We start from the raw sequence: 57,671 nt of genomic DNA, 5'->3' as shown, positions 1-57,671 counted from the left end.
TGGTCAAGCAGCTGTATTATTAACACGTGCATTAGGCTTATCAACAAAAGATGTTGCTAACCCTGGATTTAGTGATTTATCAACTAACAACACATATTATGGTGCAGTTGCTGCCATTGTCCAAGCAGGCATTATGAGTGGTACAGGTAATGGTAAGTTCGAGCCAGGTAAACCATTGACTCGTGCACAAATGTCAAAAATTCTTGTTGAAGCATATGGTTTAACAGGAACAACTGCTGCGAAATTTAAAGATGTAAGCACAAAGCATTGGGCGTATGATTATATTCATACTTTAGCGGCAAACGAAATTACAACAGGTTATGAAGACAATACATTCAAACCAGGTGTAGAAGTATCACGTATGCACTTCAGTTTATTCTTATATCGCACAATCACACAGCAATAAATTTGAGAACCTTTGTAAAGCTGCAGCGAGGAATCGCAGCTTTTACAAAGGTTTTTTTTTTGTGGGGAAACGGAGGACGGTGGGGAGAGAGATGGACTATTGATATGAGCTTAAAGCGAAGAAGGTAGGACGGGGATGTATATAAAAATAAGAGAAGCGAATATTGTCTATAATTGCAATTTATAGTAAAAATATATTTCCTGCAAATAGGGTTATATAGACAATTTACTAAGAAAAAACGACTGAAATCACCAAGTCGCAACCAATACTCATCACAAACCGTCAATTAAACGAAAAAACACATTTTTTTGTATTGAAAAAAGTAATCTCACTTTCGGGAATATCGTTTCAAACGAACATTATGCTATACTTGATATATAAATTATTAAGTGGAAGGGGGTTCCTAAGTGAGTTTTGCACCCCCTTTTTTCAAATGAAAATGAAATAAACCAGGCATACATAAATGCTTGATTCAAAGGATGATTGTATAGATGAAAATTGGAATTGTCGGAAATTACGGAAATGATAACAATGGTGATGAGGCGATTTTATTAAGTATAATTCGCCAACTGCAAAAGGTATTTCAAATAGATACACAAAATATAACGGTGTTTAGTAATAATCCGAAACAAACAGCAGAACGTTATAGTGTACAAAGCGCTCCTTTATATTACAAAAATGGAAATGCAGTAAAAACGTTTGCTAAAACATATAAAGAGAATTCTAAAGTGGTGAAAAACCTTGATTTCGTTGTCATCGGCGGCGGGGGGATTTTAATGGATCTTTATAAACGTGAAGCCCCATTATACGGCTCATATGCGATGATGGCCCATAATAACAATGTACCTTATGTCGTATACGGCTGCGGAGCGGGTCCACTTAATACAGGGTTAGGGAAATGGTTCATACGCTACATGGCAAAGCATGCACAAAATATTTCTGTGCGCGATCCGCAATCCCAAGCTCTTTTAAAATCCATCGGGGTAAAACGAGATGTACCTGTAATTGGGGATCCGGCATTTAGTTTAGAAGTAGAACGTTCAAATTATAGTGAAAAACCAAAATCAGTAGGTGTGACAGCGGTACCTTATTATAATGCTTCGTACTGGCCAACAGGTGATGAAACAAAGTATGAGAATTATATAGACGGTATGGCAAAAAATTTAGACCGTTTAATTGAAGAACAGCAAGTTGAAGTTACGTTTTTTGCTACGAAATATCCACAAGATGCTGACGTAACAAAAGATATTCAGGCGAAAATGAAGCATGCACAAAACACAAAGATCATTGATGAAAATTTACCGCCCCAACGTATTTTGGACCTTACAGCTACATTCGATGTGTTAATTGGCACAAGATTGCACTCACTGATTTTAGCAACAGATGCAAAAACGCCGATTATTGGTGTGTCTTATCATGTAAAAGTAAATGACTTTTTACAAATGGCAGGGTTAGGGAATTATTCTTTACCTATTGAAGAACTTCATAAATCAGACGAAAAATTTGCAATGCTTTTTAACGACATGGCTGTAGATTGGAACGGTGCACAAAAATTAGCCGCTCGTACAAATGCGTCATTTAAAGAAAAATCAGCATTAGGAGAGCAGCTTTTAAAAGAAGGTGCTAAAAGATCATGAAAAAAGTTTTAGTCATTAGCAATATGTATCCATCAAAGGAGCATTTAGCTTACGGCATTTTTGTGAAAAATCAGGTTGAGCAACTTGAACAAGAAGGTATTGAAACATTACTTGCTGTTAATACGAATCCTGCTACAGGAAAGAAAACTGTGCTGCTGAAATATTTGAATTGGGCGCAAAACTTTATGCGTATTTTCCGTGCAAATAAGAGAAATATTTCGCTCACACATAGTCACTATGTCTTTCCGAGCGGATTGTTCAGCTATTATTTAAAAAAGCGCTACAATATTCCTTATATCGTAACTGCTCATGGTGGAGATATTAATAAAATGGCCAAAAAGAGTGGCCAAATTCGCCAATTTACAGAGAAAATTCTGCAAAGGGCAGACCATGTTATTGCTGTAGGGGAAGAGCTTGCGACGACAATTGAAACGAATTTCCATGTTCCAAACGATAAAATTTCTGTGATGAGCATGGGTATTGATCGTACAGTTTTTAAAGAAGCAGATAACAAACAACACTGCGCTGTTGAGCTCGGAATGGACCCGAAAAAGACAAATTTTTTATTTGTCGGCAATATTATTCGTGAAAAAGGTGTTACAGAGCTCGTACAAGCCTTCAATAAAGTTTCTGAAAGCATACCTGGTCAATCTGCACTTTACTGTGTAGGATCAACAAAGGATACGAATTTTACAAGTAAAGTGAAGGAACTTGCAAAAGGTAATGTAGACATTCATTTTATTGAGCCAATGCCACAGACAGAATTAGCCCACTATTTCCAAGCAGCGGACGTTTTTGTACTTCCTTCTTATATCGAGGGGCTTGGTTTAGTAGCGCTGGAGGCGATGAGCTGCGGGACACCGGTAATTGCATCTGATGTCGGAGGATTGCATTACATGTTGGCAGATGGTGCCGGTGTATTAGTTCCGCCGAAAGACGAGATTCTGCTACAGCTTGCACTTGAAAATGCAGTGAAAGAAGGCATTCAAGTAAATGATTCGCGTGTGAACGAGTTGCTTGAACTTCATGATGCGAAAAATATAATTGCTCGTTTAAAAAAGATTTACTCAAAATATGCAAATTAATGTAACTGTAATTAAAGGATTGTGATAAGCGTTGAATGGAATTTTAAAAATTATAGGGGCAGTAGCTGTTATTAATATACTTGCCAGATTAGTCGGCTTTGCCCGGGAGACATATATCGCTACCTACTTCGGAACAACGGTATATTCGGATAGTATTATTAATGCTTATACAATCCCAAATTTTTTGTATTTAGTAATTGGCGGGGCGTTTACGACGGCGTTTATATCGGTTTACCATAAAACTACGTCGAGCATTACGGAATATATTCGACGTACGTTTACAACGATACTCATAACGATTACGCTTGTTGTCATCTTGTTTATAGTTTTGGCCGATCCAATATTAATGCAGTTTTTCCATGTGAAGGACAAAGCGGAATATGAAATATTACGCTCTCTTTACTTTTGGATGATGCCATCGACAATTATGCTCGTGTTATCAACTTGGATGAGCGGTATTTTAAATGTACAGGGCCGCTACCATTTGTCGGCATTTTCAGTACTTATTTATAATGGTGCATTTTTAATCGTATCGGTTGTATTGTCTATTATGATGGGACCAATTGGAATGGGAATTGGGGCATTGGTTGGTGCCGTTTGTATGTTCTTGTTCTTAGTATACGGTGTACGCAATGTGAAGGAAATGTCATTTAAACCGAGTATAAAAGGCGCAGAAGACCAAAAAATGCTATGGAAAATAGCATTACCAATTTTACTTGGTGGTGCTACGGCACAGCTTTATATACTAATTCAGAGTTTCTTTTCAGCGATGCTTGAAGAGGGGGTTCGGTCAGCAATGAACTATGCGACCAAAATGTCACAGTTCCCACAAGCAATTTTAATGACTGCCGTAACGACGGTAATTTTTCCGCTGCTCAGCAGAAAAGAGGGAGAAGGGGATACAGAGTCTGTAAAAGCACTTTACGTGCGTGGTATGCGGTTATTATACATACTCGTTTTACCGGTTTCCGTGTTCTTCTATTTCCAGGCAGAGGCAATTATACGGATAATATTTGAATATAACAAATTTGGTGCTGAATCAACAGCGATTACAGCACCGTTACTGCAAGTATTTAGTACGACAATGTTCTTCCTTGCTGCGAACACGTATATTACACGTTTCTATTATGCAAAGGGGAATTCTGTACTACCGATGATTTTTAGTATTTTAACGGTCTTCGGTGTGAATATCGCTGTTGTATTAGCGACAATTGATGTTTTAGGTGCAAATGCGGTAGCACTAGGTACATTAGTTAGTGCGATTGTGAACTTCCTTTTACTTATAATCGTTTTACATAGTAAGTATCAATTAAAGCTTGTAAACAAGAATATTGGACAGTTCATAAAACTTGCAGCAATTGGATTATTGTTTATTGTAGTTAACTGGGCGATTGCAGAATGGATTGTTCTGGATCAAAAGTGGATGCATATAATACTCACATTTGTAATTGCTTCAATTAGTTACTTCATAATACTTTTTGTCTTTAAAATACAGGAGCTTCAGCAAATTGTAGGTAAAGTATCAGGGAAAATTTCCAGGAAAAAATAGAAAAATGCGTATCCGAAACAGGATGCGCTTTTTTGAGGTATATGCCATGTTGAGGGGTGTAAACAACAAACTTTATCCTAATATGTATAAGCCAATTCACTGCTGTTTTAAAAAAAGCTATATTTGGTTTTGAAGGATAATATAAGGATAGCCTACAAGGAAAATATTTAAAAGTAATGTTAATAGACTGCATAATATGCAATGATATCTTATATTTATGACAGATACCTTTATTTTAAGAAATATTTAATATATAATTGTATTTGGAATAATTGGAATTAATTATATGATGTACTAATCATCTAAAATAGAGATAAGGGTGGAGAGGTATGGCAAGAGGACGTCGTGTAAATTCAAGCGGTGAAAAAAGCAAAAAACTATTACTGGAAAAGGCAATTGAATTATTTTCTACATACGGTTATCATCAAACAAAAATTAGTGACATAGTAAAAGCAGCAAATTTAACACAGCCTACATTTTATTTATATTTCCAAAGCAAAGAAACATTATTTAATGATTTAAATGAACAGTTTCAAAATGAATTAGTTGAACTATTTTACAACTCAACAAATGAAGCAACTAATGAAAACTATGCAACAGAAATTATTAAAAATAATTTAAAAAACATGTTTGATTATTTTATGAAAAATCCTAATTTAACAAAAATAGGTTTTTTTGATGCAGAACATTCAACGGCTGTTAAGCAAATGCTTGTTTCGAAATTGGAAAATGTCATTAATCATAGTTTAAACGAGTATCCGGTAGTGAAACGTGTTAATGCGACGGTTCTTGCAGAAAGCTTGGTCGGATCGATGGAACGTTTAACACTAACAAACTTATTGACAAATAAATCAAATCCTGAGCAACTAGCCCAAGATATTAGTATGATTTATTTTGCAAATGAGAAAAGCTTAGTTCACCAATAATTAAATTAGAGACGATTCGCAACTACATACGAATCGTCTCTTTTCTTTTATTAGGCTTCATTATTTTGTTGTAACGTGCAAATAGATACCTTTTTTTAATTTATTGCCTTTTTCTCCTTTAACTTTTGGATGGATAATTAAGGCATACTCTTTTCCGGATGTTAACTCATTTTCAGGTGTGACTAGAAGCTGTCGACCGGACACCTTAAAGGATGTTTCAACAATATTTCCACCAAGTTCGACTAATTCTATTGAAGCCGTATCAATTGTTTTAGCAAGATTGTTGGAAAAGTTGATTTTAAATGTTTTATCTAATGATATATTTTTTAAGGCTGAGATTTCTTTATAATTGCTTAAGTTTGATGCAATTGTATCGTAATGTGCTTTGAAAAGTGGATTATTCACAGTCTTAATATGCGGTTTTACCCCAACTTCATTAATTTTCGTACCATTTGGACCGTAGAAATGGCCAACCGTTAATTTTAGGAAGCTTCCATCTTCAAGCTCATAAAAGGCCTGCATCGAGCCCTTTCCGTATGTTGCTTGCCCGTATAATATGGCGGATTTTTGATCTGATAGTGCTGCTGCTGTCATTTCAGAGGAGCTGGCACTAAATTTATTTATGAGTAATTTCGTATCGACAGGAAATGTACTGGACTGTTTAATAGCGCGAACATTGGAAGTTCCAGTAGCTTCAGTAATTTTGTATGCATAAATTGCATTTGGGAACATGCCAATGAGCTGCTCTGCTGCGGTTACATAACCCCCACCATTATTTTGTAAATCAAATATAAATGATTTGGCCCCTTTATTTTTCAAATCGCGAATCGCCTTTGATACTAGGCTGGCCGTGTCATTGGAAAACGAGTTTAAAGAAATATAGCCGGTATTACCATATAAAATTTTAGTCTCTACATTCGGCATTGAAAAGGCTTTTCGTGTTAAATCCTTTTTTATAATCGTACCATCTTCACGTGAAATCGTTAAGGAGACTGTAGTATTTTCCGCTCCTTTAATACGGGAAGAGGCTTGATCGATTGTAAGGGGGGGAGTTGATACGCCATCGACTTCAGTAATAATGTCGCCTGCTTTTAAGCCAGCACTTTTCGCACTGCCTCCCTCAATAACCTCTGTAATTAGAATACCTTTTTCCACTTTTTCAATGACTACGCCTATTCCGACTGAAGTAAGCTCAACGCCATTAATGAATTCTTCAAATTCTTCTACGGTAAAATAAGTTGAATATGGATCCAGCATATTCATTAATTGCTCGACACTTGTTGCGCGGTTTATATCGCCATTAATAGTGCCAACATAATTTTCCTTCACGATTTGCTTTGCTTCGTCTAATGGCGCAGCGAGCACGGTAAATGGAATTGTTAAGCACAGGATGAAAAATAGTAGTGCTGACAAATGCTTTTTGATCATGAGTCCACCTCATTATTTTTATTTTCTGGAATTATGGGAAGCGAATAACTTCCATATTATTGTATTTCTATTATACGCCATAGTTAAAGAGGGTACATTAAAAGTTTTCACTTTTAATGTACCCTCTTCATCGTCAAACACTTATTATCGTTTTACTAAGTACATAATGTAGCCGATGATACCGCCGACCAATGCTGGGACAACCCATGCGATACCTTGATCGTATAATGGGAATATTGATAGGAATTTATCATAGGCTTCAATTTCAAAACCAGCTTGTTTTATGCCATCATAAATCGCAACAATTCCTGTAAATATTAATGCCATGCCATAAACGCTCGGTGCATGGTTAAATAAGTTACCGAATAGTGCGAATAACATAAGCACAATGGCAAACGGATAAATCGCTACTAATACTGGTAATGATAAGTTAATTAAATCTTCTAGTCCAAAGTTTGAAACACCGAAACTGAAAACCGCAAAAATAACTAAATACACTTGATAAGAAACTTTAGGGAAAATTTTATGGAAAAAAGTCGCATTTGCTGATAACAAACCTACTGAAGTTGTTAAACATGCTAAAATTATGACTGCCGATAAAATAATATTACCTGCTTGGCCGTAAAGTTGTTCCGCAGCTAACGAGATAATAGTTCCGCCATCCTTATGGAAGCCGATAGCCGAAGTGCTTGTTACTCCGATATAACCTAATGATACGTACACAAATGCTAAACCAAGTGCAGCGACAATGCCTGCAAAGATAGTGATTTTAATTTGTTGTGCTTTTTCTGTTACGCCTCGAGCTACTAAAGATTGAATGATTACAATACCAAATACTAATGATGCAAGTACATCCATTGTTAAATAGCCTTGTATGAATGATTCACCGAAAGCATTATTTATGTATGCTCCTTGTGATTCACCAATCTCACCCATTGGAGTAATGACTGCTTTAATCGCAAGTAAACAAATAACGATTAAAAGAGCCGGTGTTAAAATTTTTCCTACACGATCGACTAACTTTGTCGGATTGTATGCTAAGTAGAATGTTAATCCGAAAAATAAGAGGGTTGTGATAAATAATGGGACCCAGCTTTCTTGCATTGTATTAGATAAAAACGGTGCAACGCCGATTGAATATGATACTGCACCTGTTCGAGGTATCGCAAAGAATGGTCCAATAGATAAATAAATAATAGAAGTAAAGATAATTCCGAAATATGGATTAATACGCCCTGCTAATACTTCCAAATCGCCGCCGTTTTTAGCGACAGCAATTATTCCCAAAAGAGGCAATCCTACTCCTGTTATTAAAAACCCAATCATGGAGATTAGTATATTTTCCCCAGCCATTTGGCCTAACTGTGGCGGGAATATGATATTACCTGCACCTAGAAACAGCGCAAATAACATAAAACCTACCGCGATATTCTCGCGGAAAAAACCTGACTTGTTACTCATGTTGACTGAACTCCTTTTAATTTGAAAATACAAAACTTTCTAAAAATTTAAATCTTTTCACAGAAATTAATTCTATCATAAAAATAGTAAAAAACAAGTACATCAAGCAAGGTAAAATTACCCTATACTTTAATTTCCGCAATTTGGACAAAATTCAATTAACACTAAATAGGTAATGAAGTATAATAATATTCATAATCTGTTAATATTTTAACTGACATTCTATCTATTGGCATGTTGTTTCATCTATTGAAAATTAAGTAAAATAGAATTAAATAATAATGGATTCATAGAGAAGGAGGAGTTTTCCAAATGAATATTAAATGGAAGGTAATGCTAACGGGAATAGTATTTTCAACTGCTGTACTAGTAGCACCAACTGTAGAAGCCGCACCTTCTTATTCGGTAAAAAAGGGCGATACTTTAACAAAAATTGCGAAGGCTCACAATACAACGATAAACCATTTGAAACAATGGAATAAACTATCTGAAGACCGGATTTACATAGCGCAAAAACTAGTAGTGACTCCTATTAAGAATACAGTTACAACATCGGGCACTAGTAAAGTTACGGCAATTTCTGTTGTAGAAGAGAAAGTGGAAGTGCCGCAAAAATCATTCCACACCGTAGTTAAAGGTGATAACTTAACAAAAATTGCTAAAAAATATAATATTTCCGTTGGCAACTTAAAGCAGTGGAATCAGCTTAATTCCGATGCTATTAAAGTAGGGCAAAAGCTTGCAATAGAGGTGGCAGCCAATAAAGATTTAGCTGTGGAAGCACCTACTGCCACTAACGTAGAAGCTGTAATTAACTTCAAACAAACGGCAGATGAAGCAATTGAGAAACAATTAAGCAGAGAAGTTGCCTTACCTAGTACTGTTTCGCATCATACAGAAGCTTTATATACACAGGCCATTGCTATTGCAAATGGAACATTAGGTACACCGTATAAATATGGTGGGACAACTATTGAAGGTTTTGACTGCAGTGGCTTCGTAAACTTTGTATTCAATTCTGTTGGTATTCCAATGGATCGAAAAAGTAGTCTCATGTATTTCGAGCAGGATACAAGTAAAGTAGTGCAACCCGTTCCAGGAGATTTAGTATTCTTCAAAAATACCTTTATACCGACTATTTCTCATATGGGGATTTATCTCGGGAATGACGAATTTATACATGCGGGTTCTAAAGGGATTACGATTTCAAATATAAATGAAAAGTACTGGTCAGAACGCTTTGTTGCTTATAAACGACTAAATAATTTAAAATAATTTAGAAAAAGAACTAATAAAAACACGCAGTATGTCGTTTACTAGTTCTTTTTCTATTACAAAACAGAAGCTCTATGTTACAAATATTACGATACACAGGTTAATTACGGCTAATTATTACAATTAATTCCATTTATTTTCAGGTATATAGTTCCAAACCTCTATTATAAATAGGTTTTTATTACGAGTTTAAAGAATAGTGAAATAGGGTAAATGTAACCTTATTGTTACATAACTGTAATGTTATATTCTGTAATATCGTGTTAACCTAATATCAATTAAGTTTTCAGAAAATTAATTGATGTTGGGGGAACACGATGGATTACTTTAAATTAATACGCAATTCGGTACTAACTTTGGCAGCAGCCTTCGTCATTTTCTTCACACCATTGAATGAAAACGAAGCTTCTGCGGAAACGGCATACTCTGTTGAAGAGTTAAAAGAAATCTCTTCCAAGTATTTAGGGGTACGCTATTCATATGGCGGTACGTCAGCTAAAGGTTTTGATTGTTCAGGCTATGTTCGTCACGTATTTAAAGAACTTGGTATTACTTCCCTAGAACGTACATCTTCAGATATGTATAATCAAGGATCTTCAGTAAAGAAAAGTGAACTGGAGCCTGGGGATTTGGTGTTTTTCAACACATCTGGAAAACGTATTTCTCATGTAGGGATTTACATTGGTTCAGGTAAATTCATCCATGCATCGACAAGCAAGGGTGTTATTAAAACAAGCATAAATGACAAATATTACTGGGGTAACAAATATGTAGGCGCAAAACGCGTTGCTAACTTCGCTACAGCAGATGCAATCGCAGCAGCTGCAGAAGATGATTCAGACGTTGATAACACTCCAGAAGCAGAATAATACATAGCTTATACACACTACATACTGCATATAAAATCTCTCACTCTTTTAACAGGGTGGGAGATTTTTTAATAGGAATTTTAAATCTACTTTTATGAGGCGATGTTCTACATTAGGAACTATCCTTCTACATTACAGACAATAGCTTCAACATCCAGTAAAAAAGTTTCTACATAATAAGCTAACAAATAGCGGTCGCATAAATTTCTACGACACATATTGCTTATTAAATCCTCACGCACTAAAAAACAGCATTCGGAGTGAATATGAATTCCGAATGCTGTATATGAAAGTTAACTTCTATTGTGGTACACGAGCTGTCCAGCGGGAAAGATCGATCCCTTTAACAGTAACTAATTCTTTCGGGAAAATAAATGTCCAAGGCTTTGTCGTATTTGGCTGTACAGATAAGACAGGATCTAATTTGAATGAGCCTTTTGCAACAACAACATTACGGGCATCCATTATTTCAAGCGGTAATTGCTCCAGATTAATTGCTTTATCATGGCCATTACGGATAAAGATTGATGCATGTAAGCTACCGTCATTGTTCATCTTAGCTTGTAATCCTGTGAAGTTTACTTCGGTTTTGCCTAGTTTAGGTAAAGTTTTCACGATTTCTTCAAGTTTTTCTTGCTGATCTTTTGGCAATTGTTTTTTCCATGTATCATCTAAGTCTAATTGGTGACCACGTAATGATAGTAAGTTGAATGAAATCTTCCAGCCTTCTTCTGGTACTTTGTCTGCTGTAATGGAAGAAGCAGGGAAAGTGAAGATCCATGGACGTGCACTTTCTGCCGGGATTACACCTAGCTCTTTGAAGTCAAAGTATTGTGCAGCTAAACGGTTGTCGTCTTTATCTAAAATTAATAATTCGATATCGCCTAATTCGATTGCTTCGGATAATGAAGAACGGAAAAATGCTTTTACATTCCATGAACCGTTAGACTGTGAAGGTTCAATATTAATTGCCGATAATGATAATTGATTTGGCTTTAATGGTGATAAATCGTTCGCTAAGAAATTGAATACATATTTTTGTTCTTGTGGTACATCCCATTCAGGATGGAAAGATAATTTTGTAATGACATCACGATCTTTATCTTTTTTTGAAGATTTACCAGATGTTTCTACAACTGATGATGAATCAACAGCACTATCTTTACCAACTTTGTCACTTTTTTTAAATAAATCAAATAAACCCATTCTGTTATTCCTCCACATTCATCGTAATATTTTTCATAAATGCAACAAGTTCTTCTACAATTGTACGACGAAGTTCTTGATAGTTTTTACCGAATAATTCTAAACCTTCACGTTGGTAAATTCTCATTGGGTCTTCTTGTTGGTAATGACGTAAGCCAATACCTTCTTTTAAATGCGTCATTTGCTCTAAATGCTTTACCCACATATGATCGATATAGCTTAGCATTACCTTTGGGATAACTGACATAATTTGTTCGTTTTCCTCAAAGCTTTCGATTACAGCCTTTAATTGTTTTACAGGAGGATCCATCGCATCAAGTAAATTTTTCACCTTAGTTTCATCGCGATTAACTTTGACAGGCTCAATAAATAGGGAGTTTACTGTTTTCTCCATCTTATCGAAATCCCATTCAATAACATCTTTATCTTCTGGGGCATTTTCACGAACTGCAAAGTCCACTGTTTCATACATCATACGAATCAGTAAAGGAATAATATCTTCATTCTTTAATACTTTATCGCGTAAATCATAGACAATTCGACGCTGATCATTAATAACATCATCCAGCTTTAAGTTGTATTCACGCATAGAGAAATGTGCACCCTCAACGATACGCTGTGTACGTTCAATTAGCTCTGTCACTTCTTTATTCTGTACGACACCAATGTCGTTAGTAGTCATTTTTTTGCGGAATTTTTCTACATCATCTTTCGCGAAACGCTTGAACATATCGTCTTCAATGGATAGGATGAATTGAGTTTCGCCTAAGTCACCCTGACGACCGGAACGTCCGCGTAACTGGTTATCAACACGACGGCTTTCGTGCTTTTCCGTTCCGATAACAAACAGACCGCCTAGCTCTTCAACGCCATCTCCCAATACGATATCCGTACCACGACCGGCCATGTTAGTGGCAACTGTAATTCGGCTTCTTTGCCCCGCCTCTGAGATTAATTCAACCTCTTGCTCGACTGTTTTTGCGTTTAATAATTGGAAATCCAATCCGTATTTCTTTAAGTAGCTAGCTACTTTTTCGGATTGTAGTATAGAAGTTGTTCCGATTAATATCGGTTGACCTTTTTCATGGCGACGTAATGCTTCCTGGGCAACATATTCGTATTTTTGCTCAATCTTTTCAAATACTAGATCGGGTTGGTCAAGACGGCGGCGCGGGCGATTCGTTGGAACTTGAATAACGCGCATGCCGTAAACTTCCAAAATCTCTTTTTCTTGTGTTTTCGCAGTACCAGTCATCCCTGATAGTTTCGGGTACATACGGAAGTAGTTTTGAATTGTAACTTGTGCTTGTGCTTTATTCTCATCAGTAATCGTTACGCCTTCTTTTGCTTCGATTGCCTGGTGTAAACCGTCTGAAAGTGAACGACCTTCCATAATACGACCTGTGAACATATCCACTAGCTCGATTTTGTCATCACGTACGATGTAATCGACATCAAGCTCAAACATTACGTGTGCACGGACAGCCTGAATCACATAGTGATACAAAGTTTGATGCTCTAAGTCATACAAATTGTCGACCCCGAATGCAGCTTCAACTTTTTCAATACCTTGATCCGTTAATGAAGTTGCTTTCGTTTCATCGTCGAAATCATAATCTTCTTCAGGTTTGAAACGTTTTGCCAGCATTGCTGCAATGCGGTGCAATTCTTCATTGGCACCCATTTTACCTGCAATAATCAACGGCGTTTTCGCTTCGTCGATTAAAACAGAGTCCACTTCATCAATAATGGCGAAGTGGTAAGGTCGCTGAACTTTATCACCAATAGTATGAGCCATATTATCACGTAAGTAATCGAAACCGAATTCCGTCCCAACACCATATGTAATATCAGCATTATACGCTTCCTTTTTATCTGCCGGTTCCATCATCGGTACGTTAAGACCAACTGTTAGACCAAGGAAACGGTGAATTTGTCCAATTAATTCGAAGTCACGTTTTGCCAAGTAATCATTTACTGTAATAACGTGAACTCCTTTACCTTCTAATGCACGTACATAGGAAGGGAGTGAGGCAACCAATGTTTTACCTTCGCCAGTTGGCATTTCGGCAATATTACCTTCAGTTAATACTAGACCACCAATCAGCTGGACATCGAAATGGCGCATGTTTAATACACGTTTGGAAGCTTCACGGACAACAGCAAATGCATCCGGGATAATGTCGACAAGCTGTTCGCCGTTCTCTAAACGTTCCTTAAATGTAAATGTCATATTTCGAAGCTCATCATCTGACATTGGACTATATATGGCTTCGAGTTTATTAATTTGCTCTACAGTTTTGTAGTATTTTTTTAGCTCTCGAGCACTAGTTTGCTCTTTACTGCGTTTGAAAATTGAGAACATTATTTTACTCTCCTTTAAAATTGGCTACTTTAATATAGTAGACACTCAATTATTTTATCAAATTTTGCTTAAAAAGACTACCAATCAAAAGGGTATTCACAGGAATAGCAGAAATAATATGGAAAATTATACGGTAAAGAGTAATGTTTTTTTTAATAATAATCCTTTTATATTACAAAATATTTAGTATATAAAACATAGTTAAACAATTTATGGCATACGAGTAAAAAGAGTGGAAGGAAATATATCTATATTTTATGAAGTAATCATGCTATACTAATCATGAAAAATAATGTAGAGTTTTACGGAATTTTAAACGCTGCGATTAATCGTATTGTTTTGACCCTACAAAAATTAAGGAGGAGAGACATGATTTACGTGTCTTTAATCGTAGCTTTTATTGCTGCAATTATACTAACTCCGCTTGTGAAGCGATTGGCTTTTCGCCTTGGAGCTGTAGATGCACCAAACTATCGTAAAGTGCATGCGCGCATTATGCCGAGACTTGGTGGCTTAGCAATTTTTGGTGCGTTTATGATTGGGATTTTACTTTTAAAATTTGTTACGAACTTTCAAAGTGATTATTTATATGCGATCTTAATCGCTGCGACAATTATCGTAATTACAGGTATTGTGGATGATATGCGGGAGATTTCAGCAAAGGCTAAATTGCTTGGCCAAATAATAGCAGCCTGTATTGTTGTATTTGGCGGTGGCATTCAAATCGATAATATTAACTTACCATTTGGTGGAGAACTTGAATTTGGTTGGTTAGGTATTCCTTTTACTATTATTTGGATTGTCGGCATTACTAATGCAATTAATTTAATCGATGGATTAGATGGACTTGCTGCGGGTGTATCGACAATAGCCTTAATCACATTGGCGGTTATGGCAATGATTATGGGGAATGGTATTGTAATTGCAATGGCAGCCATCTTAGCTGCAGCGACAATTGGTTTCCTGTTTTTCAATTTCCACCCTGCGAAAATTTTCATGGGGGATACAGGCGCATTATTTTTAGGATTTATGATTGCAGTACTTGCACTTTTAGGTTTTAAAAATGTAGCAGTTATTTCATTCGTTATTCCTGTTATTATGTTGGGTGTTCCAATTTCTGATACATTCTTCGCTATTGTGCGTCGTTTGCGCAGTGGTAAAAAATGGTCGGATCCAGACAAATCCCATTTACATCACCGTTTATTGGATGTAGGTTTTTCTCATTCTCAAACAGTAATGATTATTTATGCGATGGCAGCTATGTTTGGTCTCGCAGCCGTAATTTTCTCAATGGCAAAAGTATGGGGCGCAATTTTACTAATTGCTGTTATTTTAGTGGCGATTGAGTTATTTGTTGAAATTATTGGCCTAGCAGGGAAAAACTATAAACCATTGCTCAATCTAGTAAGGATATTCAACAAATGAAAAGATCGAAACAAGTAAATGGCTAACGGCTGTTTACTTGTTTTTTATTTGGGGAATAGTTCATTTTGCAATATTATTACGCTATAAAAGAATAAAAAACCAACCTCCGAATGAACGGAGATTGGTTTGGTTTATTGTGTATCTGTATTAGATTTTGTTGTATATGCAGAATTCGTTTGGGAGCTAGTACCTGAAATATTAGTAGATTCAGGGTTTAGACCTAGATGACTTTGCAAAATATGGCTTACTTCATCCAGTGCATCTTCATCTAATTTGTAGTAGTATACACCAGTTGACATATCGTCATATCCTTCTAACGTCAATGTATCAATTCGAGGCATACCATTTGTTAAGTAGCTGAAGAAAGACTTCATTTCAGTGAAAGTCATGTCTGTTTTCATATTGTTACCAACTGCTGAAATAACATCGTCATATTTTGTAAGCGATGTAAATGAGGAAGCTTTTGTAGCGATTGCTTTAATAATTTCCTGCTGGCGTTTTCCGCGTTCAATATCATTATCCTGCTTACGTGTACGGGCAAGTGCAAGTGCTTCACGCCCACCTAAAGTCTGTATACCTGGTTTTAAGTTTACCGTATTACGATCAAATTCATCCTTTTCGAGCATTGCGTAAGGTACTTCTGCTTCAATACCGCCTAATGCATCAACAATATCGATAAATGCGTTAAAGTTTAAACGTACGTAGTAATCAATTGGGATATCAAATAATTCCTCAACCGTTTCAATAGAAGCGAGTGTGCCACCACGAGCATGGGCATGGTTGATTTTATCCTTGTACCCAATATGCGGAATGTATACGTAGGAGTCACGTGGAATACTAACTAGCTTAACAGTTTTAGTTTTATTGTTTAAAGTGGCAAGCAAAAGTGCATCTGTACGGGAACTATCCGCGCCTTGACCACGCTTTTCACTATCGTCGACACCAAGCATTAAAATCGAAACATTGTCTTGTGCCGGCTCTACTTTTACTTCGCGATTTTCTGAAACTTTCCGGTCTTCTATCACTTCGTATGCGTTATTAGCAGCATGTTCCGCCTGCTTTGTTAAATAAACACCGTATGCAGTCGCACAAATTGCAAGCGATAAGGTAAGGAGCATCGTTACTTTGAAAAACAGTTTGATTTTCGACGAGCCCTTCTTTTTAGTTTGCCTTGTTTTCATAAATATTCTCCTCTAGGTTAGGGATAGGTTACTATATTAAAACGAGTATTATAAGTGTTTTCAATCTAATATAATATACTACAATCTACTTTTGTCGTAAAGTAACGATGTCATTCTTAAGCAGTAGAAGCATCATTACTCCTGGGGAAACTCGATAAACACTGCGTTCTCGTTTGTTATCGTTGCCTGGCCGTTCGTTAATTCCGTTATCCAATCGACAAAAATCTGCTCTTCCTCTTTTAGAACGTGCACACAAACTTCGACATTTTCTGCATAGTGAATATCTTGTAACATATAGTGCGAACTACGAATCTCATTTTCTATTTTCCCCAACCACACATAATCAATCCTAATTTTCAATAAATAATGTAATTTACGCTCGACAACTTGAGCAGCGGTAATCCCTTCAGTCGTAGCTTTACCATATGCGCGGATTAAGCCGCCTCCACCAAGCTTTATGCCACCGAAATAGCGGGTTACGACAACAACCGTATCTTTTAAACCTTGTTTTTTTAAAACTTCTAACATAGGAACGCCTGCAGTACCACTTGGTTCCCCATCATCATTTGCTTTTTGGATTTGATCATGCTCACCAACCATATAGCAAGAGCAGTTATGAGTAGCTCCGGCATGTATTTTTTTTATTTTTTCTATAAAAAGCAGAGCTTCCTCTTCCGTCTCTGCACGATTGACATATGTCAAAAACCGTGATTTTGATATAATTATTTCCGATTCTCCGTAACTTTTTACGGTTAAATAGTTGTTTCTCATTATATATTCCCCTTATTTTACCATATGGATTTAGAATTTGTGGTCATAATTTAACTTAAAAAATATTTGAATAATGCTATAATATTTATGTACTATAATAGTTGTAAATATAATAAAAAGATAGAGTAGTTCGCATTCTTAGGAAGTAAGGTGGGGGAAAAGTGCTTGAAAATAATCAAATAGATGTTGCCTCGCTGGATGTAATATTTAATCGAATGTTAGAAACTATTACAAATTCTAAAGATGATATATTTATAATAAGTGAACAAAGCCGAAGAAGCTTCGAAGATATGCAACAAGAGTTGGAGATTGTTCGTCAAGAAATAAAGATTATCATCGATGAAAGTGATGATTTAGAAAGAAAGTTACAATTATCTAGACAACGGTTAGTCGTTGTTAGCAGGAATTTCAATGAACATTCCGAACAACAAATTCGTGAGGCTTATGAAAATACAAGTAAGCTCCAATTAGAAGTTACCATTTGCCGTGAGCGCGAAAAACAACTAAGAGATAAGCGAGACGATTTAGAAAGACGATTGCGTACACTTTATGATACGATTGAAAGAGCGGATCATATTGTGAACCAGGTAAATGTTGTCATTAATTTTTTGACGACCGATTTAAAAAACGTTGGGGCAGCACTGGAACAAGCAAAAATAAAGCAAGACTTTGGTATTCGTATTATTGCTGCTCAGGAAGAAGAGCGCAAGCGATTGTCACGCGAAATTCATGATGGGCCAGCACAAATGATGGCAAATGTACTCATGCGCTCAAATTTGATTGACCGTACATACCGAGAAAAGGGAGTAGAGGCTGCATTAAACGAAATAAATGATTTAAAAGTCAGTGTTCGTAATGCTTTATCTGAAGTACGACGTATTATTTATGATTTACGTCCAATGGCACTTGATGACTTAGGGATTGGCCCGACACTAAAGAAGTACTTATCTACACTGATGGAATACAATCCGAATACCGACATTCAATTCATCTCGTACAATAATGAGCGCAGAATTCCTTCTAATTATGAGGTAGCGATCTTCCGGTTAGTGCAGGAAAGTGTAAATAATGCAATAAAACACGGAAAATCCAACTTGATTATTGTAAAAATTGAGTGGCTGGAAGCCGAAATAAATGTTGTCGTGAAAGATAATGGAGCCGGATTTGATACGGAAAATGTTCGACAGGGAGCATTTGGTATAATAGGAATGAAAGAAAGAATTGAGTTATTAAAAGGCTCTATAAAAATTAGTAGTGATATTGGTAACGGTTCTACCATTTTAATGAAAATTCCATTACCATCAAAAAATGAAGAGATATATTAAAAAGTTTCCAGGGGGTTTCTTAATGACGAAAATTATTATTATTGATGATCATCAACTATTCCGTGAAGGGGTAAAACGAATTTTAGACTTTGAAGATACATTTGAGGTTGTTGCTGAAGGTGATGATGGAACAGATGTAGTAAGTCTATATGAAAAAAATGAACCTGATGTTGTGTTAATGGATATTAACATGCCTCGCAAAAACGGTGTAGAAGCGACAGCTGACTTACTCGCAGTATACCCGGATGCAAAAGTAATGGTTTTATCTATTCACGACGATGAATCATACGTAACGCATGCATTAAAATCAGGTGCTTTAGGCTATATGCTTAAAGAGATGGATGCCGATGAAATCGTTGAAGCTATTAAAGTTGTTTCAAATGGTGGTTCATACTTGCATCCAAAAGTAACGAAAAACCTGGTTGCGGAATTCCGCCGCTTATCTGAGCACGAAAATAAAGGGAATTTCCACCAAACGGAAATTCGCCGTCCATTCCACTTATTAACAAAGCGTGAATGTGAAGTGCTTCAATTACTTACGGATGGTCAATCAAACCGTACAATTGGCGAGACACTTTTCATCTCGGAAAAAACGGTTAAAAACCATGTTTCAAGCATTTTACAAAAAATGAATGTAAACGACCGTACACAAGCCGTTGTAACAGCAATTAAAAATGGCTGGGTAGAGGTTCGATAATACTATTTAATGTTAAAAGCAGAGAGCCGATTTGGTATCTCTGTTTTTTATTTGCAATAGTGATGCTTCCAGGTTAGTTATCGCCTTATATATTCTCATAATTTCCCAGCTATATTTAATTCGATTAGCTACAATATAAGAAACATCTGTGAACAAGTTTCGTCTATATGTGTTATAGATGCTTAAGAGAATGTTCGGGACATCGAAGTTTAGATAGTTGTATGCTAAAATGTTTTGCGGGAGGTTTGAAAAATTATGAAAAAGTGGTTAATAGCTGTCCTGTCGATAATTGTACTTGCAGCTTGTGGGGACGAAAAAGACGCATCACCAGAAAAACTGCAAAAAACGATCGATGAAGGTACGGTTGGTTTTGAAATTTTAGGTGATTCAATTCAGGAAGCTACTGGAGTTCCTGAGGAAGAAAAAAAGAAAATTATATCTGCCTTTGATGAATATATTAAAGCCTTCAATGAAAAAGATTTAGAACGTTATAAAAATATTATTTCAAAAAATGCTAAAGGCTTCAATTATGAAGAAGATATCCAAGCCGTATCCGCAGTATTTGATCAATATGATGTGAAGCGTACCGCAGAAGATATAACAATTGTAAAATATAGTGGAGAAGAAGCGCAGGTTTTTTCAAATTTAAAGACAGAAACAAAAGAAATGGAAACAGGTGCTGAGCTTTCCGGTGTGGGTCGACAAGTAACCGTATTTATGAAAGAAGACGGTTGGAAAGTTTCGAGCATTTATTATATTGGCAGTGAATAATACTTTTAATATACATGAAAAGCATCTTGCGAAAATAATCGTTGAGATGTTTTTTCGTATAACAAACTTTTGATGGAAGAGGGAAGTTCTCTACAGAAAAGGCATTTTTTCGTTCACAATTACATAAAGTTCATGTAAACTAGTGAACATAGGAGAGTGGGAGAGCAATGAAAACAGCAATTGTGACAGATAGTACAGCCTATTTAACACTTGAAGAACGAAAAACGTACAATATTCATATGATTCCATTGAGTGTGAACATTGAAGGAACATTTTATGATGAGGAAATTGATATTACAGCTTCAGAGTTTTATGACCGAGTGCGTGGTGCTAAGGAATTTCCTAAAACAACACAGCCATCTGTCGGAAAATTCGTCGAGCTTTTTGAAACAATAGAAAAAGAATATGATGAGATCGTAACAATCCATTTATCAAGCGGCATTAGCGGAACTTTCCAAGGTGCTGTACAAGCGAGCGGTATGGTGGAAGGGACTAACATATACGCATTTGATTCAGAAGTTGCGGCATATTTGCAGGGGATGTACGTGAAGGAAGCGGCTAAACTAGCTTTGGAAGGTGCATCAGGGGAACAGATTATGGCCCACTTAAACGAATTGAAACATACTATGGATGAATATATTATTGTCGATGATTTACAGCATTTACAACGCGGTGGTCGATTATCGGCGGCAGCGGCATTAATTGGTGGCTTACTGCAAGTAAAACCAATTTTAACGTTTGAGAACAAAGTAATTGTCCCATTCGAAAAAATTCGTACACGCAAAAAAGCAATACGCCGTGTAGAAGAGCAATTAGCATCAGCGGTCGAAAAACATGGTGCACTTCAAGCGGTAGTAATTCACGCCAACTGTGAGGATGAAGCACGTGAATGGATGGGTTCACTCGCGGCTGCTTATCCAACAGTCGATTTCACGCTTAGCTATTTCGGTCCGGTGATCGGTACACACTTAGGTGAAGGTGCCATTGCAATCGGCTGGATGAAAAAGTAATACAACCATGCGCAAACAGTCACTACTAACTTATTAGTAGAGTGGCTGTTTTTTTTGTTTATTGAGGGTGAGAATGTTGTGCCGAAAAAGGATTGTGAACAGGGTAAGTGGGAATTGGTGTTTCACATTAGATATTAGAAAGTCTCATTTAGAAAGTGGAACGTGAACAGAGGATAGTAGAAACTGCCGCACGAAAAATAACCCTGGTACTAAACCTTATAGGTTATTTAAAAATATAAACAAAACAAAGGAGCGAAAACTATGTCCATAACAACTATATCAACAATTAAAAAGCATTACCGATTATTCCGGCCCATTTCCACCTCCAAATCAACAGCATCATCCTCCTCTCAAAAACCTACCCGCTACTATGGCTTCATCCCTGAACCTGCTATCAAAAATTTCTTCACTGGTCGTATTTGGTCGCGCATGAACACGCCATATCCACAGTCTAAAATTGAAACTTATATCAAACGGGGGTATTTTGATATCACTCCAGCTGTTATTACAGAGCCCAAGCTAAAATGTCGCCGCTGTCTAAATGAACAACGGCCAAAATTTATTTCCTTTCACTGTGCTAAGTGCCAGAAAACGTGTCATTATTGCCGTCACTGTATTACGATGGGACGCATGTGCAGCTGTGATGAGCTAATAATGTGGAAAAAAGAACAACCTCGCTCCCGCATGCAGAAATCCCAAGTTGATTTTACTTGGACGGGAAAGCTTACTGTTCATCAGCAAAAAGCGGCTGATGAACTCCTAACTAGCTTGAAGCAAAACCGCAACCACCTCATTCATGCTGTCTGTGGTGCTGGAAAAACAGAGATCCTTTTTGCTCCTATCTACGCGTCACTTAAAGCTGGGAAAAGAGTTTGTGTAGCAACGCCGAGAACGGATGTGGTGCTCGAGCTTTATCCCCGCTTTCAACAAGTCTTTCAGCAAATTACGATTCATGCACTATATGGCGGCGCACAAAATGATACACAATTTGCACAGCTAATTCTTGCAACAACACATCAGCTTTACCGGTTTGAAAATGCGTTTGACGTGATGATTGTGGATGAAGCTGATGCATTTCCTTATACGTATGACGAAGCATTGCAGCGTGCAGTAATGAAAGCTAGAAAAGCCAAAGCACCAATAGCCTTTGTTACCGCCACGCCTTCAACAAAACTACTCATTCAGCAAAGAAATGAGAAATGGGGATACTCCTTTATTGCGCGGAGATTTCACGGACAGTTACTTCCTGTCCCGCGATATCAGGCACTATGGAATTATGAAAAAGTATTTTACAAAGAAAAAATCCCTCAAAAACTCAAAAACTGGGTGGAACAAAGGCTCCAAAATCAACAGCCCTTCCTTATTTTTTTTCCGACCATTGAATTAATGGAACAAGCGACGCCCCTATTTCAGCATATCGAACCAACAATTGAAAGTGTCCATTCCGAAGACCCTGACCGAAAAGAGAAAGTAATGCAATTGCGCAATGAAGAAAGGAAAGGCTTATTGACGACAACAATATTAGAGCGCGGTATAACGATAAAAAATGTACAAGTAGCAGTTGTTGGAGCAGATAATCCTGTTTTTACATCCAGTGCGCTAATCCAAATTAGCGGAAGAGTTGGACGGAATATGCACTATCCATCAGGTGATATTGTATTTTTCCATCACGGCATCACGATGGAAATGGATCAGGCACGTAAGAAAATACTGGAGATGAATTATTATGAATAAGCCTATCCAGCATTGCTTGCTTTGTGAACGGGAGCTAAACCAAAGTTTCGGGTGGGAAGAGCTTCTAAGAAAAACATTGCCTCAAACAATTTGCCCACGCTGTGAACAACGCTTCCATCGAGTTGAACAACAACAGGAAGAAGGAGTCGTGTCTTTATACCATTATAATGAAGCGATGAAAGATTTTTTGCATCGCTATAAATTCCTTCATGATATAGTTCTCGCCCATGTATTCAACCGTATTCTTCATGAACAGCTCAAAAATGAAAAGCGGCTCGTTATTCCCATACCGATGCACCTCGAAAATTTAAAAACAAGAACTTTTGCTCATATTGACGAATTATTGAAGGCAGCCAGTATTCCCTTTGCCCATCATTTAATAAAGCTGTCAAATGAGCAGCAAGCGTTAAAAACGAGAGAACAGCGATTACAAACGCCACAGCTCTTTGAAGTAGTGAACGTAACGGAAATAAAAGGTGGAAATTTACTCTTAGTGGACGATATTTATACGACAGGTACTACTTTAAACCATGCGAAAAGAGCGTTACTGCAGGCTGGTGCAAAAACGGTGAAAGGCTTTACGCTCATACATGGCTAAAACGGCCACCTTAGAGAGTTTGGAAAGTTGTCAATAAAAATACCTATGGATTATGTATAATTGACTATGAGGAATTGTAAGGAAAAAGGGGGATGTATATGGCGGAATTACGGAATTGTCCAGTATGCGAGGGTTTTTTCAATTATACAGGCGTGAGAGAAGTATGCCATAATTGTGCACAAAAAGAAGAGGACATGTATCAAGTCGTCTATCGTTTTTTACGTAAGCGGGAAAACCGTGCAGCGAATGTGGACCGTATCGTAGAAGCGACAGGAGTCGAGCGTGACATGTTATATAAATGGGTGAGAAAAGGTCGTTTACACCCAGCCGTATTCCCAAGTTTAGGCTATCCATGTGATAATTGCGGACATTTAACAAACAAAGGTAAACTATGTGATAATTGCCAAGGTGAACTAAAATCAGAATTACGTACATTCGAAGCAGCTCAAGAGTTTCGCAATGATATTAAGCGCCGCGATCGTAGCACATACCTATCAGAAAAAAAATAGGGTCTTAAAACGAAGTCTTTTTCATGGGACTTCGTTTTTATTTTTCATAAAATAAGCTTATAATTTCAATATAGGTAGTGTTTTTTCGAATTAAAGCATAAACAATTGAATGAAGCAGTCGAAATAAAGAATAGACAATGCTTTTATTAAAAGGGAGGTCTTTAAAAATGAAAATTAATCCAATTAATGTACAGGCGATCAATACTTATAATAAGCAAGCACGCCCTGTGAAAAATGCAGAGACTCCAAAATCATTTGCAGATCATATCGAAATTTCCACAAAAGCAAAAGAAATGCAGGCCAATTCAACGTATGCTAACGAACGTGCAGAACGTGTGAAAAAGATTAAAGAAGATATTGATGCAGGGAATTACAAAGTAGACGCGAAACAAGTTGCAGAAGATATGCTTAAATTTTTCCGAGGATAACCGAAATATATTAGAAGTAAGGAGCGCTTAATTACATGTCAATTGCCAACATTGTCGTCACGCTGGAGAAGCTAGAGAAAATGCATAAAAGTTTACTGGAGCTAGCACTTGCGAAAACGGAATATATTAAGCAAGGTGATATGGAAAAGCTTGATCAGCTCATCAAAAATGAACAGGCACATGTAGCAGCAATTAATAAACTGGAACAACAGCGTCAGTCGATGGTAACGGATTACCTCCGAGCAAATGGAATTGCTCTCACTGACACACCGTCTGTTGCCGATGTGATTAATGCTGCTGAAAACATCGAATCAAAAGAATCATTAGTAAATGTACGCGAACGTTTAGTCACACTATTAAATCAACTGAAAATCCAAAACGAATTAAATCAAAAAATGGTACTTAATTCGTTGCAATTTATAAATGTGACATTAGATGCAATGCGTCCGCAACGTACAGAGCAGTTTAATTACTCAGGTGCTCAAATACGTGGGAATTCAGAAATCACAAAACGATCGTTCAATGAATTTAAAGCCTAATCGCATGTAAGTTTCCGCATGCAGCGGGAGCGATACATGCGTTTTTTTGTAGAAATTTAACAAAATCCAAAACACTACCTTAAAAGGAGGCCCTTTACATGCGCTCAACATTTATGGGACTTGAAGCAAGCAAACGTGGTCTATACACGCAGCAATCAGCACTTTATACAACAGGACATAATATTTCAAATGCCAATACAATAGGCTATTCTCGTCAACGAGTTAATATGGAGACAACACCAGGATTTCCAGGTACTGGCTTAAATACTGGGAAAACAGCTGGGCATATCGGAACAGGTGTGCAGGCAAGCTCTGTTCAGCGGATTCGAGATGAGTTTGTAGACCGACAATATCGTCAAGAAACTAATAAGTTGGGTTATTGGCAATCGACTACAAAGTCAATTTCGCAAATGGAAGATATTATGGCTGAACCTTCAGAGTTTGGAATTAACAAAGCGTTTACAGAATTTTGGAAGTCGATGGAGGATGTTATTGACGACCCTAAAGATACAGCAGCGCGTAAAGTAATGATTTCAAAAGGACAATCATTAACTGATTCGTTCAACTATATGGACACCCAGCTGAAGCAAATTCAAGGGAATATTGGGAATGAGATTAATGTTGTAACGGATCAAGTAAACAGCTTACTGAAGCAAATTGCAGATATTAATAAGCAAATTCAAACAGTAGAGCCAAATGGATATATGCCAAATGATCTTTACGATACGCGTGATGTGTTAGTCGATCAATTAAACGATATTATTCCTGTATCTATATCTTTGGAAAAATCAGGCGGTAATGCACTAGCAATCGCTGAAGGAAGTATGACAATAACGTATAAAGATGCGAGTGGTAAGTCAATTGATTTAGTGCGAGGAAAAGAGTTTGGGAGTTTGTCATCGGTAGGACCAGAACTAGATGCTACAGGCAATCCGGTTCTTGATGGTGCAGGTAATCCCGTTTATAAGGCAATCGATGGTGACGTGGACAATTCACAAACAGCAGGCTATTCACCATTTTCTCATATTGTGATGACAAGTGTGCCTATTAAAACTTTAAATCCAGCATATAATCCAAATGCTAAAGATCCGAATCATGGTGATTATGATCCAAACTATAGTGTTCCGGAATTTGTTTATCCACGTAATGAAGAGAACGTGAATCATAATGCTCTTGAGCCAAGTAAAGGCAGATTAGCTGCTTTAATCGATGCGTATGGTTATGAAGATGCGGCTAAAAATGTGCAAGGGACTTACCCTGAAATGATGAAAAAAATTGATGGCTTAGCAAAAGAAATTATTGATCAATTTAATTCAGTCCACTCAAATGGGGTAGATCTTGAAGGATTACAAGGAGTTAACTTTTTTGGTGGAACAACTGCTAGAGACATGAAGGTTGCAATTACTGATCCAAAACAAGTTGCCGCAGCAGGGGGACTGGAACCAATAATTGATCAAACTACCAATACCCAAGCCGTTGATCCTGTAACAGGATTACTAATGTTTAAAATAGAAGAAGGTAACAATAAAAACATACTCGGCCTTTCCGCATTGCAATCAGCTGTTTTAGGTAATTTACAAGGTGGCACATTCCAATCATATTACAAATCGCTAATAGGAGAACTTGGTGTAAAAGGAAAGCAAGCAATAACAAATGAATACAACTCAACAACGTTACATCTACAAATCGAAAACAATCGTGCATCTCATAACTCGGTTTCACTAGATGAAGAAATGACAAATATGATTACATTCCAGCAAGCATACAATGCGAATGCACGTATGATTACTGTGATTGACGAAACATTGGACAAGATTATAAACGGCATGGGCCGCGTAGGTCTATAATATAAAATTTGCTAGGAAGAAGGGAATAATACGATGCGCGTAACACAATCGATGCTCTCTAGTAATATGCTTCGTAACTTAAATAATAGTTATAATAAAATGGCGAAATATCAAGAACAATTAAATTCGGGTAGTATTATTAACCGCCCGTCTGATGATCCAGTAGTTGCGGTTAAAGGAATGGGATATCGTGTTGATTTAGATAAAAATCAGCAATATCAACGAAACTTGAACCAAGCTAATACCTGGTTGGACGGCACTGATGAAGCCTTAGATCAAGTAGGAACATCATTAATTCGTGTCAAAGAGCTAATCGTTCAAGCAGCAAATGATACAAATACACCTGAGGATCGTCAGAAAATTAATGAGGAAATTAGTCAAATAAGACAGCATCTTAAAGATTTGGGGAATACAAAGGTTGGAGAAAACTATATCTTCTCGGGAACCCATACAAACGATCCCCTATTTGTAAATGATGCAATTAATACAAAGTTTACTCCAGTTCCTGATAGAATAGCTGTCCCTAACGCACCTTTAGTAGCAACTGAAAAATCAATTGATATTAATGTTTTTGACGGAATCAAGATGCAAATCAATACTGAAGGTGTTGGACTGTTTAAAGAAATAAACACATTCATGACTGAGGTAGAAAACCTTTTAAAAGACAATACGACAACAGGTAAAGATATTGGAGACTCACTAGGAGTTAACTTAATTGCGGGAGGTAATCCAGCTATTCCAGGCCTTGATGCATTAAATGAAAAAGTGCTAGTTAAGCGAGCTGAAGTTGGTGCAAAGCAAAATCGTGTTGAATTAATGGAAAGTCGACTTCAGATGCAGGAAGTCAATGTAACAAAGCAAAAGTCATTAAATGAAGATACAGATTATGCTAAAACAATTACAGAGATGGTAACGGCCGAATCTATCCACCAAGCGTCTTTATCTGTTGGAGCTAAAATTATCCAACAAACTTTAGTAGATTTCATCCGTTAATGAAATCTACTAAAGTTCTGTGCCGAAAGCAAAGCGACAGGCACAAACGGTTTTAGATAAGAAAGTAGATTTTATCCGTTAAACGTTTTAACTCATATTACATTAAAAGCGTTTGGACATGCTCCAAGCGCTTTTATTGAACAGAAGGGAGACCTCAAAATATGCGATTCCCACAAATTCAAATTTCAACGACTGATATACAAATGGATTATAGAATAACAAAGCCATTTCAACAAATTCGACAGCGACCAGCAGATTTAAAAATTTCCCAACCTGCTGCAACGGTCCAAATTAATACAACAAACGCCAAGCTAGATATTAACATGGATCAAATGTGGCGAGATTTAGGGTCAAAGCCAGTTGGTGAGTTTATAAGAGAATATGCACAAATGGGAAGGCAAGAAATGTTGAAGGGAATGTCCAGACGAATGGGTGAAGGCCGTCAAATCATGATGAGTGCTGGAAAGAATCAAGGCCGTGCTACAATCCAAAATATCTCCAAGCAAAATCATGGACCAGAACGTCCAGGTCCTTACAATATTAAATTTATTCCGTCGATTGGCTCAGTGAAAGTAAATATTACACCGGGAACAACAAACGTAAATATCGAACGCAATGCACCGAAAATTGACGTAAAAGTGAACAAGCCACAAATTGACTTCACTTATGGAAAAGTAAGTGGCAAAATGATGGTTAGACCAGATGTGCAAATTGACGTTATCGGCTAAAAGGAGCGGAACCAATGAACATTCAAACAAAATTTTTAGGCGAAGTAGAAATAGAGCAATCAGAAATACTTACATTCGAACAAGGCTTACCTGGGTTTCAACAATATACGAAATACATCCTTTTAGGGTTAGATGCTGATTTACCTATTGCCTTATTACAATCGACTGAAGATGAGCAAATTGGTTTTGTTGTAGGGTATCCATTTGCCTTTAAATCCGATTATACCTTTGATTTAAGCGAGGAAGACAAAGAACAGTTACAGCTAATGGAAGAAAGTGAAGTCGCAACATATACGGTCATCACATTAAAAGAAAATTTCACGGATTCTACAATTAACTTACTTGCGCCAATTATCATCAATACGAAACAAAAGCTAGGCAAACAAATTGTCCTACAGGATAGCGAGAAATACCCATTACGTTATCAAATCGCCATTTCTGAAGGAAGTGAAAAATAAATGCTAGTCTTAACACGAAAAAAAGGCGAAACAATTATGATTGGCGACCAAATTGAAGTGAAAGTTATTTCTGTTGATGGAGACCAAGTAAAGTTGGGGATTGTGGCTCCAAAGTCTGTTAAGGTTCATCGTTCTGAAGTATTTGAAGCGATTCAGCAGCAAAATAAAGAGGCTATGGCTAGTTCAATTGATATGTTGAAGCAATTTAAAATAAAAAAATAAATGTAGAAGTCTTATGGTGGAAAATGATATTTTTCTACGATGAGGCTTTTTTAATTTATATTTTTTCCATTTATAATTTTGTCCGAATGGTCATTTTAAAAAAAATATTAAATAATTTATTTAAAAACTATTAAACATTTCAAACTAGTTACGATATATATAATGTAAGGCAGAGGTACTAGCCAATGCCAAGCTTTCCCACAAGGATGTGGGTCATATAAAAACAATTCAAGGAGGAATTCCAAATGAGAATTCAACATAACATTTCAGCTTTAAACACACACCGTAACCTTTCTTTCAACAACACAGAGGCTTCTAAAAACTTAGAGAAGTTATCTTCAGGTTACAAAATCAACCGTGCTGGCGATGACGCTGCAGGTCTTTCAATCTCTGAAAAAATGCGTGGACAAATTCGCGGTCTTGATATGGCGACTAAAAACGCTCAAGATTCAATCTCTTTAATCCAAACTGCTGAGGGTGCGTTAAACGAAACTCACTCAATCTTACAACGTATGCGTGAATTAGCGGTACAATCTGCAAACGATACAAACGTTGATGCTGACCGTGGCGCATTACAAAAAGAAGTAACAGCACTTTTAAGTGAAGTTACTCGTATCGCAGAAGATACAGAGTTCAATACTCAAACATTATTAGCAGGTGCATTCACGGATAAAGTATTCCACATCGGTGCTAATGCTGATCAATCGATTGAATTAAGCATTGAGAGCATGAAAGCTGCTGACTTAGGCATTGATGGTGTTGATATTGCAACTCAAGCTGGTGCTAACACTGCGATTACAACGGTTAATAATGCATTATCTACAGTTTCAACTCAACGTTCTGCACTAGGTGCTGTTCAAAACCGTTTAGAGCACACTATCAACAACTTAGGTGCTACATCTGAAAACTTAACAGCTGCTGAGTCTCGTATCCGTGACACAGATATGGCTAAAGAAATGATGGGCTTCACTAAAAACAACATCTTAATGCAAGCAGCTCAATCTATGTTAGCTCAAGCTAACCAACAACCACAAGGCGTATTACAATTATTAGGTTAATTTTAATACCGTTAAACGGCCTCCTTTTTGGAGGCCGTTTTTCTTTTGCTTATAATAAGCAATGGATATACAAAAGAACCATATGGTATTCACACATCCTCCATATTTAAAAACTATAACCAGTATAGTTTGTTATCCTTTTAATAACAGTTAATTTACTATTCATTTTGTCGATACTATATATGAAAGAGGTGGCAACATGACTTTGGCAATTGAGAAAGAAATTTCGAAAGTTGGAACTGAAACTGTAAAAGTGAATGGATTTTACTTACATAGCAAATATAACCCTTTAAGAGAAGCAGAACAAATAGCAAAACAAGAATATAAACCACATCATTTACATATTGTTTTTGGTTATGGCTTAGGTTATATAGTGGATGCACTAATAAAAGAATTTCATTTTAATGAACCGATTTTATTAATCGATCCCTTAATGGACCATAATTATATAGATGTTTTTAATCCTACTTATAATAGATTTTATTCAGCAAAAGCGAATGATATAGCAAAAATCATTGATATGGTAGATAAATTATCTACTTATTCGACAAATGTCCATATCATTACTTCGATAAATTACGATAAATTATTTCCTCTAGAATTAAAAAATGTGCTGGAAATTGTGAAAAATAACCATTATAAACAAGGTTCAAATATTGCCACAGCTAAACATTTCGCAGTAGCATGGCAAAAAAACTTGTTGCTTAATACTAATAATATTTTAAGCGATTTTACTTTAGGAAAGTTAGAAAAAGAATATACAGCTCCAGTAGTAATTGCTGCAGGAGGCCCTTCTTTAACAAAGCAGTTAAGTTTATTAAAAGAATATCGAAATAAAATAATCTTAATTTGTGCGGGCTCGACAATTAATGCGTTAATAGCCAATAATATTATGCCCGATTATATCGTTTCCGTTGATGGTGGTGAACCGAATGCAAGACATTTTGAAAGCTTATCATTTAAAAAAGAAGTAAGTTTAATATATGGTCCAACAAATCATTATAAAGTAAGAGACTCTTTTGAAGGAAAGGGTTATGCTTTTATTCCTTCCGTAAAACCGAAGTATAAGAATTATTTCGAAAATCGTTTTTCTAAAAAGTTACCTTTAATACACGGTGGTGGTTCTGTTGCTCATTATGCTTTGTCAATTGCAAAATATATAACTACAGGCCCTATTGCTTTAATTGGGCAAGATTTAGCATTAACGAATGATCAATCCCATGCAACAGGAGTGAAATGCAATAAAAGTGCGAAGGATTTGCCTACAAGTAAAAAGGTTCTAGTAGAAGGGTATTATGGAGAAATGGTAACTACTACCCAAACCTTGAAAATCATGATGAACTCATTCAATGAGCCCCCTCTATTAGATACTGAAAGAAAAAATGTTTGGAATTGTACTGAAGGTGGAGCAAAAATTCATAGCATTGATCAATTACCTTTTGGAGAATTTTTAGAGAAATTTACGAATGAAGAGGCTCCTAAAATTGTTGGAGAAGTTCTAGATCAATCTACACATATAGAAGAAGAGTTTTTTAATACAGAAATTAATAATTATAATAAAATATTAAAATTATTAAAAGAAGGTAGTCAAGTAATCAATAATTCTATAGGATTAAAGCTAACAAGTTATGAGGTAAATAAAATTGGTAAAATAGAAAAAGAACTAAATAACCTATATAAGAAATATAGTTTAGAGACGTTACTTGAACCAATTTTTGATCGTTGTAGTCATGAATATTTACCAAAAGTCAATGAAACGAGCGTAGAGTCAAATCTTAGAGCCAAAAACTATGCACTAGATTTATATACATCTTGTTATCAACAAATTGAGTATTTTATAGAACAGCTCATGTCAAAGGAGAATAAAACAATATGACGGAAAACATTGAAATCGATGAACTAATTGAAGAGTTTAATCAATATATTAAACTGGTTGCAACAGGCTCTATGACGATAGCTGAGAGCTTTAGAAATAAACAAGTTCAAATTGCATTGAAAGAAGTAACAAATTTTGTTGAAGGAATGAATTGGTTAATTACGGCAAATAATTATTTCAAAACACAAAATGTGATTTCAATGTTTAATGAACAAAAAATTGTAAACTTTTTTGAAGAAATTAATGAAGGTTTAACTATGCAAGATTACTTTTTAGTTGCGGATTTATTTGAATATGAAATAGCGCAGTATTTTGCAGACATACCAGTTGTAACAGTAAAAAATTAAAAGAGGTATAGACATGAAAGATAAAGTTGTATTAGTTACAGGTGGCACAGGTTCTTTCGGGAAAAAGTTTACTAAAAAAGCTTTGGAGCTAGGTGTAAAGAAATTAATTATTTTTAGTCGAGATGAGTTAAAACAATATGAAATGAAACAGGAGTTCCAAGATGATAGAATTCGATTCTTCATTGGTGACGTTCGTGATAAAGAGCGTTTATACCGTGCATTTGATGGAGTAGATATTGTCATCCATGCTGCTGCAATGAAGCACGTAGATGCTTGTGAATATAATCCATTTGAAGCAATTAAAACTAATATACATGGAGCACAAAATATTGTAGAAGCAGCAATTGATCGTGGAGTAGAGAAGGTAATTGCATTATCTACTGATAAAGCATGTTCACCTGTAAACTTGTATGGTGCAACAAAATTAGCATCGGATAAGTTATTCGTAGCTGCCAACGCGTATGTTGGGGAAAAGAAAACACAGTTCTCGGTAGTTAGGTATGGTAACGTGGTGGGGAGTAGAGGTAGTGTAGTACCATTCTTCCAAAAAATTAAGCATACTGGTCGAGTGCCAATAACTGATGAGCGTATGACTCGCTTCTGGATTACGCTAGATCAAGGAGTTCAGTTTGTGCTCGATAATTTAGAACGTATGAAGGGTGGCGAAATTTTCGTCCCTAAAATTCCAAGTATGAATATTATGGATTTAGCAAAAGCTATTGCGCCTGAATGTGATATTGACTTTATTGGTATTCGTCCGGGTGAAAAATTACATGAGGCAATGATTATGGAAGATGATGCGCGTCATACGGTTGAATATGATACGTATTATGCAATTTTACCAGAGTTGTCTTGGTGGGAAGAAGAAAACAATGGTGAAGGTAAATCATTACCAGAAGGCTTTGCGTATACTAGTGATAATAATACGGAATGGCTAAAAGTTGATGAATTAAAGGAATTAGTTGGGGAAATGTAGTCTTTTGACTACATTTTTTTTAAATGAAAGAAAGAAGGCATTTATATGAAAAAAAATCTAATGAAGCTTATAGATGTAACTGATGAACATATAGAGTTAATTTATAATTGGAGAAACCAACCTAACATCCGTTCGGTTATGTACGATAGCGAACCTATAAATTGGGATAAGCATGTAGCTTGGTTTAACGCCGTTTTAAAAAACGATATGAAATATGTAAAAATATTTATCTATAATCAAGTACCGTATGGAGTGGGCAATTTCAGCCTTAAAGATAAAAAGAACGGTATCGGAGAGTGGGGCTTTTATATTGGAGAACAAAATGCCCCAAAAGGAATGGGAACAGCTTTAGCTTACAAAATGCTAGAATATATTTTTGAAGATTTAAATATTCGGAAATTATGTGCTGAAGTACTTGAATTTAATGAGAAAAGTATAAGATTCCATGAAAAAGTTGGTTTTCAAAAAGAGGGCATATTACGAGAGCATATATATCTAAACAATTGCTACTGTAATATACATTTATTTAGTTACTTTAAAAAAGACTGGAATAAATCAAAAGCTCAGCTAGAGAAATATTTTAATTAAGGAGGGAGGGGTCTTAATGGAAACTATTACGATTATCCAGGCGAGAATGGGCTCGACACGTTTGCCTGGAAAAATTTTAAAAACTCTTGGTGATGTCGATGTACTAAGCTATAACGTTGCACGTTGTCGAGCGATTAAAGGAGTGAGTGAAGTTATAGTTGCTACAAGTTGTCTATTACAAGATGATGAGATAGCAGGGTGGTGTGAAAAAAACGGAGTAAAATACTTTAGAGGTTCGGAAGATGACGTTTTAGAACGCTATGTGCAGTGTGCACAAGTATATAACCCGGATTATATTATGCGAGTTACATCTGACTGTCCATTTGTTGATTACGAGATGGCTAGTGAAATTGTTGAATTGATGGAACGTGAACGTAAAGATGTAGTAATTCTTGAAGGTGAATTACCTCGAGGATTGGCGGTTGAGCTTATTTCATATGAAGCGCTACTTCGAATAAACGAGCAAGGTAAAGAATCGAGACATAGAGAACATGTTACTTATTATGCATATGAATTTAAAGAGCAATTTGAAACAGCAATTTATAAAACACCTTTAAATCGCCGTGCTCCGGAGCTTCGTATAACGCTTGATACAGAAGAAGATTATGACTTGCTAGTTGAAGTAGCGAACCATTTTAATGACCCACTCATTTCAAGTGCTGAAGTAATATATTTTTTAAAAAATACACCAAAAGTGGCTAGTATCAATGCCCATATAGAGCAAAAGCCGGTGGTATAATGATGAATATTATTATTCGAACAGATGCTTCAATTGAAATTGGTAGTGGACATGTAATGCGTTGTTTGACAATCGCAAAAAAATTACGTGAAAAAGGATGTTGTGTAAAGTTCTGGATGAAACCATTAGTAGGTAACTTAATTGATTATGTTATGCAAGAAGGTTTTGAGAACTTGGAAGAAGCAATGTTTGCTGATATGTATATTATAGACCATTATGAGTTAGGGATAGAATGGGAGCAAAATATACGACCATTTACAAAAAAATTAATCGTTATTGACGATTTAGCAAGAACGCATGAATGTGATTTATTACTTGATCAAAATATCGTACCTAATTACGAAACACGTTACGACGGTAAAGTTCCTTCCCATTGTGTAAAGCTATTAGGTCCAAAATATTTAATTATGCGAGACGAATTTATTGAGGCCCGAGCAAAATTACGAACACGTTTAAGTGATGTAAGACGATTACTTATATTTATGGGAGGTTCTGATCCGACAAATGAAACATCAAAAGTATTAGAAGCATTGCGAACAATTCAATTCGAATGCATTGATGTAGTAGTAGGAAACAGTAATCCTATGAAAGATACCATTCGTGAAATTTGCTGGGAACGTGGATATTCGTATCATTGTCAAATAGATTATATGGCAAAACTTATGCAATTGGCAGATTTTGCTGTCGGTGCCGGTGGAGGAACAACTTGGGAACGTTGTTATGTAGGTCTCCCTTCAAGTGCGACAATTGTAGCCGATAATCAAAGAGAGACGACAGCTTATGCTGCGAGCTTGGGTGTTGTAAAAAATATAGGATGGCATGAGCAAGTAACGGTAGATACATATAAACAATTATTAGGAAATTTACTCATTGATAATATGAGTGAAAAAGGGATTGAATTAACCGCTACTAAAAGGTCGAATGCATGGATATATGAAATATTGGAGTTGAAAACATGATTAAAATTGGACATAAAGAAATAGGTAGTCATACTAAGCCGTTTATTATTGCGGAAATGTCAGGAAATCACAATCAATCGCTTGATCGTGCACTACGTTTAGTAGAGTTAGCTGCTAAAGCAGGCGTCGATGCTTTAAAATTACAAACTTATACACCAGATACAATTACATTAGATGTTCACTCAGGTGAATTTTTTATCGAAGATGATCAAAATCTTTGGAAAGGTAATTCTCTTTATAATTTATATAAAGAAGCTCACACTCCATGGGAATGGCATAAAGCTATTTTTGATAAAGCTACAGAACTAGGATTACTAGCATTTAGTTCTCCTTTTGATGAAACAGCTGTAGATTTTTTAGAAACATTAAATGTTCCTGCATATAAAATTGCCTCTTTTGAAAATGTTGATTTACCACTTATTCGGAAAGTGGCACGAACTGGTAAACCTACAATTATTTCAACTGGAATGGCAACTGTAGCCGAACTTGATGAAGCTGTTAAAACTTTCCGAAAAGAAGGTAATAACCAGCTCATTCTTTTAAAATGTACAAGTACTTATCCAGCTACACCTTTAAACTCTAACTTAGCAACTATCCCACATATGCGTGAATTATTCGGTACGGAAATTGGTTTATCAGATCATACAATGGGCGTTGGTGTTTCGGTCGCAGCTGTTACACTAGGTGCTACAGTAATAGAAAAGCACTTTACTACAGCACGTGCAGATGGTGGGGTAGACTCAGCATTCTCAATGGAACCACATGAACTAAAAATGCTTGTAGAGGAAACAGAGCGAGCTTGGCAAAGTTTAGGACATATTCAATATGGTCCGACAGATGCAGAAAAAGACTCTATTAAGTTCCGTCGTTCATTATATATTGGGGATGATTTAAAAGCAGGTGACATTTTAACAAAGGATAATTTACGAAATGTTCGGCCTGGATTAGGTTTACCTACAAAATATTATGATCTAGTGTTAGGTAAGGAGATTAAACATGATGTGAAAAAAGGGACTCCCCTCAGTTGGGAACTTTTAATATAAAAGTATTTAAGCTAATCGTGGCGGCGGATTAAAATCTACTGTAAGTAATGAATCAATGGGTAATGTTGATCTATATCCGACATATTAGATTTACCTTTAACCTTGAAAAAGTGAAGTAGAAGGTAAATGCTTAAAAGACTTTGGGGGCAAGGCAGATCTTATACAATAACTGAAACTTAACAACCTAATCAAGCATACCTACTGAATATTCTTTAGAAACAACGGTTCAATCAAAAAGAAATGAAAAAGAAAAAACAAAATATTTTGAATTGGATAACTGAAAATAGATTATATTTACAATTATAGTTTGGAGCGAATTAAATGACTATCCAAAATTTTATTTCGTATGGAAAACAGAATATAGATGAGGAAGACATCCAAGCAGTAATTGATACTCTTCGTTCACCTTATTTAACACAAGGCCCTAAAATCGCGGAATTTGAACGTGCTATTGCAGAATATGTTGGCACAAAATATGCGGTTGCTTTTACAAACGGCACTGCAGCACTGCATGGGGCGTGCTATGCAGCAGGTATTGGAGTAGGAGATGAAGTAATTACTTCCCCTATAACTTTTGCAGCGAGTGCAAACTGTGTACGATACGTAGGAGGATCGGTTGTTTTTGCTGATATCGATCAATATACGTATAACATTAACCCGGAAGAAATTCGAAAAAAAATAACTTCTAAAACGAAAGCAATTATTCCGGTAGACTTCACAGGTCAACCAGTTGATATAGATGAAATTATGCAAATTGCTAAAGAGCATAATTTAGTAGTAATTGAAGACGGTGCTCATTCTTTAGGGGCTACATATAAAGAGCGAAAAGTTGGTCAAACAGCAGATATGACAATGTTTAGTTTTCATCCTGTAAAGCCAGTAACAACAGCAGAAGGTGGAATGATTGTTACAAATAATGAAGAATTCTACAAAAAATTAATGCAATTTAGAAGCCATGGTATTGAAGCGACACAGTATGCCTCAGAACAAGGGGCTTGGTATTATGAAATGACAGACTTAGGTTATAATTATCGCATGACAGACATGCAAGCTGCTTTAGGCTTATCACAAATTAAGAAGCTGGATTCATTCATAGAACGCCGTCAAGAAATTGCAAAAAAATATAATTTAGAATTCCAAAAAAATTCTCGTGTAACTACACCAAAGCTATTAGTTGAAACAAGCTCTGGCTGGCATCTATATATACTTCAATTAAAGGGTTTAAATAGAAAAGAAGTTTTTGATTTAATGCGTGCGGCAAATATAGGAGTACATGTCCATTATATTCCTGTTTACTGGCATCCCTATTATCGAAACATTGGGTATGAAAAAGGTTTATGTCCAGTTGCAGAAGCTTGGTATGAAAAAGCGTTAACGCTTCCTATTCACCCTAGTTTAACGGATGAGCAAATCAATTATATTGTAGATACATTAAAAAGTATTTTAAAGAAATAATCAGGAGGACTTCGGTATAAAATACTGAAGTTCTCTCTTTTTTGCCGATATTATATATACAAATAAGCATAAAAAATGGTAATACATCGAAGAATATTTATTATTTTGATGATAGGCATAAACCCATAAGTTTTTTCGATGTTGAATTTCTTTTATGAAGATTCAATCCATTTCAAAGTGATTTTAACAATCGGCATTTACATATTCATGAACCATTTAGCAGAGAACGTAGTTACGTAATTAAACATTACTCAAAGGTAAAAAATACTAAATACGTATTGGCTGGCTAGTGAGGTAAAACTAAACTTTCCTTATTAAAATTCATATCAGTCTATACAAAAACTGAAATTCTCTTATTATTGTCCGATATAAATAACAATAATAACGGTTGCATTGAATTGAAGGAGGATGAATAACATGCGTATTTCAGGAATTTCAAATTTAGAAGTTACGAATCAAATAACCTTAGCAAATAATACTACAAAAGAATCAGTAGAAAAATCAGGAAGCGACATTACTACCAGAAAAGATACAGTTGCAATCGAGCCGATGATGCTACTAAAAAATGGCGATGAAACGAAGGCAAAAGTCCAAGAGGCTGTTAATAAGATGAATGAGATGCTAGATGTAAATAACAGTACTTCTAAATTTATGTTCCACGAAGGACTGGAACGCTATTATGTGACGGTTGTGAATCGTGATACGGAGGAAGTTGTGAAGGAAATTCCTCCGAAAAAATTACTAGACGCTTTTTATGAAATGCAAAAAATGCTTGGTATGGTTGTTGACGAAAAAATTTAATGTAAACTGAGGAGGAAATTATTATGGTTATGCGAGTTGGTGGATTAGCATCAGGTATGGATATCGATGCTTTAGTAGAAAAATTAATGAATGCTGAACGGGCACCTTTAAATAAATTGACACAAAAGAAACAAACATATGAATGGCAACGCGATGCTTATCGTGGTGTAAATACAAAATTAAAAACTTTTGATACGTATATTGCAGATAATTTAGTATTAAAATCCTTAAATTCTAAAACGGCTTCGACTTCAAATTCTAATCTTGTTAGTGCGACAGCAACAGGTTCAGCAACAGGTTCACTTTCGATTGAAGGGGTTTCACAATTAGCAACTTCAGCACGGGCTGTAGGAAATCAAGTAAGTGCAGTTGGGTCTACAAAAATGAGCGACTTAATTGGTGCTGGAACTAAAACAATCGAATTGAAAGCAATTAAAGCTGATGGGACAATGCCTACTGATGCAACGAAAATTGAAATTACTGATGGTATGACGGTTAATCAATTTGTGAGTAAGGTAAATGCGAGTAATGCGGGAGTATCAGCTGTATTTGAAAATGGTCGTTTCTCATTTACAGCTAAAAATTCCGGGGATAACAAAGCCGGAGAAGAAATTGAAGTTGTGAGTGGGAAAGATATTTTCACAAGTTTAGGTTTTTTTCAGCAAAAGGATGAATTGGGTAATGTAATCGATAAATTTCAAACAACAGCTGGAAAAAATGCGATTTTCCAAGTAAACGGCATAGCGACAGAGCGATCTTCTAATACCTTTAATCTTTCAGGATATAACGTTACATTAAAAGAGACGTTCAATTCCACTCAAACAATTGCAGACAAATATAAATCGGCACAAAAGGAAATGCAATTAGCGACAGAAAATGAAGCAAACAAAGCTATAGCTCTCGCAAATGCGCTTTCTGCCTATTATGGAAATGGTACAAGTGATACACCAAACTATACGAGCACGCATAACAATATATACAATGCAGCATTTGGAAATACGTTATCATTAACAGAACAAGAAGAATATCGTAAACTAACTACTTCAGACTGGAAAAATATGACGGCTGAAGAATTTGAAACAATCAAATTGGCAAGCTCCAATAGTAAAGAAGATGTTATTGCTGCGATAGATGCAAGTAGCTTATCAGATGAATCGAAAACAAAATTAAAAGCGTTATCTGCAGAAAAAATGTCAACAGTCTACAATACTTCAGAAAGTGAATTTAGTCATTTTAAGGTACAGGCAAATTATGTTTCATTTGGTGGCTCAAAATTAAAGGATTTATCGGATGATGCTATTACTGCTTTAAAAGGTTTAACAATAGATGAAACAACCGAATTAAGTGCAATTCGTACATCTATAGATGAAAATGAATTTTTCTCTGATGAACTAAAGTCAGCTTTAAAGGCATTGGATAAAGAAACGCTAACGTCCTTACAAAACTTAGATGCGACTACTTTGAATGAATATGCTGAAAAAGCGCAGTCCGATGAATTAAAGTCTAACTACAGTAAATTAGGGGATGCAAAAATTTTAGAAGTGTTTGCAGATCCTTCAAAAGTTTCTTCCTTAACAGATGAACAACAAACAATTTGGAATGGCCTATCTGCAACTGAGCAAACAGCATTTAAAAATTTGGCAGACCAAAACCAATTACGTTCAGCTTATAATACTGCCAAAGCTGAAGATGTTGCGGCAGATGCACGATTGGTAAATGCAGAAAGTTCTTTAAACACGGCAAAAGCAGATGCTCAAAACGAAGGATTACTCAATGGGGACGGTACGGTTAATGATGATTTAGTTAATGCAGCGCCATCAGCTCAGTCGGTATCCTTGTCATCGACTACAAACGTAGACGATATGATGAGCAAAATTAAAGAATTCGTTGCGACTTACAATAGTCTAATTAAAGATTTAAATGATCAAACAAAAGAAACAAAATATCGTGATTATGCGCCACTTACAGCCGAGCAGAAAAAAGATATGGATGAAAATGAAATTAAGCTATGGGAAGAAAAAGCAAAAAGTGGCTTACTTCGTAATGATCAGTTAATACGTAACGGCTTATCAAATATGCGTTCGTTAATTTACCAGTCTAATCCTGGATTAGAGGGCTCTAAATACAACACATTATTTAATGTAGGAATTACTACATCTAAGAGCTATAATGACGGTGGAACACTTGAAATTGATGAAGCGAAGTTAAGAAAAGCAATTGAGGAAGATTCAGATGCAGTAGAGCGATTATTTAAAAATAGTGGTGGGCAAAAGTCGGATCCTGCTCATGGCGGTTCAGATACTCGTGGCTATCTTGAAAAACTACGTGAATCAATGAAATCATTAGAAGTCAATATCGATAAAAAAGCGGGTCGATCTACAATGACAGACGTGCAATATGCGATCGGTAAAAGCTTAATTGATAACGAGAAGCGAATCGATACTTGGCAAAATAAATTGAAAAATATCGAAGCCCGCTACTGGAAGCAATTCACAGCGATGGAGACAGCCATTAACAAAGCAAACCAGCAATCGTCTATGTTCATGCAAGGATAATATTTTTCAGGTGGCGTAAAATGGATAACATACAGCAGCTTTTACAAGTTTCAGCAAAATTATATCAGCATTTAGCAAGTTTGCCGGAAGAAGAAAAACGAGACGAATATATTGAGAAGATTAACAGTTTATTAGATGAGCGTGGTCTAATTATGGAACACTTGCTACTTAATCACTTTGTACTGGATATTAATAACAAATCGCACGCCATGCTTGCCGAGTTAGATAAAGGCATACGCGAACGTTTAAACAAAGTAATGAAAGTAATTCAAAATGACTTAAAGGGCTTACAAAATGCAAAAAAGCATGAGCAACAATATATGAATCCATATGCGAATGTCCAAGTGATGGACGGTCGTTATTATGATAAAAAGAATTAAGACGAATAGCAGTAAAAGGAGTGTCAACATTGACAACACAAACAAATGCTTTCAACGCATACAAACAAAACAGTGTGACAACTGCTTCCCCTGGTGAACTAACATTAATGTTATATAACGGGTGCTTAAAGTTTTTAAATAAAGCGAAGCAGGCGATTGCTGATAAAAATATAGAAGCGCGTAACTATAATATTCAGCGTTCGCAAGCAATTATAGGGGAATTTATGTCTACACTTAACATGGACATCGAAATTTCAAAACAAATGCTACCACTCTATGAATATATGAATCGTCGCTTAACGGAAGCAAACGTTCAAAACGATCCAGTAATTATCGAAGAAGTAGAGGGTTTAGTAACAGAATTCCGCGACACGTGGAAAGAAGTTATCAAAATTAATCGCCAACAGCAATACGGCAGTGTAGGACAAATTTAATTATCAGATTTTCTTAATAACAGAAACCACTATTAAAAGACATGATGCTTTTAATAGTGGTTTTTTATGTGCTTATTTATGTGCCATTTTAGTAAGTCTAAAATTACACAATATTCAAATAAATCTTGAAATTATTAGGTAAATATGTCTATAATGTAAATAATTAGGGGTTAATATTACCGAATCATTTGGATGCTAACTTACTAAGGAAACCCTTCCATACAACTCCACGATACTCTTAATCCAAAACTTCAAAATTACATCTAATAGAAAGTGTTCATGGATTCTGTAGGATAATATTGAACCCCAACACCCCAAAAACATCCCATAAAAAAATTTTAATACTGAATTTATATTGCTGTGAATTATGTAATAGAAAGGCATTTTGCTTTACGGTAAAGGAGGTGGTGAATCATGTGAAAAGAGGAATTTAAAAACCCCAAGTGAAGATCCTGCAAAGACGTCACTTGAGGCTCAGCCTGCTGGAGTATACCAGCTTAATGTTAGTATACTCCTTTTCTATTCAATTGATAACTATAAATTGGAAGGAGTATAAAAAATGTATAAAAATTATCTATTAAATGCTTGTGTTTTAGTACCTAAATTTGATGATTTTAACAACCCTTATACAATTATTGTTACTTCAAATGGATATGAACGAGTCAATTTGACACCTAGCCAATTAATCGATACAGATCTGAAAGAAAACGGTTCAAGTTTAAAAGGCGCGAAAGAAGCAGCAAAAGCTATGCTAGGGACAGCTTCAGTTCCCCCTATTTTAATACCGAGATCGCCATTTTCCCATGTTTGGTTTTCAACTGAATCAACACGCAATAAAACGTGTCACTATTTTGCCTTACATCATGTTGTGGACGCAAAAGAAAAAACATTCTTGCCTGGCGAAACTATAGTATTTCTTCGTAATGGGCGCAATATTGAAGTTCCAGTATCACGTAGTAAATTTATGCAGCGATGGAACAAAGCAAGTAGCTATTTTCTCAAGGATTTTTTTAAGCAGTATATTAGTCAGCCACGTTACTTGAAAGCAGAAGAAAAACTATTGTTGAAATGTGCAGAAGTAAATGAAAACTACTTATTCGACTAAATCATATTAATATTGAAATTTATATGTAAAGGAGGACTATATGCGGATTTTAAATTTTTATCTAGTGAACCATAATACAGTAAGTATGGTACCAATAGTTGCGGAAAACGGGAACCTGTATACAGTTGTTTTTGAGCGAGAGCATATGGCAGTCGTAGGGAAATCTCCTTCTACGTTAATACAGGAAAGCAAGCAATTTTATCGTAAGCCGCCAACTGGACATTTACTGACACGTAAATGGGGAAGCATCGGTAACGTGAATGACAAACAGGTACAGGCAAACTTTCAATTTACGAAAAAATTATAAATTTCCATTCTTTTCACTCATCATTTGGTGGGTATTTTTTTATTAAAGCAAATTTAATCTATTAGTTAATTCGTAATGATTTGGATGAGAAAACTATATTAAAAAATATCAATTTAGCTCATAGACAATTCCTGGTATCTTGCATGATAATGTGGGTATAGCATTAGTAGTCACGAAGGCAAGGGGGGAAGGTAGATGGGATTTAAAAGAACTGAAGGATTTCGCTTTACTTTTGGCGCGCCGATTGCAGCGAAATATACAGTATTAATCGACGGTAAACAAGAAGTCTTAGAAGCGGCAAAACATACTTGTGAAATTATAGATGTGAGTCCGCATGGCATGAAAATGTTTTCTTATTATGAAATTGGTGAAAATACTAATCATCTGGTGCAACTGGAACTTGAATTTATTTTAGACGAAGTATTGATAAAGGCAATTGGGGAAATTGTATGGAAAAAGAAATACGGTGAAAAATATCAGTATGGTCTCATATTTGAGAATCAGCCAGGCATTGAAGAATTAATCGTTAGTGAGTTGAAAATTCGCCGTAAAAAAGAGGTTGGCCGCAAGTAATCATTTTGTGACAAATATTTAAATGTCCCCATAATATGTCTATTCTTATCGATATTTAAAGCTACATGTCGAAAAATGAAAAAAGTTTTCCGAAGCAACAGGATTTTTTTGAAGTATGTAGAATTAGTAAGTATAGCCGTAATGAAGGAGGAGTTCACATGCTAAACTTTAACATTCGTGGTGAAAATATTGAGGTAACTCCAGCGATTCGAGATTATGTGGAGACAAAAATTGAAAAGGTAGAACGTTATTTTAATGAAGATTTAAATGCAAATGCTAACGTCAATTTAAAAGTGTATAACGATAAACAAACAAAAGTAGAAGTAACGATCCCAATGAAGAATTTAACGCTTCGAGCAGAGGAACGTCATAATGATATGTACGCAGCTGTTGATTTAATCGTCGACAAGCTGGAGCGTCAAATTCGTAAACATAAAACGAAAGTAAACCGTAAATTCCGCGATCGTGAAGGTACAGGACTATACTTCGCTAATGTTACATCGCAAATGGAAGCGAACTCGGATTCTTCGGATGAAGAATATACAATTGTTCGTACAAAGCAATTTGATCTAAAGCCAATGGATCAAGAAGAAGCGGTTTTACAGATGAATATGCTTGGTCATGATTTCTTTATTTACACAGATGCGGAATCGGACGGCACACATATCGTCTACAAGCGTAAAGATGGAAAGTACGGCTTAATCGAAACAAACTAAAAGAAATTTTACACAACGGATTGCCTGTAATGGGCAGTCCGTTTTTATATGATACTGTAAATAAAGTTATTAACCACTTTGCCAAAATCACTTCGATATTAGACATACTTACACTCAAAGTAGTCAAGTTAGAATGGATATTAGACAAACAAATATTTTTAAAACCTTCCTAATTGATCTATTATATACTCAAATTTCCATCAGTGCATTTGCACCACCCCTATGTATAGTGCTAAAATATAATTTGAGACTATTATTGGGAAGTGACCAATTCGATGGCAAACATATTAAATAAATTATTTGATTTCAATAAAAAAGAAGTAAAGCGTTTAGAAAAGACTGCAGATAAAGTAGAAGCATTGGCAGGGCAGTTTGAAAGCCTTTCTGATGATGCATTAAAAGCGAAAACAGAAGAGTTCAAAAACCGTTACCAAAACGGCGAAACAGTGAATGATTTATTACCAGAGGCGTTTGCGACAATTCGTGAAGCGTCACGTCGTGTACTTGGTATGTATCCGTTCCGTGTGCAAATTATGGGGGCGGCTGCATTAAATGAAGGAAATATTGCCGAAATGAAAACGGGTGAAGGTAAAACGTTAACTTCGACAATGTCTGTTTATTTAAATGCGCTAACTGGTAAAGGTGTACATGTTGTCACAGTCAATGAATATTTAGCTAGCCGTGACGCGACGGAAATGGGTGAGCTGTATAATTGGTTAGGCTTAACAGTAGGCTTGAACTTAAACAGCCTATCAAAAGAACAAAAGCGTGAAGCATATGCAGCCGATATTACATACTCGACAAACAATGAGCTCGGCTTTGATTATTTGCGCGACAATATGGTCCTTTATAAAGAAGACCGTGTACAGCGACCGTTATATTATGCGGTAATCGATGAGGTTGACTCGATTTTAATCGATGAAGCCCGTACACCGTTAATCATTTCGGGGCAGGCAGGAAAATCTGCACAGCTTTATGTACAATCAAATGCCTTTGTCCGTATGCTAAAGCAAGAAGAAGACTATAACTATGAAGAATCGACAAAAGGTGTAACGCTGACAGAGCAAGGGATTGAAAAGGCTGAACGTGCATTTGGAATCGATAACTTATTCGATTTAGCTCACGTGCGCCTAAATCATGCAATTAACCAAAGTTTAAAAGCACATGCGTCCATGCATAAAGATTTCGACTATGTTGTACAGGAAGGCGAAGTTGTAATCGTTGATGGCTTTACAGGTCGTTTAATGAAGGGACGTCGCTATTCAGACGGTCTTCACCAGGCGATTGAAGCAAAAGAAGGCTTGGATATTCAAAATGAATCGATGACAATGGCGACGGTTACGTTCCAAAACTATTTCCGTATGTATGAAAAACTGTCGGGTATGACAGGTACAGCGAAAACAGAGGAAGAGGAATTCCGTAATATTTATAATATGAATGTTGTGGCGATACCAACGAATAAACCAATTGCCCGTGATGACCGTCCTGACTTAATCTTTGCAACTATGGAAGGCAAGTTCAAAGCGGTTGCAGAAGATATTGCAGAGCGTCATCGTGCAGGCCAGCCGGTATTGGTTGGTACAGTAGCGATTGAAACATCAGAAATTATCTCAAAATATTTAACGAAATTTAAAATTCCGCATAATGTATTGAACGCGAAAAACCATGAGCGTGAAGCTGAAATTATTTTAAATGCCGGTCAAAAAGGTGCCGTAACAATTGCGACGAACATGGCAGGTCGTGGTACGGACATTAAACCAGGTGAAGGCGTATTAGAAGTAGGCGGTTTAGCGGTAATTGGTACAGAGCGCCATGAATCACGCCGTATTGATAATCAGCTTCGTGGTCGTTCTGGTCGTCAAGGTAATCCAGGGGTAACACAATTCTATCTTTCACTTGAAGATGAGTTAATGCGTCGCTTTGGTTCGGATAAAATGAAGTCAATGATGACAAGACTTGGTATGGACGATACACAGCCGATTCAGTCGGGAATGGTTTCAAAAGCGGTTGAATCAGCGCAAAAACGTGTTGAAGGGAATAACTTCGATGCGCGTAAACGTCTATTGCAATATGATGATGTACTGCGTCAGCAACGTGAAGTAATTTACAAAGAGCGTGAAGAAGTACTTGATTCGGAAAATATGCGTGCATTAGTTGAATCAATGATTTCTCAGGCGGTAGAAAATGCCGTGGCACTTCATACGCAAGGTGAAAAAGAAGCATGGACAATGGATGCTTTAGTGGACTATATTGCTGCAAACCTTTTAGATGAGGGAGATATTACAAGAGAGCAGCTGGAAAACAAATCACCGGAAGAAATGATTGCATTTATTTCTGAAAAAGTAACGGAACGCTATAATGAAAAAGAAGAAGCGATGACGCCGGAGCGTATGCGCGAATTCGAAAAAGTTATATTACTGCGTTCAATCGATACGAAATGGATTGACCATATTGATGCGATGGATCAGTTACGTCAAGGGATTCACCTACGTGCATACGGTCAAAACGATCCACTACGTGAATACCAACAAGAAGGTTTCGCAATGTTCGAGGAAATGGTCGCAGCGGTCCGTGAAGATGTAGCAAAATATGCATTGAAAGCAGAGATTCGCAGCAACCTGCAACGTGAAGAAGTAGCAAAAGGCCAAGCAGTAAACCCGAAAGAAGAGGGCGCTGCCAAACCAAAAAAATTACCAGCACGTAAAGCCGAAAACATCGGACGTAACGACCCATGCCCATGCGGTAGCGGCAAAAAGTACAAATCTTGCCACGGCGTAGGACAATAAAAAGCAATAAAACCGAGGTCATTGAAACTATGCTCAATGACCCGGTTTGTTTTTTCATAAAGTTTGTTTACAAAATTATGTTGTAAGTAAATATTTGTACCTAGTGTTAAGCAAGTTGATTGAAGTGGAGGGCGAGGAGTGCAGCTGTCGGCTCCGCCTTTCGCTGCAGAGCGAAGCGGGGGCAAAGAAGTAACTCAAAGCTTCCTGCGGGAACAGCAAAATTTATTTTGCGACGAAAGCGTAGCGGCAGGAGCACCGACGCTCGAGACTACAGGCTCGAGCCGTGCCCGCGGAAAGCATTCGCCCGTAACGGAAAACAACGGTATATCAAGATGACATTTGTACACTTTAACTACGGAGGAAAATATATGATGGAATTAGCAGATGTGCGCAATGCACTCGAAAATACAGCTACAAAACTAGCGGACTTCAGGGGGTCTCTTTGACTTAGAAAACAAAGAGGCACGTATTCAGGAATTGGACGAAATGATGCTTGAGCCAAACTTTTGGAATGACCAAAACGGCGCACAGGCAATCATTAACGAAAGCAACGGTATTAAAGCAGTTGTCAACGAATTTAAAGACTTAGTTGATATACAAGAAAATCTGGAAATGACACTTGAACTTTTACGCGAAGAGCCAGATGCAGAATTACAAGAAGAACTAGGCAAAGAATTAGGCGAATTCCAATCAAAAATGGCAGACTTTGAACTTCAAATGCTATTATCAGAACCATACGATAAAAACAACGCCATTTTAGAGCTGCACCCAGGTGCTGGGGGTACGGAGTCACAGGACTGGGGTTCAATGCTATTGCGTATGTATACACGCTGGGCAGAGAAGCGCGGTTTTAAAGTAACAACAATCGACTATTTACCAGGTGATGAAGCAGGTATTAAATCGGTCACTTTACAAATTACCGGTCATAATGCTTACGGTTATTTAAAAGCGGAAAAAGGGGTACACCGTTTAGTGCGTATTTCTCCGTTTGATTCATCGGGTCGCCGTCATACATCATTCGTATCATGTGACATCATGCCGGAATTTAATGATGAAATTGAGATTGATATCCGTACAGAAGATTTGAAAGTCGATACGTACCGTGCGACAGGTGCGGGTGGTCAGCATATTAATACGACGGACTCTGCTGTTCGTATTACCCACTTGCCGTCAGGTGTTGTTGTTCAATGTCAATCCGAGCGTTCACAAATTAAAAACCGTGATGCTGCGATGAAAATGTTAAAGTCGAAGCTGTATCAATTAGAAATTGAAAAGCAGCAGGCTCAGCTGGATGAAATACGCGGTGAGCAAAAAGAAATCGGTTGGGGCTCACAAATTCGCTCATACGTTTTCCATCCATATTCAATGGTAAAAGATCACCGTACAAGTGCAGAAACAGGAAATGTCGGTGCTGTAATGGATGGGGACTTGGATTTATTCATTACTGCATATTTACGTTCGAAAATCTCTTATTAATATGCCCCTCCCTTGCAACGAGCAGGAGCCATATTACTTTACGTAGAAAGGCTGTGTTAAAAGTCAATTTGACCTTTAACACAGCCTTTTCATTATAATGAAAATATAAGCTGAGTAAATTTTCCACTTGTCAAATATAAAAAAATATGTGAAAATAAATACGAACAAACGTTCCTATAAATGGAGGTTTTCGTATGGTACAAATTCCTTCTAAAACGATTCCGTATTATGAAGCAGGAATTTATTTGCCGTTGTTGTTAATAATTCTTGAGAAGGATTATTCAATTGTAGAACAAAGTGCGTTTAAATTTAAGAATCCATATTTACATTTAATCAATGCTGTTCGTATCAAGGTAAAAAACGACCTAAAGGAAACGAAGGACTATTTTAAACTTCATCATATGCGTCTAATAAGAGGCAAAACAGATGATTTATTTACCGAGTATCAATTTTATTTTAATGGAGTCATGGAGTGTAGGAGATATTCGAATATTCGCCTTCGCAATCAAAGCGAGCTGCTTCTTGCTGAATATTTTGCAAAAAACTGATGGTTACAGCGTGGCATGGCGATGTAGAATTATGTGTTTATAGAACATGGCAGCGCGTACGTATTGTTGGTTGAAGGATTTCATATGGATAGCAAAATGAACTTCTGTTCCGTCGATAAAAGTTACGCGCGTTCTATCACCCGCATCACTAATATTTATGACGGGGTTTAGCGCAATCCAAATATTATGAGGGGAATGCGGTGAAAAGAGTGGAAACAAAATACAAGGCTCCCCAAAATCGTATGCCACCATAACCGGAAGTTTGTGTTTATTCTCTCCGAAAAACCGCCTTGCCTGATATTTACTTGCTTCATAGGAACTGCCGTGTAACCTGCAAGTGTTGCGAACGAGCTTTAAGGGCTTATAAGGAGCGGTTACTTTTCCGTATTTGTCCAATATGATCGTATGGATTTTATCTCGATATTGATAGGAACTTAAACAAAAAGTAGAATTAGAAATAATGTAATTTGAATTTTGTGGTATATTACTAGTCATATTAGATCCCCTTTCTTTAACATTCCCTACCCGCTTAAATTTTCATTATACAGTTAAAATAATACATAAAATGGAAAAAATCAACACCGTATTCTGAAAATTTGGTTATATGATAATTTTTCAGAATATATTGCAAATTAAATGGGTTTTACTTTATAATGGAAAAAAGAGGTCGAGGTGAAATCGATGGATAAATATTATTCGTATACAGACTTTTTAAAAGCGGTAGGTCAGCAGTCCACTGAAAATCAAGCAGAGAAGTTATTGAATGAAATTTATTTAGATTTATTTATTAGTCGATTACAGCGTATGCAACGTATCGAACAACTAAAATTACTTATCGATACATCGCTAGATCAAAAGAACGAGCAGGCATTTGAATGCTACACAACAGAACTGAACGACTTATTGGCAATCACTGTTTCATAACAAGAAAGTCACCTTATGATAGGTGGCTTTTTTTGTGTGTTTAAACATGGTTGCATTCAAAAACAGGATTTAAGAATCTAATAAAATACAAAAATTTTCTAATAAATAGGATATTTTTTCTGATAATTGTGCAAGACTTTCGAAAAACCCTTTAGAAAGTTTAAATAAGTCATCATAATTCATTTTGAGAATATATGTTCGTAATTTTATCGTAAATTAAAAACGGGTATGTTAAAATAGAGAATAAGAAAAGCGAAGGAAAGGACAAGCTGAAAATGACAGAAACTTATAAAATACAGTCCGCCTACAAGCCTGCTGGTGACCAGCCGGAAGCGATAAAACAGCTTGTACGGGGCATTAAAGAAGGAAAGCGCCATCAGACATTACTGGGGGCAACCGGTACAGGTAAAACCTTTACAATTTCAAATGTAATTAAAGAAGTGAATAAGCCAACGCTCGTGATGGCACACAATAAAACACTTGCAGGTCAATTATATAGTGAGTTCAAGGAGTTTTTTCCGGACAATGCAGTTGAATATTTCGTAAGTTATTATGACTATTTCCAACCGGAAGCGTATGTACCGCAAACAGATACGTATATCGAAAAGGATTCAAGTATTAATGAAGAAATCGATAAGCTGCGTCACTCGGCAACAACAGCTTTATTTGAACGGGATGATGTCATTATAATTGCTTCGGTATCCTGTATATATGGTCTCGGTAATCCTGAAGAATATCGGGAAATGGTCGTATCCATTCGTACAGAGATGGAACTCGAGCGTAATCAACTATTGCGCAAGCTAGTTGACATTCAATATGAACGAAATGATATTAATTTTACACGCGGTTCGTTTAGAGTACGTGGGGATGTTGTGGAAATTTTCCCGGCATCAAGAGACGAGCATTGTATTCGCGTAGAGTTTTTCGGAGATGAAGTTGATCGGATTCGGGAAGTTGATGCATTGACGGGGGAAATTTTGGGAGATCGTCAGCATGTAGCAATTTTCCCAGCATCCCACTTCGTTACCCGTGAAGAAAAGATGAAAGTAGCCATTGGAAACATTGAAAAAGAATTGGAGGAGCGCCTTGCAATTTTGCGCTCGGAAGACCGTTTACTGGAAGCGCAGCGTTTAGAGCAGCGTACTAATTACGATTTGGAAATGATGAAGGAAATGGGCTTCTGCTCAGGCATCGAAAATTATTCGCGCCATTTGACTTTGCGAGAAGCGGGGGCCACACCATATACATTACTAGATTATTTCCCTAAGGATTTTTTGCTTGTTGTTGATGAAAGCCATGTTACATTGCCACAAGTACGTGGTATGTATAATGGAGACCAGGCTCGTAAAGGTGTATTAGTTGAACACGGCTTCCGTTTGCCGTCCGCACTTGATAATCGTCCATTAATGTTTGATGAGTTTCAGTCAAAAGTCAGCCAGGCAATTTATGTATCCGCAACACCTGGTCCATATGAATTGGAGCATACACCGGAAATGGTGGAGCAAATTATTCGTCCGACCGGGCTACTCGATCCAACAATCGATGTGCGCCCAATTGAAGGACAAATTGATGATTTAATCGATGAAATTCAGGAACGTATTCGCCGCAATGAAAGGACATTAATCACAACATTAACAAAGAAAATGTCGGAGGATTTATCGAGTTATTTAAAAGAAATGGGCTTAAAAGTAGAATACTTACATTCGGAAATAAAGACCTTGGAACGGATCGAAATTATCCGGGAGCTTCGTAAAGGGACATATGATGTGCTAATCGGCATTAACTTATTGCGGGAAGGTCTTGATATTCCGGAAGTTTCCCTTGTGGCGATTTTAGATGCGGACAAGGAAGGTTTCCTTCGCTCAGAGCGATCATTAATTCAAACAATTGGACGTGCTGCACGTAACTCGAATGGTCATGTTATTCTATATGCCAATAATATGACGGATTCTATGACAAAGGCCATCAGTGAAACGAAGCGACGTCGTGAAATACAAAAGGCTTACAACGAAGCACATGGTATTACACCACAGACAATTATTAAAAAGATTCCTGATATTATTCGAGCAACTCAAGCTGCGGAACAGGAAGAAACATACATTACAAAAGTGACAGGCGGCAAAAAGCTTACAAAAAAAGAGCTGGAGAAGCTTGTTGCAACTTTGCAAGTTGAAATGAAAGAAGCCGCAAAAGCATTGGACTTTGAACGTGCGGCAGAATTACGTGACATGATATTTGAATTAAAGGCAGAAGGGTGAACAATGTGAAAAATACAGAAATTGTCGTACAAGGTGCACGCGCGCATAATTTAAAAAATATTGATGTCACAATTCCCCGCGATAAAATTGTCGTAGTGACAGGTCTTTCAGGCTCCGGGAAATCCTCTTTAGCATTCGATACGATTTATGCTGAAGGGCAACGTCGTTATGTGGAATCATTGTCTGCCTATGCACGACAATTTTTAGGGCAAATGGACAAGCCGGATGTCGATACGATTGAAGGGCTTTCCCCGGCCATTTCCATTGATCAGAAAACAACGAGCCGTAACCCGCGCTCTACTGTTGGGACGGTTACGGAAATTTATGATTATTTACGATTACTTTTTGCACGGATCGGTAAACCGTATTGCCCGACACATGGTATAGAAATTACTTCCCAGACAATCGAGCAAATGGTCGACCGTTTACTGGAATATCCAGAGCGTACTAAAATGCAGTTACTTGCCCCTGTAATTGAAGGGAAAAAGGGCACACATGTAAAGCTATTGGAAGACCTAAAAAAGCAAGGCTATGTGCGTATTCGATTAAACGGAGAACTACGGGATTTAGATGATAATATAGAGCTCGATAAAAATAAAAAACATACAATTGAAGTAGTTGTCGACAGAATCGTTTTAAAAGAGGGCATTGAATCCCGATTAAGCGATTCCCTTGAAGCGGCTCTAAAAATTGCAGACGGACGGGTACTCGTTGATGTAATGGAACATGAGGAGCTGTTATTCAGTGAACATCATGCATGTCCACAGTGTGGCTTTTCAATTGGTGAGCTTGAGCCGCGCATGTTTTCGTTTAACAGTCCGTTCGGTGCATGCCCAACATGTGATGGGTTAGGCAGCAGGGCTAAGGCAGATATCGATTTGGTCATCCATAATTGGGATTTGACATTGAATGAAAATGCGATTGCCCCATGGGAATCCGTTTCTTCCAACTATTATCCGCAGCTTTTAGCATCTGTATGCAAACATTTCGATATTCCAATGGATGTACCGGTAAAAGATATTCCAAAGGAAAAAATGGACAAAATTCTCTACGGCTCAGGGAAAGAGAAAATCCTTTTTGAATATACGAATGATTATGGCAGAATGCATAAAAAAAATATGGAGTTTGAGGGGGTAATCGGCAATATTGAACGCCGTTTTACAGATTCCTCTTCAGACTATGTACGCGAATCCATGCAAAAATATATGACGGAGCAACCTTGTGCTACATGTAAAGGACATCGTCTGAAAAAGGAAACACTAGCAGTAAAAATTAAAGATCAAAATATTTCTGAAGCGACGCGTCACTCGATTCAGGAAATGTATGATTTCTTTAGTTCGGTGGAGCTGACAGAAAAAGAACGTCAAATTGCGAAATTAATTATTCGTGAAGTAATTGAGCGATTGAAGTTCCTATTGGATGTAGGGTTAAACTATTTAACGCTTGCTCGTTCGGCAGGAACCTTATCGGGCGGAGAAGCACAGCGCATTCGGTTGGCAACCCAGATTGGTTCGCGCTTGTCAGGGGTCCTCTACATTTTAGACGAGCCATCGATTGGTCTGCACCAGAGGGATAATGACAGATTGATTCATACACTGCAAAATATGCGTGATTTGGGTAATACATTGATTATCGTTGAACATGATGAAGATACAATGATGGCAGCGGATCATTTAATAGATATCGGACCAGGTGCAGGTGTACATGGTGGACAAATCATTGCACAAGGTACTCCGAAGCAAGTAATGAAAAATAAAGATTCGATTACCGGTCAATATTTAAGCGGAAAGAAATTTATTCCACTGCCACTTGAACGTCGACAATCGGATGGTCGAAAAATAACAATAAAAGGCGCTTCGGAAAATAACCTGAAGAACGTCAATGTCGATATTCCATTAGGCCAGTTTATCGCCGTTACCGGTGTGTCCGGCTCGGGTAAATCCACATTAGTGAACGAAATATTATATAAAGCACTCGCATCAAAATTAAATCGCGCTAAAGTAAAGCCAGGCAAACACAAATCAATCGAAGGGCTGGAGCAACTGGAAAAGGTCATAGATGTGGACCAATCTCCAATCGGACGTACACCACGTTCAAATCCAGCAACATATATTGGTGTGTTTGATGATATACGTGATGTATTTGCCATGACAAATGAAGCGAAAATCCGCGGCTATAAAAAAGGACGATTTTCTTTCAATGTAAAAGGCGGTCGTTGTGAAGCTTGTCGCGGGGATGGCATTATTAAAATCGAGATGCACTTCTTACCTGATGTTTATGTACCGTGTGAAATATGCCACGGAAAGCGCTACAATCGTGAAACGTTGGAAGTAAAATATAAAGATAAAAACATTTCCGATATTTTAGAAATGACAGTTGAGGATGCGTTGGAGTTTTTCGGAAACATACCGAAAATTCAACGGAAATTGCAAACGATTGTCGATGTCGGACTTGGCTATGTGAAGCTGGGGCAGCCTGCGACTACATTATCGGGCGGGGAAGCGCAACGTGTAAAATTGGCTTCTGAATTGCATCGTCGTTCAAACGGAAAGTCGTTTTATATTTTGGATGAGCCAACGACAGGATTACATGCAGATGATATTTCCCGTCTGCTTATCGTACTGCAGCGTTTAGTGGAGAGTGGAGAGTCGGTGCTTGTCATTGAGCATAATTTAGATGTAATTAAGACAGCAGACTATATAATTGACCTAGGTCCTGAAGGTGGAGAAGGCGGAGGTACAATTTTAGCAACCGGCACGCCGGAGGAAATTTCGGAAGTGAAGGAAAGCTATACGGGGCGCTATTTAAAACCTATTTTAGAGCGTGACCGCGAGCGAATGTCTTCGAAAATTAAGGCAGCAAAAAGTAAATAGATTAAAAAACTAAGAGCGCAAACGAAACTTTTTATCCTCCCTCCTCGTATAATAACTATATACGAAGTAGAGGGAGGAATTTTTTTATGCAAGAAGAACGTAAACGTATTTTACAATTAGTTGAAAACGGTACAATTTCAGCAGAAGAGGCGATTGTATTACTAGAAAAGCTATCGTCCCAAAAGGAATCCACTCCACCGCCAGTAGTGCCGCCTTTAGCTGAAGAAAAGCATAAGGAAGAACCGCATACGGCTGAACCAATTTTTGAAGAACAAAAACAAAAGCGTAAGACAACAGGATTTGAAGATATTTTCGGCAAATCATTCAATGATAAAGAATTCAACAAAAAGATGGACGAGTTTATGGGAGATATTAAGCAGGACTTATCACAATTCAGTACACGCATGACTGGATTGGTTGGTGCAGCTTTATCAAAATTCAAGGATCTTGATATTGAAACGCCTTTTGGTGAAAAAGTAGAATTTACAAAAACATTTGCATATCCTGTCTCTGATATTAAAAGCATTGAGTTAGAGGTCGCAAATGGTAAAGTGGATGTAGTAAGAGCAACTGATGAATTGGTGACAGTGAATATTTTCGGGAAGACACCACAAAAAGGTACTCAGGAAGAAACAATTACGCAAGTCACTGAAAATTTATCGACATTGACGAATGAAAAATTATTTATTCAGTCTGCAAATAAATTTACACAGTTAAATGTGCAACTTGCTATTCCAGAAAAACATTACGATGTATTTATCGCTCGATTATTAACAGGCAGTATATCGATTGAACAGATGGATGCAAAGTTAATTAAAGCGCGTACTTATAACGGTATAGTTCGACTTGAAAACGCGACTTTCGATCATGCAGAATTGCAAACGAGCAACGGTGCGGTAGAAGCTCGTCATGTGAAAGGCGACGATTTAGAAGCGGAAACAGCAAATGGACGCATCTACATCGACGGTGAATTAAAGGAAGTAGAGGCGGAATCTGTAAATGGACATGTGGTCGTTACAACAACGAGCCCAGAGGCGCATAAAATTAAAGCCCGTGCTTTAGCAGGTTCAGTAGAAATCTACGTACCAAAAACTGTCGCACTGGATGGACAAATTTTCACAAACTTCGGGAAAGCAGATGTTGGCTTAAGCGATGTGAAGCTTTCTGAAGAAGAGGAGCAATTCCTTTCAAAATCGCTGCGCTTCACAAAAGAATTAGAAGGCGCAAAACTACTGAAACTAGTAGGAGAATCACGTACGGGTACAGTATTAGTACGCTATACACTGCAATAATATGAAGAGCTGAGGGTGCTTACTTTTAAGTAAGTGCCTTCTTACCTCCAGTCAATAGCTTTTTAGAAAATATTTTAGGTGTTGAATAGATTTTTGGGTAAGGGAGGGGGTACCCCCTCCCTTACCCAAAAATTGCGCACGCCATAAAGACCTCCCGAT

General features: G+C 36.8%; 53 protein-coding genes (1 of these 53 running past the window's edge). 46 read left to right on the top strand and 7 right to left on the bottom strand.

Annotation, left to right across the window (positions count from 1 at the left end; translation table 11 throughout):
- From SNE38_RS16300 to SNE38_RS16280, 5 genes are all read left to right on the top strand, one after another.
- Positions 1-406, top strand: the final stretch of a protein-coding gene (locus tag SNE38_RS16300) for an S-layer homology domain-containing protein (RefSeq protein WP_191702096.1). 1,865 nt of this gene lie to the left of the window's left edge; only the last 406 of its 2,271 coding nucleotides appear in the window; its start codon lies beyond the left edge, outside the window; it ends in the stop codon at positions 404-406.
- A 491-nt stretch (positions 407-897) separates the two neighbouring features.
- Positions 898-2,043: a polysaccharide pyruvyl transferase family protein gene (locus tag SNE38_RS16295; protein ID WP_191702097.1), complete on the top strand. Its 1,146-nt coding sequence runs from the start codon at positions 898-900 to the stop codon at positions 2,041-2,043.
- Positions 2,040-3,128 (top strand): glycosyltransferase, encoded by a 1,089-nt coding sequence (locus SNE38_RS16290; RefSeq protein WP_191702098.1) that lies wholly within the window; start codon positions 2,040-2,042, stop codon positions 3,126-3,128. The genes SNE38_RS16295 and SNE38_RS16290 overlap by 4 nt, the downstream gene beginning before the upstream one ends.
- A 31-nt stretch (positions 3,129-3,159) precedes the next feature.
- Complete coding sequence (gene murJ / locus SNE38_RS16285; protein ID WP_191702099.1) at positions 3,160-4,677, top strand: murein biosynthesis integral membrane protein MurJ; 1,518 nt, start codon at positions 3,160-3,162, stop codon at positions 4,675-4,677.
- Positions 4,678-5,006: 329 nt separating this feature from the next.
- Positions 5,007-5,603, top strand: coding sequence for a TetR/AcrR family transcriptional regulator (locus SNE38_RS16280; protein ID WP_336046898.1), 597 nt, complete (start codon positions 5,007-5,009; stop codon positions 5,601-5,603).
- A 60-nt stretch (positions 5,604-5,663) separates the two neighbouring features.
- On the opposite strand, the gene SNE38_RS16275 is transcribed toward SNE38_RS16280, so the two are convergent.
- Both SNE38_RS16275 and brnQ read right to left on the bottom strand, forming a co-directional pair.
- Positions 5,664-7,031, bottom strand: a complete 1,368-nt coding sequence (locus SNE38_RS16275) for a S41 family peptidase (protein WP_336046897.1) — start codon at positions 7,029-7,031, stop codon at positions 5,664-5,666.
- A 144-nt stretch (positions 7,032-7,175) separates the two neighbouring features.
- Complete coding sequence (gene brnQ / locus SNE38_RS16270) at positions 7,176-8,492, bottom strand: branched-chain amino acid transport system II carrier protein (protein ID WP_336046896.1); 1,317 nt, start codon at positions 8,490-8,492, stop codon at positions 7,176-7,178.
- A 312-nt stretch (positions 8,493-8,804) separates the two neighbouring features.
- Here brnQ and SNE38_RS16265 point away from each other — a divergent pair, with 312 nt between their 5' ends.
- Positions 8,805-9,767, top strand: coding sequence for a C40 family peptidase (locus tag SNE38_RS16265; protein ID WP_191702103.1), 963 nt, complete (start codon positions 8,805-8,807; stop codon positions 9,765-9,767).
- Positions 9,768-10,084: 317 nt separating this feature from the next.
- Entirely contained in the window at positions 10,085-10,636 is a 552-nt protein-coding gene (locus tag SNE38_RS16260; protein WP_191702104.1) for a C40 family peptidase, read from the top strand.
- Positions 10,637-10,936: 300 nt separating this feature from the next.
- Here the strand turns inward: SNE38_RS16260 and SNE38_RS16255 are convergent, their stop codons facing one another.
- Both SNE38_RS16255 and secA2 read right to left on the bottom strand, forming a co-directional pair.
- On the bottom strand, positions 10,937-11,842 hold the full coding sequence (locus tag SNE38_RS16255) for an accessory Sec system S-layer assembly protein (protein WP_336046895.1): 906 nt from the start codon (positions 11,840-11,842) through the stop codon (positions 10,937-10,939).
- Positions 11,843-11,846: 4 nt separating this feature from the next.
- Entirely contained in the window at positions 11,847-14,207 is a 2,361-nt protein-coding gene (gene secA2 / locus SNE38_RS16250; RefSeq protein WP_336046894.1) for an accessory Sec system translocase SecA2, read from the bottom strand.
- 369 nt (positions 14,208-14,576) lie between these two features.
- Here secA2 and SNE38_RS16245 point away from each other — a divergent pair, with 369 nt between their 5' ends.
- Positions 14,577-15,632, top strand: a complete 1,056-nt coding sequence (locus SNE38_RS16245) for a glycosyltransferase family 4 protein (RefSeq protein ID WP_191702107.1) — start codon at positions 14,577-14,579, stop codon at positions 15,630-15,632.
- 131 nt (positions 15,633-15,763) lie between these two features.
- On the opposite strand, the gene SNE38_RS16240 is transcribed toward SNE38_RS16245, so the two are convergent.
- Together SNE38_RS16240 and SNE38_RS16235 are read right to left on the bottom strand one after the other, a co-directional pair.
- Positions 15,764-16,813, bottom strand: a complete 1,050-nt coding sequence (locus SNE38_RS16240) for an LCP family protein (protein ID WP_191702108.1) — start codon at positions 16,811-16,813, stop codon at positions 15,764-15,766.
- A 135-nt stretch (positions 16,814-16,948) separates the two neighbouring features.
- Positions 16,949-17,584 (bottom strand): YigZ family protein, encoded by a 636-nt coding sequence (locus SNE38_RS16235; protein WP_191702109.1) that lies wholly within the window; start codon positions 17,582-17,584, stop codon positions 16,949-16,951.
- 161 nt (positions 17,585-17,745) lie between these two features.
- Here SNE38_RS16235 and SNE38_RS16230 point away from each other — a divergent pair, with 161 nt between their 5' ends.
- The 34 genes from SNE38_RS16230 to SNE38_RS16065 all read left to right on the top strand — a co-directional run bounded on the left by SNE38_RS16230 (position 17,746) and on the right by SNE38_RS16065 (position 50,165).
- Entirely contained in the window at positions 17,746-18,909 is a 1,164-nt protein-coding gene (locus SNE38_RS16230) for a sensor histidine kinase (protein ID WP_191702110.1), read from the top strand.
- A 22-nt stretch (positions 18,910-18,931) separates the two neighbouring features.
- A complete protein-coding gene (locus SNE38_RS16225; protein ID WP_191702111.1) occupies positions 18,932-19,606 on the top strand; it encodes a response regulator transcription factor in 675 nt (224 codons plus the stop codon).
- A 255-nt stretch (positions 19,607-19,861) separates the two neighbouring features.
- Entirely contained in the window at positions 19,862-20,377 is a 516-nt protein-coding gene (locus SNE38_RS16220; RefSeq protein ID WP_191702112.1) for a nuclear transport factor 2 family protein, read from the top strand.
- Positions 20,378-20,544: 167 nt separating this feature from the next.
- Positions 20,545-21,387 (top strand): DegV family protein, encoded by an 843-nt coding sequence (locus tag SNE38_RS16215; RefSeq protein WP_191702113.1) that lies wholly within the window; start codon positions 20,545-20,547, stop codon positions 21,385-21,387.
- Between the two features lie 654 nt (positions 21,388-22,041).
- Positions 22,042-23,121 (top strand): DEAD/DEAH box helicase, encoded by a 1,080-nt coding sequence (locus SNE38_RS16210; RefSeq protein ID WP_318247655.1) that lies wholly within the window; start codon positions 22,042-22,044, stop codon positions 23,119-23,121.
- Positions 23,114-23,719 (top strand): ComF family protein, encoded by a 606-nt coding sequence (locus tag SNE38_RS16205; RefSeq protein WP_191702115.1) that lies wholly within the window; start codon positions 23,114-23,116, stop codon positions 23,717-23,719. The genes SNE38_RS16210 and SNE38_RS16205 overlap by 8 nt, the downstream gene beginning before the upstream one ends.
- A gap of 98 nt (positions 23,720-23,817) precedes the next feature.
- Positions 23,818-24,228 (top strand): TIGR03826 family flagellar region protein, encoded by a 411-nt coding sequence (locus SNE38_RS16200; RefSeq protein WP_191702116.1) that lies wholly within the window; start codon positions 23,818-23,820, stop codon positions 24,226-24,228.
- Positions 24,229-24,395: 167 nt separating this feature from the next.
- A complete protein-coding gene (gene flgM, locus SNE38_RS16195; RefSeq protein WP_336046891.1) occupies positions 24,396-24,656 on the top strand; it encodes a flagellar biosynthesis anti-sigma factor FlgM in 261 nt (86 codons plus the stop codon).
- A 35-nt stretch (positions 24,657-24,691) separates the two neighbouring features.
- The gene (locus SNE38_RS16190) at positions 24,692-25,195 is read left to right on the top strand and encodes a flagellar protein FlgN (protein ID WP_191702118.1); all 504 of its coding nucleotides are present in this window, start codon (positions 24,692-24,694) and stop codon (positions 25,193-25,195) included.
- Positions 25,196-25,293: 98 nt separating this feature from the next.
- Positions 25,294-27,042, top strand: a complete 1,749-nt coding sequence (gene flgK, locus SNE38_RS16185) for a flagellar hook-associated protein FlgK (protein WP_336046890.1) — start codon at positions 25,294-25,296, stop codon at positions 27,040-27,042.
- A 33-nt stretch (positions 27,043-27,075) separates the two neighbouring features.
- A complete protein-coding gene (gene flgL, locus SNE38_RS16180) occupies positions 27,076-28,035 on the top strand; it encodes a flagellar hook-associated protein FlgL (protein WP_191702120.1) in 960 nt (319 codons plus the stop codon).
- A gap of 161 nt (positions 28,036-28,196) precedes the next feature.
- Positions 28,197-28,763 (top strand): DUF6470 family protein, encoded by a 567-nt coding sequence (locus tag SNE38_RS16175; RefSeq protein WP_191702121.1) that lies wholly within the window; start codon positions 28,197-28,199, stop codon positions 28,761-28,763.
- 14 nt (positions 28,764-28,777) lie between these two features.
- The gene (fliW, locus tag SNE38_RS16170; protein ID WP_191702122.1) at positions 28,778-29,221 is read left to right on the top strand and encodes a flagellar assembly protein FliW; all 444 of its coding nucleotides are present in this window, start codon (positions 28,778-28,780) and stop codon (positions 29,219-29,221) included.
- Positions 29,222-29,443, top strand: a complete 222-nt coding sequence (csrA, locus tag SNE38_RS16165; RefSeq protein ID WP_336046889.1) for a carbon storage regulator CsrA — start codon at positions 29,222-29,224, stop codon at positions 29,441-29,443. It begins immediately after the preceding gene.
- 245 nt (positions 29,444-29,688) lie between these two features.
- Positions 29,689-30,501: a flagellin N-terminal helical domain-containing protein gene (locus SNE38_RS16160; protein ID WP_191702124.1), complete on the top strand. Its 813-nt coding sequence runs from the start codon at positions 29,689-29,691 to the stop codon at positions 30,499-30,501.
- Positions 30,502-30,700: 199 nt separating this feature from the next.
- On the top strand, positions 30,701-32,377 hold the full coding sequence (locus SNE38_RS16155; RefSeq protein ID WP_336046888.1) for a motility associated factor glycosyltransferase family protein: 1,677 nt from the start codon (positions 30,701-30,703) through the stop codon (positions 32,375-32,377).
- Complete coding sequence (locus SNE38_RS16150) at positions 32,374-32,724, top strand: hypothetical protein (protein ID WP_191702126.1); 351 nt, start codon at positions 32,374-32,376, stop codon at positions 32,722-32,724. The genes SNE38_RS16155 and SNE38_RS16150 overlap by 4 nt, the downstream gene beginning before the upstream one ends.
- 13 nt (positions 32,725-32,737) lie before the next feature.
- Positions 32,738-33,700 carry a UDP-N-acetylglucosamine 4,6-dehydratase (inverting) gene (gene pseB / locus SNE38_RS16145; protein ID WP_191702127.1) on the top strand — a complete coding sequence of 321 codons (963 nt, stop codon included), beginning with the start codon at positions 32,738-32,740 and terminating at the stop codon, positions 33,698-33,700.
- A 45-nt stretch (positions 33,701-33,745) separates the two neighbouring features.
- Complete coding sequence (pseH, locus tag SNE38_RS16140; RefSeq protein ID WP_191702128.1) at positions 33,746-34,288, top strand: UDP-4-amino-4,6-dideoxy-N-acetyl-beta-L-altrosamine N-acetyltransferase; 543 nt, start codon at positions 33,746-33,748, stop codon at positions 34,286-34,288.
- Positions 34,289-34,304: 16 nt separating this feature from the next.
- Entirely contained in the window at positions 34,305-35,027 is a 723-nt protein-coding gene (locus SNE38_RS16135) for a glycosyltransferase family protein (protein ID WP_336046887.1), read from the top strand.
- Positions 35,027-35,986 carry a UDP-2,4-diacetamido-2,4,6-trideoxy-beta-L-altropyranose hydrolase gene (gene pseG / locus SNE38_RS16130; RefSeq protein WP_336046886.1) on the top strand — a complete coding sequence of 320 codons (960 nt, stop codon included), beginning with the start codon at positions 35,027-35,029 and terminating at the stop codon, positions 35,984-35,986. Before SNE38_RS16135 ends, pseG begins: the two co-directional genes overlap by 1 nt.
- Positions 35,983-37,029, top strand: coding sequence for a pseudaminic acid synthase (gene pseI / locus SNE38_RS16125; RefSeq protein ID WP_336046885.1), 1,047 nt, complete (start codon positions 35,983-35,985; stop codon positions 37,027-37,029). Before pseG ends, pseI begins: the two co-directional genes overlap by 4 nt.
- Before the next feature lie 321 nt (positions 37,030-37,350).
- Positions 37,351-38,484, top strand: coding sequence for a UDP-4-amino-4,6-dideoxy-N-acetyl-beta-L-altrosamine transaminase (gene pseC / locus SNE38_RS16120; RefSeq protein WP_191702132.1), 1,134 nt, complete (start codon positions 37,351-37,353; stop codon positions 38,482-38,484).
- A gap of 417 nt (positions 38,485-38,901) precedes the next feature.
- On the top strand, positions 38,902-39,285 hold the full coding sequence (locus tag SNE38_RS16115; protein WP_191702133.1) for a flagellar protein FlaG: 384 nt from the start codon (positions 38,902-38,904) through the stop codon (positions 39,283-39,285).
- A gap of 23 nt (positions 39,286-39,308) precedes the next feature.
- On the top strand, positions 39,309-41,840 hold the full coding sequence (fliD, locus tag SNE38_RS16110) for a flagellar filament capping protein FliD (protein WP_336046884.1): 2,532 nt from the start codon (positions 39,309-39,311) through the stop codon (positions 41,838-41,840).
- Between the two features lie 20 nt (positions 41,841-41,860).
- Positions 41,861-42,220, top strand: coding sequence for a flagellar protein FliT (locus SNE38_RS16105; RefSeq protein WP_191702135.1), 360 nt, complete (start codon positions 41,861-41,863; stop codon positions 42,218-42,220).
- 29 nt (positions 42,221-42,249) lie between these two features.
- Positions 42,250-42,654, top strand: coding sequence for a flagellar export chaperone FliS (gene fliS / locus SNE38_RS16100; RefSeq protein ID WP_191702136.1), 405 nt, complete (start codon positions 42,250-42,252; stop codon positions 42,652-42,654).
- A 559-nt stretch (positions 42,655-43,213) separates the two neighbouring features.
- Positions 43,214-43,759, top strand: a complete 546-nt coding sequence (locus tag SNE38_RS16095; protein WP_336046883.1) for a competence protein ComK — start codon at positions 43,214-43,216, stop codon at positions 43,757-43,759.
- A 40-nt stretch (positions 43,760-43,799) separates the two neighbouring features.
- Complete coding sequence (locus SNE38_RS16090) at positions 43,800-44,066, top strand: competence protein ComK (RefSeq protein WP_191702138.1); 267 nt, start codon at positions 43,800-43,802, stop codon at positions 44,064-44,066.
- 195 nt (positions 44,067-44,261) lie between these two features.
- Positions 44,262-44,639 carry a PilZ domain-containing protein gene (locus tag SNE38_RS16085; protein ID WP_191702139.1) on the top strand — a complete coding sequence of 126 codons (378 nt, stop codon included), beginning with the start codon at positions 44,262-44,264 and terminating at the stop codon, positions 44,637-44,639.
- Positions 44,640-44,797: 158 nt separating this feature from the next.
- Positions 44,798-45,355, top strand: coding sequence for a ribosome hibernation-promoting factor, HPF/YfiA family (gene hpf, locus SNE38_RS16080; protein WP_191702140.1), 558 nt, complete (start codon positions 44,798-44,800; stop codon positions 45,353-45,355).
- Between the two features lie 275 nt (positions 45,356-45,630).
- Positions 45,631-48,141 carry a preprotein translocase subunit SecA gene (secA, locus tag SNE38_RS16075; protein ID WP_336046882.1) on the top strand — a complete coding sequence of 837 codons (2,511 nt, stop codon included), beginning with the start codon at positions 45,631-45,633 and terminating at the stop codon, positions 48,139-48,141.
- Positions 48,142-48,512: 371 nt separating this feature from the next.
- Positions 48,513-49,617, top strand: a protein-coding gene (gene prfB, locus SNE38_RS16070) for a peptide chain release factor 2 (protein ID WP_191702619.1) whose coding sequence is annotated in 2 segments (ribosomal slippage) — positions 48,513-48,584 and positions 48,586-49,617 — 1,104 coding nt in all. Because the reading frame shifts where the segments join, the coding sequence is not laid out codon by codon here.
- 194 nt (positions 49,618-49,811) lie between these two features.
- On the top strand, positions 49,812-50,165 hold the full coding sequence (locus SNE38_RS16065; protein WP_191702142.1) for a hypothetical protein: 354 nt from the start codon (positions 49,812-49,814) through the stop codon (positions 50,163-50,165).
- A 3-nt stretch (positions 50,166-50,168) separates the two neighbouring features.
- On the opposite strand, the gene SNE38_RS16060 is transcribed toward SNE38_RS16065, so the two are convergent.
- The gene (locus tag SNE38_RS16060) at positions 50,169-50,660 is read right to left on the bottom strand and encodes a competence protein ComK (protein WP_191702143.1); all 492 of its coding nucleotides are present in this window, start codon (positions 50,658-50,660) and stop codon (positions 50,169-50,171) included.
- A 186-nt stretch (positions 50,661-50,846) separates the two neighbouring features.
- On the opposite strand from SNE38_RS16060, the gene SNE38_RS16055 reads away from it, so the two are divergent.
- The 4 genes from SNE38_RS16055 (at position 50,847) to SNE38_RS16040 (ending at position 57,512) form a co-directional block, all read left to right on the top strand.
- The gene (locus SNE38_RS16055; protein WP_191702144.1) at positions 50,847-51,089 is read left to right on the top strand and encodes an IDEAL domain-containing protein; all 243 of its coding nucleotides are present in this window, start codon (positions 50,847-50,849) and stop codon (positions 51,087-51,089) included.
- Positions 51,090-51,364: 275 nt separating this feature from the next.
- The gene (gene uvrB, locus SNE38_RS16050; RefSeq protein WP_336046881.1) at positions 51,365-53,347 is read left to right on the top strand and encodes an excinuclease ABC subunit UvrB; all 1,983 of its coding nucleotides are present in this window, start codon (positions 51,365-51,367) and stop codon (positions 53,345-53,347) included.
- 5 nt (positions 53,348-53,352) lie between these two features.
- Positions 53,353-56,220 carry an excinuclease ABC subunit UvrA gene (gene uvrA / locus SNE38_RS16045; RefSeq protein ID WP_191702146.1) on the top strand — a complete coding sequence of 956 codons (2,868 nt, stop codon included), beginning with the start codon at positions 53,353-53,355 and terminating at the stop codon, positions 56,218-56,220.
- 86 nt (positions 56,221-56,306) lie between these two features.
- Complete coding sequence (locus SNE38_RS16040) at positions 56,307-57,512, top strand: DUF4097 family beta strand repeat-containing protein (RefSeq protein WP_191702147.1); 1,206 nt, start codon at positions 56,307-56,309, stop codon at positions 57,510-57,512.
- The last annotated feature ends 159 nt before the right edge of the window (positions 57,513-57,671 follow it).

This window comes from Solibacillus ferritrahens (assembly GCF_037027585.1).
Taxonomy (GTDB): domain Bacteria; phylum Bacillota; class Bacilli; order Bacillales_A; family Planococcaceae; genus Solibacillus; species Solibacillus ferritrahens.
The sequence above is the reverse complement of the archived record's forward strand: the minus strand, read 5'-3'. Positions and strand labels throughout refer to the sequence as shown.

Coding starts and splice junctions, on each gene's coding strand:
- SNE38_RS16295 (WP_191702097.1), top strand. CDS start 898: ATGAAAATTGGAATTGTCGGAAATTACGGAAATGATAACAATGGTGAT.
- SNE38_RS16290 (WP_191702098.1), top strand. CDS start 2,040: ATGAAAAAAGTTTTAGTCATTAGCAATATGTATCCATCAAAGGAGCAT.
- SNE38_RS16280 (WP_336046898.1), top strand. CDS start 5,007: ATGGCAAGAGGACGTCGTGTAAATTCAAGCGGTGAAAAAAGCAAAAAA.
- SNE38_RS16275 (WP_336046897.1), bottom strand. CDS start 7,031: ATGATCAAAAAGCATTTGTCAGCACTACTATTTTTCATCCTGTGCTTA.
- brnQ (WP_336046896.1), bottom strand. CDS start 8,492: ATGAGTAACAAGTCAGGTTTTTTCCGCGAGAATATCGCGGTAGGTTTT.
- SNE38_RS16265 (WP_191702103.1), top strand. CDS start 8,805: ATGAATATTAAATGGAAGGTAATGCTAACGGGAATAGTATTTTCAACT.
- SNE38_RS16260 (WP_191702104.1), top strand. CDS start 10,085: ATGGATTACTTTAAATTAATACGCAATTCGGTACTAACTTTGGCAGCA.
- SNE38_RS16255 (WP_336046895.1), bottom strand. CDS start 11,842: ATGGGTTTATTTGATTTATTTAAAAAAAGTGACAAAGTTGGTAAAGAT.
- secA2 (WP_336046894.1), bottom strand. CDS start 14,207: ATGTTCTCAATTTTCAAACGCAGTAAAGAGCAAACTAGTGCTCGAGAG.
- SNE38_RS16245 (WP_191702107.1), top strand. CDS start 14,577: ATGATTTACGTGTCTTTAATCGTAGCTTTTATTGCTGCAATTATACTA.
- SNE38_RS16240 (WP_191702108.1), bottom strand. CDS start 16,813: ATGAAAACAAGGCAAACTAAAAAGAAGGGCTCGTCGAAAATCAAACTG.
- SNE38_RS16235 (WP_191702109.1), bottom strand. CDS start 17,584: ATGAGAAACAACTATTTAACCGTAAAAAGTTACGGAGAATCGGAAATA.
- SNE38_RS16225 (WP_191702111.1), top strand. CDS start 18,932: ATGACGAAAATTATTATTATTGATGATCATCAACTATTCCGTGAAGGG.
- SNE38_RS16220 (WP_191702112.1), top strand. CDS start 19,862: ATGAAAAAGTGGTTAATAGCTGTCCTGTCGATAATTGTACTTGCAGCT.
- SNE38_RS16215 (WP_191702113.1), top strand. CDS start 20,545: ATGAAAACAGCAATTGTGACAGATAGTACAGCCTATTTAACACTTGAA.
- SNE38_RS16210 (WP_318247655.1), top strand. CDS start 22,042: ATGTGGAAAAAAGAACAACCTCGCTCCCGCATGCAGAAATCCCAAGTT.
- SNE38_RS16205 (WP_191702115.1), top strand. CDS start 23,114: ATGAATAAGCCTATCCAGCATTGCTTGCTTTGTGAACGGGAGCTAAAC.
- SNE38_RS16200 (WP_191702116.1), top strand. CDS start 23,818: ATGGCGGAATTACGGAATTGTCCAGTATGCGAGGGTTTTTTCAATTAT.
- flgM (WP_336046891.1), top strand. CDS start 24,396: ATGAAAATTAATCCAATTAATGTACAGGCGATCAATACTTATAATAAG.
- SNE38_RS16190 (WP_191702118.1), top strand. CDS start 24,692: ATGTCAATTGCCAACATTGTCGTCACGCTGGAGAAGCTAGAGAAAATG.
- flgK (WP_336046890.1), top strand. CDS start 25,294: ATGCGCTCAACATTTATGGGACTTGAAGCAAGCAAACGTGGTCTATAC.
- flgL (WP_191702120.1), top strand. CDS start 27,076: ATGCGCGTAACACAATCGATGCTCTCTAGTAATATGCTTCGTAACTTA.
- SNE38_RS16175 (WP_191702121.1), top strand. CDS start 28,197: ATGCGATTCCCACAAATTCAAATTTCAACGACTGATATACAAATGGAT.
- fliW (WP_191702122.1), top strand. CDS start 28,778: ATGAACATTCAAACAAAATTTTTAGGCGAAGTAGAAATAGAGCAATCA.
- csrA (WP_336046889.1), top strand. CDS start 29,222: ATGCTAGTCTTAACACGAAAAAAAGGCGAAACAATTATGATTGGCGAC.
- SNE38_RS16160 (WP_191702124.1), top strand. CDS start 29,689: ATGAGAATTCAACATAACATTTCAGCTTTAAACACACACCGTAACCTT.
- SNE38_RS16155 (WP_336046888.1), top strand. CDS start 30,701: ATGACTTTGGCAATTGAGAAAGAAATTTCGAAAGTTGGAACTGAAACT.
- SNE38_RS16150 (WP_191702126.1), top strand. CDS start 32,374: ATGACGGAAAACATTGAAATCGATGAACTAATTGAAGAGTTTAATCAA.
- pseB (WP_191702127.1), top strand. CDS start 32,738: ATGAAAGATAAAGTTGTATTAGTTACAGGTGGCACAGGTTCTTTCGGG.
- pseH (WP_191702128.1), top strand. CDS start 33,746: ATGAAAAAAAATCTAATGAAGCTTATAGATGTAACTGATGAACATATA.
- SNE38_RS16135 (WP_336046887.1), top strand. CDS start 34,305: ATGGAAACTATTACGATTATCCAGGCGAGAATGGGCTCGACACGTTTG.
- pseG (WP_336046886.1), top strand. CDS start 35,027: ATGATGAATATTATTATTCGAACAGATGCTTCAATTGAAATTGGTAGT.
- pseI (WP_336046885.1), top strand. CDS start 35,983: ATGATTAAAATTGGACATAAAGAAATAGGTAGTCATACTAAGCCGTTT.
- pseC (WP_191702132.1), top strand. CDS start 37,351: ATGACTATCCAAAATTTTATTTCGTATGGAAAACAGAATATAGATGAG.
- SNE38_RS16115 (WP_191702133.1), top strand. CDS start 38,902: ATGCGTATTTCAGGAATTTCAAATTTAGAAGTTACGAATCAAATAACC.
- fliD (WP_336046884.1), top strand. CDS start 39,309: ATGGTTATGCGAGTTGGTGGATTAGCATCAGGTATGGATATCGATGCT.
- SNE38_RS16105 (WP_191702135.1), top strand. CDS start 41,861: ATGGATAACATACAGCAGCTTTTACAAGTTTCAGCAAAATTATATCAG.
- SNE38_RS16095 (WP_336046883.1), top strand. CDS start 43,214: ATGTATAAAAATTATCTATTAAATGCTTGTGTTTTAGTACCTAAATTT.
- SNE38_RS16090 (WP_191702138.1), top strand. CDS start 43,800: ATGCGGATTTTAAATTTTTATCTAGTGAACCATAATACAGTAAGTATG.
- SNE38_RS16085 (WP_191702139.1), top strand. CDS start 44,262: ATGGGATTTAAAAGAACTGAAGGATTTCGCTTTACTTTTGGCGCGCCG.
- hpf (WP_191702140.1), top strand. CDS start 44,798: ATGCTAAACTTTAACATTCGTGGTGAAAATATTGAGGTAACTCCAGCG.
- secA (WP_336046882.1), top strand. CDS start 45,631: ATGGCAAACATATTAAATAAATTATTTGATTTCAATAAAAAAGAAGTA.
- SNE38_RS16065 (WP_191702142.1), top strand. CDS start 49,812: ATGGTACAAATTCCTTCTAAAACGATTCCGTATTATGAAGCAGGAATT.
- SNE38_RS16060 (WP_191702143.1), bottom strand. CDS start 50,660: ATGACTAGTAATATACCACAAAATTCAAATTACATTATTTCTAATTCT.
- SNE38_RS16055 (WP_191702144.1), top strand. CDS start 50,847: ATGGATAAATATTATTCGTATACAGACTTTTTAAAAGCGGTAGGTCAG.
- uvrB (WP_336046881.1), top strand. CDS start 51,365: ATGACAGAAACTTATAAAATACAGTCCGCCTACAAGCCTGCTGGTGAC.
- SNE38_RS16040 (WP_191702147.1), top strand. CDS start 56,307: ATGCAAGAAGAACGTAAACGTATTTTACAATTAGTTGAAAACGGTACA.